Annotated in this window: 52 protein-coding genes and 1 pseudogene (2 of these 53 running past the window's edge); 13 read left to right on the forward strand and 40 right to left on the reverse strand. The window is 48.0% G+C overall.

What is annotated here, in order from left to right; translation table 11 throughout:
• Positions 1-295: the start of a phenylacetate--CoA ligase family protein gene (locus KNP94_RS11425; protein ID WP_215115672.1), read on the reverse strand. 1007 nt of this gene lie to the left of the window's left edge; 295 of the gene's 1302 nt are visible here — the first part of the coding sequence; the start codon lies at positions 293-295; the stop codon falls past the left edge of the window.
• A gap of 335 nt (positions 296-630) precedes the next feature.
• Between KNP94_RS11425 and KNP94_RS11430 the strand changes: the two genes are divergently transcribed.
• The 7 genes from KNP94_RS11430 to KNP94_RS11460 are packed head-to-tail and all read left to right on the forward strand — an operon-like array spanning position 631 to position 7456.
• Positions 631-1026, forward strand: a complete 396-nt coding sequence (locus KNP94_RS11430) for a thioesterase family protein (RefSeq protein ID WP_215115673.1) — start codon at positions 631-633, stop codon at positions 1024-1026.
• Between the two features lie 46 nt (positions 1027-1072).
• Entirely contained in the window at positions 1073-2218 is a 1146-nt protein-coding gene (locus KNP94_RS11435; RefSeq protein ID WP_215115674.1) for a Leu/Phe/Val dehydrogenase, read from the forward strand.
• Between the two features lie 14 nt (positions 2219-2232).
• Positions 2233-3285 carry a pyruvate dehydrogenase (acetyl-transferring) E1 component subunit alpha gene (pdhA, locus tag KNP94_RS11440; protein WP_215115675.1) on the forward strand — a complete coding sequence of 351 codons (1053 nt, stop codon included), beginning with the start codon at positions 2233-2235 and terminating at the stop codon, positions 3283-3285.
• Between the two features lies 1 nt (position 3286).
• Complete coding sequence (locus tag KNP94_RS11445; protein ID WP_215115676.1) at positions 3287-4285, forward strand: alpha-ketoacid dehydrogenase subunit beta; 999 nt, start codon at positions 3287-3289, stop codon at positions 4283-4285.
• A gap of 12 nt (positions 4286-4297) precedes the next feature.
• Positions 4298-5503: a dihydrolipoamide acetyltransferase family protein gene (locus tag KNP94_RS11450; RefSeq protein WP_215115677.1), complete on the forward strand. Its 1206-nt coding sequence runs from the start codon at positions 4298-4300 to the stop codon at positions 5501-5503.
• Positions 5504-6907, forward strand: a complete 1404-nt coding sequence (locus KNP94_RS11455) for a dihydrolipoyl dehydrogenase family protein (protein WP_214770446.1) — start codon at positions 5504-5506, stop codon at positions 6905-6907.
• Positions 6908-6940: 33 nt separating this feature from the next.
• A complete protein-coding gene (locus KNP94_RS11460) occupies positions 6941-7456 on the forward strand; it encodes a methylated-DNA--[protein]-cysteine S-methyltransferase (protein WP_214770443.1) in 516 nt (171 codons plus the stop codon).
• A 409-nt stretch (positions 7457-7865) separates the two neighbouring features.
• On the opposite strand, the gene KNP94_RS11465 is transcribed toward KNP94_RS11460, so the two are convergent.
• The 15 genes from KNP94_RS11465 to KNP94_RS11535 all read right to left on the reverse strand — a co-directional run bounded on the left by KNP94_RS11465 (position 7866) and on the right by KNP94_RS11535 (position 27365).
• Positions 7866-8888: an aldose epimerase family protein gene (locus tag KNP94_RS11465; protein ID WP_215115678.1), complete on the reverse strand. Its 1023-nt coding sequence runs from the start codon at positions 8886-8888 to the stop codon at positions 7866-7868.
• The gene (gene galT / locus KNP94_RS11470; protein ID WP_214803373.1) at positions 8885-10381 is read right to left on the reverse strand and encodes a UDP-glucose--hexose-1-phosphate uridylyltransferase; all 1497 of its coding nucleotides are present in this window, start codon (positions 10379-10381) and stop codon (positions 8885-8887) included. The genes KNP94_RS11465 and galT overlap by 4 nt, the downstream gene beginning before the upstream one ends.
• A gap of 31 nt (positions 10382-10412) precedes the next feature.
• A complete protein-coding gene (galE, locus tag KNP94_RS11475; RefSeq protein ID WP_088836201.1) occupies positions 10413-11405 on the reverse strand; it encodes a UDP-glucose 4-epimerase GalE in 993 nt (330 codons plus the stop codon).
• Between the two features lies 1 nt (position 11406).
• Positions 11407-12579, reverse strand: coding sequence for a galactokinase (locus KNP94_RS11480; protein WP_214805531.1), 1173 nt, complete (start codon positions 12577-12579; stop codon positions 11407-11409).
• Positions 12576-14708 (reverse strand): alpha-galactosidase, encoded by a 2133-nt coding sequence (locus KNP94_RS11485; RefSeq protein ID WP_214770436.1) that lies wholly within the window; start codon positions 14706-14708, stop codon positions 12576-12578. The genes KNP94_RS11480 and KNP94_RS11485 overlap by 4 nt, the downstream gene beginning before the upstream one ends.
• A gap of 12 nt (positions 14709-14720) precedes the next feature.
• The gene (locus tag KNP94_RS11490; RefSeq protein ID WP_215115679.1) at positions 14721-16706 is read right to left on the reverse strand and encodes a beta-galactosidase; all 1986 of its coding nucleotides are present in this window, start codon (positions 16704-16706) and stop codon (positions 14721-14723) included.
• A gap of 27 nt (positions 16707-16733) precedes the next feature.
• Positions 16734-17519 carry a carbohydrate ABC transporter permease gene (locus KNP94_RS11495; protein WP_088836197.1) on the reverse strand — a complete coding sequence of 262 codons (786 nt, stop codon included), beginning with the start codon at positions 17517-17519 and terminating at the stop codon, positions 16734-16736.
• Positions 17520-17532: 13 nt separating this feature from the next.
• On the reverse strand, positions 17533-18495 hold the full coding sequence (locus KNP94_RS11500; protein ID WP_088836196.1) for a carbohydrate ABC transporter permease: 963 nt from the start codon (positions 18493-18495) through the stop codon (positions 17533-17535).
• A gap of 74 nt (positions 18496-18569) precedes the next feature.
• Complete coding sequence (locus tag KNP94_RS11505) at positions 18570-19880, reverse strand: ABC transporter substrate-binding protein (protein WP_088836195.1); 1311 nt, start codon at positions 19878-19880, stop codon at positions 18570-18572.
• Positions 19881-19909: 29 nt separating this feature from the next.
• Complete coding sequence (locus tag KNP94_RS11510) at positions 19910-20392, reverse strand: hypothetical protein (RefSeq protein WP_029332520.1); 483 nt, start codon at positions 20390-20392, stop codon at positions 19910-19912.
• Between the two features lie 568 nt (positions 20393-20960).
• Positions 20961-22121 carry an ROK family transcriptional regulator gene (locus KNP94_RS11515; RefSeq protein ID WP_214767239.1) on the reverse strand — a complete coding sequence of 387 codons (1161 nt, stop codon included), beginning with the start codon at positions 22119-22121 and terminating at the stop codon, positions 20961-20963.
• 106 nt (positions 22122-22227) lie between these two features.
• On the reverse strand, positions 22228-22932 hold the full coding sequence (locus KNP94_RS11520) for a hypothetical protein (RefSeq protein WP_214767241.1): 705 nt from the start codon (positions 22930-22932) through the stop codon (positions 22228-22230).
• Between the two features lie 354 nt (positions 22933-23286).
• Positions 23287-24138 carry an MBL fold metallo-hydrolase gene (locus KNP94_RS11525; protein ID WP_214803380.1) on the reverse strand — a complete coding sequence of 284 codons (852 nt, stop codon included), beginning with the start codon at positions 24136-24138 and terminating at the stop codon, positions 23287-23289.
• Between the two features lie 74 nt (positions 24139-24212).
• The gene (locus KNP94_RS11530; RefSeq protein WP_215115680.1) at positions 24213-26882 is read right to left on the reverse strand and encodes an MMPL family transporter; all 2670 of its coding nucleotides are present in this window, start codon (positions 26880-26882) and stop codon (positions 24213-24215) included.
• Between the two features lie 39 nt (positions 26883-26921).
• On the reverse strand, positions 26922-27365 hold the full coding sequence (locus tag KNP94_RS11535; protein ID WP_029332515.1) for a MarR family winged helix-turn-helix transcriptional regulator: 444 nt from the start codon (positions 27363-27365) through the stop codon (positions 26922-26924).
• A 150-nt stretch (positions 27366-27515) separates the two neighbouring features.
• Here KNP94_RS11535 and KNP94_RS11540 point away from each other — a divergent pair, with 150 nt between their 5' ends.
• Positions 27516-27710 carry a hypothetical protein gene (locus KNP94_RS11540; RefSeq protein ID WP_088836190.1) on the forward strand — a complete coding sequence of 65 codons (195 nt, stop codon included), beginning with the start codon at positions 27516-27518 and terminating at the stop codon, positions 27708-27710.
• A 62-nt stretch (positions 27711-27772) separates the two neighbouring features.
• On the opposite strand, the gene KNP94_RS11545 is transcribed toward KNP94_RS11540, so the two are convergent.
• The 3 genes from KNP94_RS11545 to KNP94_RS11555 form a co-directional block, all read right to left on the reverse strand.
• Positions 27773-28222 carry a universal stress protein gene (locus tag KNP94_RS11545; RefSeq protein WP_088838409.1) on the reverse strand — a complete coding sequence of 150 codons (450 nt, stop codon included), beginning with the start codon at positions 28220-28222 and terminating at the stop codon, positions 27773-27775.
• A 36-nt stretch (positions 28223-28258) separates the two neighbouring features.
• Complete coding sequence (locus tag KNP94_RS11550) at positions 28259-28708, reverse strand: YflT domain-containing protein (RefSeq protein ID WP_214767247.1); 450 nt, start codon at positions 28706-28708, stop codon at positions 28259-28261.
• 81 nt (positions 28709-28789) lie between these two features.
• Entirely contained in the window at positions 28790-29518 is a 729-nt protein-coding gene (locus KNP94_RS11555; RefSeq protein ID WP_214770427.1) for a hypothetical protein, read from the reverse strand.
• Between the two features lie 114 nt (positions 29519-29632).
• Between KNP94_RS11555 and KNP94_RS11560 the strand changes: the two genes are divergently transcribed.
• Complete coding sequence (locus KNP94_RS11560; protein WP_214803519.1) at positions 29633-30265, forward strand: FusB/FusC family EF-G-binding protein; 633 nt, start codon at positions 29633-29635, stop codon at positions 30263-30265.
• Positions 30266-30306: 41 nt separating this feature from the next.
• Here the strand turns inward: KNP94_RS11560 and KNP94_RS11565 are convergent, their stop codons facing one another.
• The 4 genes from KNP94_RS11565 to msrB form a co-directional block, all read right to left on the reverse strand.
• A complete protein-coding gene (locus tag KNP94_RS11565; protein ID WP_353048588.1) occupies positions 30307-31833 on the reverse strand; it encodes a diguanylate cyclase domain-containing protein in 1527 nt (508 codons plus the stop codon).
• Between the two features lie 619 nt (positions 31834-32452).
• Complete coding sequence (locus tag KNP94_RS11570; RefSeq protein ID WP_214803516.1) at positions 32453-34993, reverse strand: ATP-binding protein; 2541 nt, start codon at positions 34991-34993, stop codon at positions 32453-32455.
• Positions 34994-35146: 153 nt separating this feature from the next.
• Positions 35147-38023, reverse strand: coding sequence for a S8 family peptidase (locus tag KNP94_RS11575; RefSeq protein ID WP_215115681.1), 2877 nt, complete (start codon positions 38021-38023; stop codon positions 35147-35149).
• A gap of 195 nt (positions 38024-38218) precedes the next feature.
• Complete coding sequence (msrB, locus tag KNP94_RS11580) at positions 38219-39319, reverse strand: peptide-methionine (R)-S-oxide reductase MsrB (RefSeq protein WP_214767257.1); 1101 nt, start codon at positions 39317-39319, stop codon at positions 38219-38221.
• Positions 39320-39503: 184 nt separating this feature from the next.
• Between msrB and KNP94_RS11585 the strand changes: the two genes are divergently transcribed.
• The gene (locus KNP94_RS11585) at positions 39504-39887 is read left to right on the forward strand and encodes a DUF302 domain-containing protein (protein WP_088836183.1); all 384 of its coding nucleotides are present in this window, start codon (positions 39504-39506) and stop codon (positions 39885-39887) included.
• 55 nt (positions 39888-39942) lie between these two features.
• Here KNP94_RS11585 and KNP94_RS11590 read toward each other — a convergent pair whose 3' ends face one another.
• The 9 genes from KNP94_RS11590 to KNP94_RS11630 all read right to left on the reverse strand — a co-directional run bounded on the left by KNP94_RS11590 (position 39943) and on the right by KNP94_RS11630 (position 45304).
• A complete protein-coding gene (locus KNP94_RS11590; RefSeq protein ID WP_029332504.1) occupies positions 39943-40719 on the reverse strand; it encodes a sulfite exporter TauE/SafE family protein in 777 nt (258 codons plus the stop codon).
• A 53-nt stretch (positions 40720-40772) separates the two neighbouring features.
• Entirely contained in the window at positions 40773-41000 is a 228-nt protein-coding gene (locus KNP94_RS11595; RefSeq protein WP_029332503.1) for a sulfurtransferase TusA family protein, read from the reverse strand.
• Between the two features lie 50 nt (positions 41001-41050).
• The gene (locus KNP94_RS11600) at positions 41051-42187 is read right to left on the reverse strand and encodes an MBL fold metallo-hydrolase (RefSeq protein WP_214805545.1); all 1137 of its coding nucleotides are present in this window, start codon (positions 42185-42187) and stop codon (positions 41051-41053) included.
• 31 nt (positions 42188-42218) lie between these two features.
• Entirely contained in the window at positions 42219-42785 is a 567-nt protein-coding gene (locus KNP94_RS11605) for a sulfurtransferase TusA family protein (RefSeq protein WP_088836181.1), read from the reverse strand.
• A gap of 48 nt (positions 42786-42833) precedes the next feature.
• Positions 42834-43130, reverse strand: coding sequence for a rhodanese-like domain-containing protein (locus KNP94_RS11610; protein WP_215115682.1), 297 nt, complete (start codon positions 43128-43130; stop codon positions 42834-42836).
• Positions 43131-43156: 26 nt separating this feature from the next.
• Positions 43157-43462, reverse strand: a complete 306-nt coding sequence (locus tag KNP94_RS11615; RefSeq protein ID WP_214770531.1) for a rhodanese-like domain-containing protein — start codon at positions 43460-43462, stop codon at positions 43157-43159.
• Positions 43463-43540: 78 nt separating this feature from the next.
• Positions 43541-44020 carry a DsrE/DsrF/DrsH-like family protein gene (locus KNP94_RS11620; RefSeq protein ID WP_088836179.1) on the reverse strand — a complete coding sequence of 160 codons (480 nt, stop codon included), beginning with the start codon at positions 44018-44020 and terminating at the stop codon, positions 43541-43543.
• Positions 44021-44077: 57 nt separating this feature from the next.
• On the reverse strand, positions 44078-44341 hold the full coding sequence (locus KNP94_RS11625) for a metal-sensitive transcriptional regulator (RefSeq protein ID WP_029332497.1): 264 nt from the start codon (positions 44339-44341) through the stop codon (positions 44078-44080).
• A gap of 105 nt (positions 44342-44446) precedes the next feature.
• The gene (locus KNP94_RS11630) at positions 44447-45304 is read right to left on the reverse strand and encodes a LysR family transcriptional regulator (protein WP_214808726.1); all 858 of its coding nucleotides are present in this window, start codon (positions 45302-45304) and stop codon (positions 44447-44449) included.
• A gap of 119 nt (positions 45305-45423) precedes the next feature.
• Between KNP94_RS11630 and KNP94_RS11635 the strand changes: the two genes are divergently transcribed.
• Entirely contained in the window at positions 45424-46278 is an 855-nt protein-coding gene (locus KNP94_RS11635) for a sulfite exporter TauE/SafE family protein (protein ID WP_214770412.1), read from the forward strand.
• A 78-nt stretch (positions 46279-46356) separates the two neighbouring features.
• Here KNP94_RS11635 and KNP94_RS11640 read toward each other — a convergent pair whose 3' ends face one another.
• A complete protein-coding gene (locus KNP94_RS11640; RefSeq protein WP_088836176.1) occupies positions 46357-47214 on the reverse strand; it encodes a YihY/virulence factor BrkB family protein in 858 nt (285 codons plus the stop codon).
• Positions 47215-47398: 184 nt separating this feature from the next.
• Between KNP94_RS11640 and KNP94_RS11645 the strand changes: the two genes are divergently transcribed.
• The gene (locus tag KNP94_RS11645; protein ID WP_214811296.1) at positions 47399-48481 is read left to right on the forward strand and encodes a nitric oxide synthase oxygenase; all 1083 of its coding nucleotides are present in this window, start codon (positions 47399-47401) and stop codon (positions 48479-48481) included.
• Positions 48478-48930, forward strand: a complete 453-nt coding sequence (locus KNP94_RS11650; protein ID WP_353048589.1) for an NUDIX hydrolase — start codon at positions 48478-48480, stop codon at positions 48928-48930. The genes KNP94_RS11645 and KNP94_RS11650 overlap by 4 nt, the downstream gene beginning before the upstream one ends.
• Positions 48931-49112: 182 nt before the next feature.
• On the opposite strand, the gene KNP94_RS11655 is transcribed toward KNP94_RS11650, so the two are convergent.
• The 7 genes and pseudogenes from KNP94_RS11655 to KNP94_RS11685 form a co-directional block, all read right to left on the reverse strand.
• Positions 49113-49895, reverse strand: coding sequence for a GNAT family N-acetyltransferase (locus tag KNP94_RS11655; protein WP_214811302.1), 783 nt, complete (start codon positions 49893-49895; stop codon positions 49113-49115).
• Positions 49896-50005: 110 nt separating this feature from the next.
• A pseudogene (locus KNP94_RS11660) lies at positions 50006-51072 on the reverse strand (amino acid permease); the annotation flags it as partial.
• A 39-nt stretch (positions 51073-51111) separates the two neighbouring features.
• A complete protein-coding gene (locus tag KNP94_RS11665) occupies positions 51112-52917 on the reverse strand; it encodes a mechanosensitive ion channel (protein WP_214811305.1) in 1806 nt (601 codons plus the stop codon).
• Positions 52918-53090: 173 nt separating this feature from the next.
• Positions 53091-54509 carry an MBL fold metallo-hydrolase gene (locus tag KNP94_RS11670; RefSeq protein WP_214811308.1) on the reverse strand — a complete coding sequence of 473 codons (1419 nt, stop codon included), beginning with the start codon at positions 54507-54509 and terminating at the stop codon, positions 53091-53093.
• 46 nt (positions 54510-54555) lie between these two features.
• On the reverse strand, positions 54556-54855 hold the full coding sequence (locus KNP94_RS11675; protein ID WP_088836170.1) for a rhodanese-like domain-containing protein: 300 nt from the start codon (positions 54853-54855) through the stop codon (positions 54556-54558).
• A 148-nt stretch (positions 54856-55003) separates the two neighbouring features.
• On the reverse strand, positions 55004-56872 hold the full coding sequence (locus KNP94_RS11680; protein ID WP_214811311.1) for an ABC transporter ATP-binding protein: 1869 nt from the start codon (positions 56870-56872) through the stop codon (positions 55004-55006).
• A protein-coding gene (locus KNP94_RS11685; protein ID WP_215115683.1) for an ABC transporter ATP-binding protein crosses the window boundary here: on the reverse strand, positions 56869-57671 show its 3' portion. 922 nt of this gene lie beyond the right edge of the window; 803 of the gene's 1725 nt are visible here — the last part of the coding sequence; the start codon falls outside the window, past its right edge; its stop codon occupies positions 56869-56871. Before KNP94_RS11685 ends, KNP94_RS11680 begins: the two co-directional genes overlap by 4 nt.

The following is a 57671-nucleotide window of genomic DNA, read 5'->3' on the forward strand; positions in this document are numbered from 1 at the left end:
CCGTCGCTTTGCCGCTCGTTCCGGACGAGGCGTGAATGCGCGCAACCTCTTCTTGTTTGACGGCAAACAGCCCGAACGGATAGTTCTCACGTAAATCACTTTTTCGGGTGAACGGAAGTTTTTGAATATCTTCTAGCTGATCAAAGGCAACAGCATCAAGCCCGGCTTCCTCAAAACGTTTCCGGTAAAACGGCACACGTTCCATCGCATACCGGACCGTTTCACGTAAACGATTGAGTTGCAGTTGTTGTCGTGTTTCATGCGTCATCGTCTCAAGTGCCTCATCATAAAACATAGCGCACCTCCTCATTCATTTAACACAATAAAAATACGCTCGTTTAAATTTAGTTATACGTTAAACCTACGATACGTTCACAATGTTGTCAATGATTCATTTTGTTAAAAGCTCCCATATCTTTCGTCACCCAATCGGATCTTCGTCATTTTTCGGATTTAAGGTCTTTTCACCATCATAAAACGGCATAACATACTACTGTTTGGAAAAAATTTCTGAAATGGTTTGCTCATTTTGTAACTGATTGATAAAATATCGTGTGACAAGTGTTATACTATTTTTGGTAAGACCACTTGGAGAGAAACAGATATGTTTTGAAGATAGAGGAGGATTCTATGAAACCTGGTTTAGCCCTTGGTCAGACGGCACGCGTCGAAACGACCGTCACGGAAGAGATGTTCGCACAGTTTGAAGGAACCGTCGTCCATCCCGCCTACTCCACTGTGTCGATGGTTTATCATATGGAGTGGGCCGCCCGCAAAATCATCCTCCCTTATCTGGAATCGTCAGAAGAAGGCGTCGGGGGAGCAGTCAACGTAAAACATCTGAATATGGCACCACTCGGATCACAGGTCAGCATCATAGCGACGGTGACGGAACTGCAGGACAACCGCGTCCGGACAAAAATCGATGTCACGAACGAACACGGGTTGATCGGCGTCGGCGAAGTCACGCAAATCATTTTGGATAAACGATTAATTGAGGACAAGTTGACGACACACGTTTTTTAAACTAAAAAATGAAAGCGCTTACTTAGAAATCCAAGGAGGCTTTGACATGAACATGATCAATCCATCTACAAATACATCTTTATCAATCATGGAAAAAATCGCAGGACACGAGCAGGTCGTCTTTTGTAACGATCCGATTTCGGGACTTCAAGCCATCATCGCGATTCACGATACGACACTTGGTCCGGCACTCGGCGGTTGTCGCATGGCACCGTATGCGACCGTCGATGAAGCACTAGACGATGTCTTGCGTCTGTCGCGCGGCATGACCTATAAATGCGCCGCTGCCGACGTTGATTTCGGCGGAGGGAAAGCTGTCATCATCGGTAATCCGGCAACAGACAAAACGCCGGAAATGTTTCGTGCTTTCGGTCGATTCGTCGATTCGTTAGGCGGACGTTTCTATACGGGGACGGACATGGGGACGACGATGGACGACTTCGTCCATGCGAGTCGCGAAACCTCACGGATCGTCGGCATCCCGGAAGCCTTTGGCGGGAGTGGTGATTCGTCGATTCCGACTGCTGAAGGTGTCGTCAATGGATTACGTGCAACGATTCAGAGCCTGTTCGGATCGGACGACTTGAGTCGTGCCTCTTACGCCGTCCAAGGACTCGGAAAAGTCGGTTATAAGGTCGCAGAACAACTTTTACATGCCGGTGCCAATCTGTATGTCTCGGACATTAACGAAACAGCACTCGCCTCGATCGTCAAAGAAGCCGAGATGACACCGGGAACGGTTCATGTTGTCGCCCCACACGAGATTCACCTGACGGATGCCGATGTCTTCGTCCCTTGTGCCTACGGCGGTGTCATCCGTGCGGATAACATCGCAAGTCTTCCGTGTAAGGCAATCTGCGGTTCAGCCAACAATCAGCTCGCAGACGATTCGCTCGCTGAAGAATTGATGCAGCGCGGCATCCTTTATGCTCCCGATTACATCGTCAATGGCGGTGGTCTGATTCAAGTCGCAGATGAACTGTACGGAGCCAATCATGAACGGGTCCTCCTGAAAACACGTCACATTTACGATGCCGTCCTGGAAGTATTCGGACAATCACGTGCCGAGTCGATTACGACACTCGAAGCCGCAAACCGAATGTGTGACAAACGGATTCACGTCCGCGCCCGCCACAATAATATCTTCACGAACACAACGAAACCGAAGTGGAACATTCGCAATCAATCTTGATGGAGGTGGACGAGATGGAATCACAATTCCCGATTCAACGCATCATCGACGATGCCGGTCACATCGTCGACGAGACGAAACGAGACGCTTTGACGAAAGAATTAGCGTTACAGTTATTCACGCACATGAACCGGATTCGGACATTCGACCGAAAAGCGATCAACTTGCAACGCCAAGGGCGACTCGGAACCTATGCCCCGTTTGAAGGACAGGAAGCGGCTCAAGTCGGCAGTGCCCTGGCGTTAAACGAGACGGACTGGATTTTCCCGACGTACCGTGATCACGGGGCGACATTGACATTCGGTGCCGATATGGTCCGGACACTCCTTTACTGGAACGGACGGGTCGAGGGGTGTGTCCCGACGGATGACTTGCATATCTTCCCCCCTGCCGTTCCGATTGCCACACAAATCCCCCATGCGGTCGGTGCCGCTTGGGCGGAAAAACGAAAAGGAACGTCCGCCGTCTCCGTTGCCTATTTCGGAGACGGGGCGACGTCTGAAGGTGACTTCCATGAGGGGATGAACTTCGCAAGTGTCTTCCAGGCACCGGTCATTCTGTTCAACCAAAATAACGGTTATGCGATTTCTGTCCCGATCCAGAAGCAGATGCACTCGGAGACCATCGCCCAAAAAGCACTCGCTTACGGCATGCCGAGCGTCCGGATTGATGGAAACGATGCCTTTGCCGTCTACTTCACGATGCAAGAAGCTGTCGCCCGCGCACGGAACGGTCAGGGACCGACATTGATCGAGGCCGTCACATGGCGGTTCGGTGCCCATACGACAGCGGATGACCCGTCGAAGTACCGCGATCAAGAACAGTCGCGCGACCGTGTCGATCCGCTCGAACGCCTCGAACAGTTCATGCGCACGCAAGAGTTTTACGACGAGACGGAAATCGATGCAATCCGGACACGTCACCAAACGGAGGTCGAGGAGGCCGTCAAAGCGATGGAAGCCTTCAAGCCACCGGCAATCGATGACCTGTTCGATCATACCTATGCGACGTTGCCAGCAGACGTCGCGCGTCAAAAAACCGCTTACCTGACTGCGAGGGGGAACTAACATGGCGACACCAATCAATCAGCAAACCGACATGACGCTCATCCAAGCCGTCACGGATGCATTACGCATTAAATTAGCGACCGACGACACGACGCTTGTCCTCGGCGAAGATGTCGGGAAAAACGGCGGTGTCTTCCGGGCAACGGACGGACTGCAAGCCGAATTCGGCGAGGACCGTGTCATCGACACCCCACTCAGTGAAGCGGGGATTGTCGGGACCTCGGTTGGACTTGCCGTCAATGGCTTTAAACCGATCGTCGAAATTCAATTTCTCGGGTTCATTTATCCGGCTTATGAACAAATCATGACCCACGTCTCGCGCATTCGGATGCGGACGATGGGACGCTACAGCGTACCGATGGTCATTCGTGCGCCGTATGGTGCCGGAATCCGCGCCCCGGAAATTCATTCGGACAGCACGGAAAGTTTATTCACCTCGATGCCAGGACTCAAGGTCGTCTGCCCTGCGACGCCTTACGATGCCAAAGGACTGTTACTTGCTGCGATCGATGACCCCGATCCCGTTCTGTTCCTCGAGTCGATGCGGAGCTATCGCGCTTTCAAGGAACCCGTCCCAAATGAAGCCTATACGATTGAAATCGGTAAAGCGAACATCGTCTCGGAAGGGACCGATGTCACGTTGATTGCCTGGGGTGGAATGGTGCAAGTCGCTCAAAAAGCAGCAGCACAGGCAGAAAAACAAGGTCTCTCTTGTGAAGTGCTCGACCTGCGGACACTTTATCCGCTCGATCAAGAGACGATCGCCGCCTCCGTCCAAAAAACAGGACGGGCCGTCATCGTCCACGAGGCCCACGCGATGGGCGGTCTCGGGACAGACTTGATTGCTTTGATTAATGACACATCCTTCCTCTACTTACGGGCACCGATTGCCCGCGTGACCGGATTTGATGTTCCCGTCCCGTTGTTCGCACTAGAGGATCACTATATTCCGACACCCGCCCGCGTACTTGAAGCGATTACGCGTACGGTCGACTTCTAAGGAGCTGAGTTTATGACTGAAGTGAAACTACATGATGTCGGAGAAGGCATGACGGAAGGTGAAATCGCCCATTATCTCGTCAAAATCGGTGATCATGTGACGCTTGATCAACCGGTTGTCGAAGTGTCGACCGATAAAATGGTCGCTGAACTACCGGCACCGATTTCCGGCGTCATCAAAGACATCTTAATTCCGGTCGGCCAGACCGTCACTGTCGGAACGACACTCCTCCTGATTGAATCCGGTGACGAGGAAGCGGCAACACGTGAAACCGTCACCGAGCCATCGCGTCCTGTCGTGAACGCGCGAACACCGCTTGCCATACAGACGCGCCGTGTCCTCGCGACACCGTACACACGAAAAATCGCTCGCGATCACGGAATTGATATCGAACAAGTACCCGCATCGGACCCATCCGGACGCGTTTCGGAAGAGGATGTTCTGCAGTTCGTCACAAGTCGAGAATCCGCGTCACCTGTCCGGCCTGAAGCCGTCACGGCTCCTGAAGCGGTCACACCGCCAGCTACTCCGACGACGTTACCGTTTCGCGGGATCCGCAAACAGATTGCGAAGAAGATGACGCAATCGCTCTTTACGATTCCTCATGTCACGCACTTTGAAGAAATCGACATGACTCGTCTCCTCGCGCTGCGGGCAGAACTAAAAGCGAACGGGACACCGATCAGTGTCAACGCCTTCTTCGTCAAGGCACTTGTCGTTGCCTTAAAAGACTTCCCGGTCTTCAATGCCAAACTGGATGAAGCCAATGATCAAATCATTTTAGAGCAGGAGTACCATATCGGCATCGCGACGGAAACGGAAGACGGCTTAATCGTCCCTGTCGTCCGTCAAGCCGACCAGCTCTCACTCCGCCTGCTACATGAACAACTCGCCGGACTGCACACACGGGCGAAAACAAACGAGTTGCGGGCGGGCGACTTAAAAGCGAGCACGTTTACGATGAGTAATGTCGGACCGCTCGGTAGTACCGGTGCGACGCCCATCATCAACTATCCGGAGACCGCCCTGATCGCTTTTCATAAAACAAAAAAACGGGCTTGCGTCGATGAAAACGATCAAATCGTCGTCCGCTCGATGATGAACGTCTCGATGTCGTTTGATCACCGTGTCGCGGACGGAGCGACGGCCGTCGCCTTTACGAATCGCTTCGCCGGTCTGATTGAACAACCGACTACTTTATTAATGGAGTTGATTTAAATGGTCGTAGGAGAACTGACACAAGAGCGTGACCTCCTCATTCTCGGGGGTGGACCGGCTGGTTACACAGCTGCGATTCGGGCGAAACAGCTTGGACGCAACGTCACATTAATTGAACGGGAACGACTCGGTGGAACATGCTTGAACGTCGGATGTATCCCGTCGAAAGTATTGGCGCATGCTGCGCAGGAGCGGACACGTCTCTCACACTTGACGGCACTCGGCTTTTCCATCGAAACGACACATGATTTCGGCCAGTTAGCAAGCTACCGTGACCAAGTCGTGACGAAGCTGCGCCAAGGCGTCGAAGCGCTATGTAAAGCTAACGATATTGAATACGTGACCGGGTCTGCGTCCTTCCTCTCAGACGACCGGATTGGTGTCGAACACGGACATCAGTTCGATACGTATCGTTTTCAGGATGTCGTGATCGCAACCGGCAGCCACAGCATCCGTGAAGAATCATCCGTTCTCTTGAACGCGGAACAACTGTATCAATTACAAGAGTTACCGGACAGTCTGATTATCATCGGGAACGATTATATCGCGATTGAAGCAGCGATGAGTTTTCAAGCACTCGGGACAGATGTGACGTTGATTGCTGACGGATTCGAGTTCGACACAAGTCTCGAAAAAGAATTGAAGCGGACGTTCAAAAAACAAAAAATCACACTTGTCAGTGGCACTGTGACGACGATTACACCGACAGATACTCACGTCGACGTCACAATCGTCAAGGCTGAACAAGAAAAAACTGTCCAGGCCAGTTACCTCTTCCAGTCGTTGCCACGCGTAGCCAATACACTTGATTTAGGTGTCGATCGGCTTGGTCTGACGTTAAACGAGGATGCAACACTAGTCGTAGATGCGCTTGGTCGAACAAACTTCCCCCATATTTATGCGATTGGGGACGTAACACCTGGTCCGCAACTCGCGACGCGGGCAATCCATGAAGCAAAACGGACGGCGGAACATCTCGGTGGCGCTTCACCTGATACGACGATTCCTTACTTCCCGACAATCATCCGCTCACTTCCGCCAATCGCTTCCATCGGCTTGACGGAACAAGCAGCCACTGAAGGCGGGTTCACGGTGCAAGTCGGACAGTTTCCATTGACGGCAAACGGGGCGAGCAGTATCGATGCGGCCAGCGGTTTTATCAAAGTCGTCTCGGACGCGAAGACATCACTGATTTTAGGCATTCATATGATTGGGGACGGTGCCCTTGAACTCGCCGGTACATGTGCGCTTGCCCTTGAAATGGCTGCGAAACAAGAAGATTTACGTTTTCCGGTCCAAGCACACCCGAGTCGCAATGAAGCCTTGACGGAAGCACTCGAAGCACTGGTCGGACAAGCAATCCATCTTCCACCACGTCAACAGGCTGTCTTCTCGAACACGTAACCACACCACTTGTTTTTGAAGGAGCAATGCCCGATGGAACTTTACTTTACGAAACTTGAATGGGAACACCATTGCTTTCCGATTGCTGCGACGTCGGACGGTCTCTGTTATGTCGGTGCGTTTGACGAACCGTCCGAACTCTTTGAAGACTGGAAACGAAAGCATCTTCCACGGGCTGAAGTCTTAATTGACGATTCAAGAATCAATCCGTACCGGGAGCAACTGCTCGGTTATTTGCAGGGAGAGCGGACGGCCTTTACATTGCCACTTCACCCGATCGGGACACCGTTCCAGCTCGATGTCTGGCAAGCATTGCAAGCTGTTCCATACGGAAACACTACAACGTATTCCGAGATCGCAGCGGCCGTCTCACGCCCTCGTGCCATCCGGGCAGTCGGCACGGCAATCGGGAAAAACCGGTTGCTGTTAGTCATCCCCTGTCACCGGATTGTCGGCAAGAACGGTGATTTGATTGGCTACTGGGGTGGATTGAACATGAAACGCCGCTTGCTTGCCTTAGAGCAAGAAGTCAGTCCGAATACGATGTAATCGAAAACCCGAGCGACTCCGTTTTCTAACAAGAAACGGAACGCTCGGGTTTTCACGTAGACACGGCGTTCATTACGTCGTGGTTGATGAACAATCAGCCTTTTGTTCATATGTTTTTCTCGGTTGAGGCATGAGTCATCGAGATTAACACAAAATGAAATGGAGACAAGCTAAAGGTCAACGATCAAGCGGTTGTTGATTCTCATGCGAGACTTCGCTTTCCACGGGCGGAAGGCGAGCCTCCTTGTCACTTACGTTCCTCGGGGGTCTCACCTATTCCGCTGTTCCCGCAGGAGTCTCCGTCTCGCATGAGAATCAACGGATGACACCTGCTTCAGCATGTTCTTCATCAAAAGAATATAAAGATGAACAGCGGATGACTCAAACGAGGGACGTCACCCCTCCGATATCAGTTTACATTATTGATCCCAAACCGATATGTCGTCTCCCACTGGTACGTCGCACCCTGTTCGATGAGAATCGATGGAAAACGGGATTCATTGACAGCATTCGGATGAACTTGTGCCTCAAGGCAAAGACCAAGTGACGGACGGGACGGGACACCGCGAACCGTATAGTCGGTCAAAAGTTGTGTTCCCGTATATAAGACGACGACCGGCTGATTCGTCGTCATCTGTAACGTTCGTCCTGATACCGGATCCATGAGTTGCGCTCTCCCTTCGTCTAAGACGAACGGATGATCATAACCGTTCCCGGCATTGACCGTCTCCTCACTTTCCGATTCAGCGCCACTGCGAATCGACCGCCCTGTCCGGAAATCAAGGACCGTTCCGTCGACCGCACGGAATTCACCCGTCGGTAGCAGATCGGATCCGAGCGGTAGATAGGTCGAACTCGGTAACGTCAACTGATGATCCAGAATATCGCGTTGTAAGTTCCCGGACAGGTTCCAGTACGTATGATTCGTCACGTTCAATGGTGTCGTCTGATCCGTCGTTGCTTCAATCGACAACGTCAATGCTGTACCGTTTAGCCGGTAGATGACATCCACCGTCACGTCCCCGGGATACCCTTCGCAACCATCCGGACTGAGCGTCCGTAAGTGCAACAGCTGTTCCGTTGCTTCGATGACATCAAAGAAGACTTGATCGAAGCCGTGCGTGCCGCCATGTAAGTGATTCGTTCCGTCATTTGCCGCAAGGTGATAGGTTTGTTCAGCAATTGAAAAGCGGGCTTGCCCAATCCGTCCGGCGACCCGGCCGACGATTGCTCCGAAATACGGCGAATGTTCTTTGTACGCGGCCAGTGTATCGAAGCCGAGCACCACACTCTCCATCTTGCCCGAGCGATCTTTGACCCGGACGTCATTGATGATGCCACCGTAATTCCATATCTCGACTTCCATGTCCGGTTGCATCAAGCGGTGCCGAACGAGTCGCGCGTCTTCTGTTTGATGTGTCTCGTACGTCATCGCCGGTCACCTGTCACTTGATGTGTCACCGTCTGCAGGAACCGGTTAAGTCCCGCCTGCCCTGCCTCCGTCTGTTTGAAGACACCGCAGTCTTCGAGTCCACGGACGAATTTTTCGGCCACCGCTTGTTCGACGTAAGCTGTGACCGGTTGACCGGTGTACTGTTGCTTCAACGATTCTGCCCAAGTCCGGTGTACCGGCAAGACGTCCGTCGTTTCACCGACGATGAACTGTTCGACCTGCTTTAGTTCTTCAAGCAACCGGGCTGGTAAGACCGCAAGTCCCATCACTTCAATCAAGCCGATGTTTTCACGTTTGATGTGGTGGATGTCCGCGTGCGTATGGAAAATGCCATCCGGATGTTCGACAGAGGTCCGGTTGTTTCGTAAGACAAGATCGAGTTCATAGACGCCGTTTCGCATCCGGGCAATCGGTGTCACCGTGTTATGCCGGACGCCGTCTGTCATCGCAATGATTTCCTGCTCCGCGTCACTATACGTCAACCAGGCTGTATACACATCATCGGCAGCAGCGAGTAACTGGTGACGATCAGGGCTACTCAAGCGGATAACGCTGAGCGGCCAGTGTAACGTTTGCCCACTGACATCCGGTTGTTGCGGCAAGTCGAACCGGCTTTGGATCGTTGCTCGGTCCATCGCGAACTCATAACGCCCGCCTTGGTAATGATCGTGCGTCAAAATCGAACCGCCGACGATTGGTAAATCAGCATTTGACCCTGCAAAATAATGCGGGAATTGATCGACGAACTCCAGTAATCGTTCAAAGGCGTCGCGGTTGATTACCATATCGCGATGCGCCTGCGACAAAATGATGCTATGTTCGTTGTAGTAAACGTATGGCGAATACTGCAATGCCCAATCCTCACCTTGGAGTGTCAACGGAACGATCCGGTGGTTCGCCCGAGCCGGATGATTGCTGCGTCCGGCATAACCGACGTTCTCGACACAAAGCAAACACGTTGGATAGGTCGATGCTGCAACAGGTTCTGTCCGGGCTGCCGCAATTTCGCGTGGATCTTTTTCCGGTTTCGATAAGTTGATTGTAATATCAATTTCCCCGTAAACCGTCGCTGCCTTGTACTGGATGTTTTTCGCAATCCGTTTCGTCTGGATATAATTGCTCGCCTGACTGAGTTGATAGAAATAATCCGTTGCGTGCACCGGATTTTCTTTGTAGAGCTGATTGAACGTCGTCGTGATCGTCGAAGGACGATCGACGAACACATCCATTAATTCAGCTGCGAAACGTTCTTTTTCATCGAGTCGTGCTGCAAGCCGTCCGGACGCAATCATTTCTTCCACCAGCGCCTCGAGGATGTCTGGAATCGGTTCCGCTGTAACAGTCCCTGGATCGGTATAATCCGCCTGACCGACAAGCGCAAGAATTCGATTACGCGCATAGATTTCATCTTCTGCGTCAATCAGATGTTCAGCAATCGCTTGCTCAATCAATCGTTTGATGTGTTCATTCATCGCCTTCACTCTCCTCAATCCATTCTCTCTCTTATGTTGTCTGATAGCCGTTCGGACGGCGTTCGTGCCAGTTCCAGGCATCACGGATGATTTGGTCGATGTCCGTCCGACGCGGTGACCAGTCGAGAACACGTTTTGCTTTTTCTGATCCTGCGATTAACGTACTCGGATCACCGGCACGTCTTGCGACGACTTGTTCCGGAATCGGGTGCCCCGTCACCCGGCGCGCCGCCTCGATGATTTCGCGGACGGAAAATCCGTTGCTCGAACCGAGGTTAAAGACATCACTCGTGTGTCCTTGTTGTAAGTAATCGAGTGCGAGAATATGGGCATCAATCAAATCTTCGACATGAATGTAATCCCGGATGCATGTCCCGTCTGGCGTCGCGTAGTCATCTCCATAAATCGAGATGACAGACCGCTGATTGTTTGCGACTTCAAGGACAAGTGGAACAAGGTGTGTCTCTGGTGTATGGTCCTCTCCGACTTCTCCTGTCGCGCGTGCTCCAGCGACGTTGAAGTAACGTAACGCCACATAACGAAGACCATGTGCTTGTTCGCACCATTTCATCATCTTCTCCATCATCAATTTCGTTTCACCGTACGTATTCGTCGGGTTCGTCATTGCCGTCTCGAGAATCGGCATCGTTTCTTGCTCACCGTATGTCGCAGCCGTCGAAGAGAAGACGATTTGTTTGATATCATGTGCGACCATTGCCTCGAGTAAGACTTCCGTTCCGTAGACGTTATTGTTGAAGTATTTTAATGGTTGTTCCATCGACTCCCCGACCAACGAAAAGGCAGCGAAATGAACGACTTGTTCAATCGTCTCTTTTGTAAAGACACGGTCAAGGAACGACCGGTCGCGAATATCTCCTTCGTATAAACGGGCTTGCGGATGGACCGCCTTTTTGTGACCTGCCTGTAAATGATCAATGACGACGACGTCTTTTCCAGCATCAATCAACTGATAGACCGCATGGGAGCCGATATAGCCGGCCCCACCGACAACTAGTACTGCCATATTAGATGACCTCCCGTTCGACTTCACGCGCTCCGTCTCCGACAGTCGCCGTGTAGAACGTTGCCGGATAACCGATCCGGCTTTCATAGCGTTGTCCGACGGCATCGATGAATCGGTCGACTGTTGACGTTTCAACGATTGCAATCGCACAGCCACCAAAGCCGGCTCCTGTCATCCGTGCCCCAAGGACACCCGGTTGCGCCCAAGCCGCTTCGACCAACGCGTCGAGTTCTTGCCCTGTCACTTCATAATCGTGTTGGAGTGACCGGTGCGACGCATTCATCAATTCTCCGAATTCCTCGAGTTGCCCTGCTTGTAGTGCTTCCAAGGCTTGTAACGTCCGCTCATTTTCAGAAATGGCATGGCGTGCCCGGCGCATCAAGCGTTCGTCGTCGAGTGTGACGGTTTCGAATTCTGCCATCGACCAATCTCCGAGCGTTGCATACGGCCGGACTTGCTGTAACTGTTCGAGCACCTGTTCACACTCCGCACGTCGCTCGTTGTATTTTGAATCGGCGAGTTCACGCCGCTTGTTCGTGTTCATGATGATGATCGTATAGCCCGTCAAGTCGAGCGGTGCATACGTGTAATCAAGCGTTTGGCAGTCAAGGAGTAATCCTGACCCTGCCTGTCCCATCCCGATCGCAAATTGATCCATGATGCCACTGTTGACGCCGATGTAGTGATTTTCGACCTGCTGACCGAACTTCACAAGTTCGACCCGGTCGAGATCCAATTCATATAAACGCTCGAGCATGACACCGATGACGAGTTCGAGTGAAGCAGACGAAGACAACCCTGCTCCGTTCGGAATATCCCCTTTAATCAAGACGTCAAATCCTGACGTGATGGCGTACCCGGCTTCCCGGAGGATGTGCACCATTCCTTTGGCATAATTCGTCCAACCGTCTTGCGGATTATGGGCCAAGTCGTCTAATCCGACTTCGATGATGCCGTCTGCTTCGAAGTTGAGTGAATAGAAACGACACGTTGCATCATCCCGTTTTCGGGCAATCGCATGCGTCCCGAGCGTCAAGGCACATGGAAACACATGACCTCCGTTATAGTCCGTATGCTCTCCAATCAAATTGATACGCCCTGGCGCAAAAAAGCGATGTGTCGCCTGTACATCGAATTGCTCTTCAAAGATTTGTTCTAACGTCTGGTCGGTCATGCGATCGGCTCCTTTTGCTCAATTTGTCTCAATTGATAGATGGGTTGAATTCGTAAACAACGTGCTTCATAGTCCGTCGAATAAGAGAAGTTCAGTCCTTGGTTCATCAAGTAAGCACCGCTCACCTGGCGATCTTCCACTTGATAGAGTCTACTTGCATCTAATCCCGTCAGTTTAAAGCTGTACTGGTGAATGCCATGCTTACGCATCGGTGCAACCGCCAAAATGACTGTCTCAGTTTCAGACGTATACTGCATGATGCTCGCTGTCGTTTGTGAGAATGGACTGAGGCGGTATTGACGTCCGTGCTGAACTGTCGGCCGAATCGTCTTGTATGTCTCAATCCATCCTTTCGCTTCCGCGAGTTCACTTGCCGTCCACTCACTTAAGTTTCCACCGATGCCGAGCGTCCCTTGCATCGAAGAGACGAACCGCGTCGCAAGCGGTAAGTTCCGCCCATTCAACCAGTTCGGACCATCCGTCACCCAGCAACTCATCATTTTTGCATTATAGGCAAACGAGAAGTCATGTTGAATCGTCAACCGGTCAAGCGGGTCCGTGTTGTCACTCGTCCAGACTTGTTCCGTCCGCTCTAAAATCCCGAGATCAATCCGACCTCCGCCACCGGCACACGCTTCGAAGTCGACCGTCGGATGCCCGAGTCGTAGCTCGTCGAAGATTCGATATAAGGCATCGACGTGACGCTTCCAAAGTTCTTTTTGCGCGTCCGGCGTTTGCGACGGGACACCCGGCTCAGAGAATGCCCGATTCATGTCCCACTTGATGTAGTCGATTTCGTGCGACGTCAATAATTCATCCATCATGTCATAAACAAAACGTTCGACTTCCGGTAAACCGAGGTTCAAGACGAACTGGTTTCTCGATGTCGTCCGGACAGCACCCGGAGCATGATAAATCCAGTCCGGATGTGCGCGATATAAATCGGAGTCCGGATTGACCATCTCCGGCTCGACCCAAAGACCGAACTGCATGTTTTTTCCCTTCACATACTCAATCAAAGGGGTCAGACCGTTCGGAAACTTCTTCCGATTGACGACCCAGTCGCCTAATCCCGCTTGATCGGAGTGACGTTCACCGAACCAGCCGTCATCGACGACGAATAGTTCACATCCGATGTCCGCTGCTTGATTGACGAGTGCCCGTTGTCCCTGTTCCGTCACATCGAAATACGTCGCTTCCCATGAGTTATAGAGGACCGGTCGAACGTTTTCACGGTCAGACGCCGGCATGATCACGTGACGCTGGAAGTCATGCGCGCGCGCACTCATTCCGGCGAAGCCGTCCGGAGTATAGCCGATATAAAAGACCGGTGTTATTAGACGTTGTTCAGCGTCAAGCGTCCAGCTGAAGTCAAATCCATTCATCCCACCCGATAGTTGGACGAACCCGAAGGCATCTTGTTCAGCGTGAATCGACCAGTTGCCCGAATAGGCAAAATGGCCGTAAATGACTTCGCCCGTCGTCTCTGTCGCATTGTGTTCAAGCGCGAACCAGGGATTTGCCTGGTGACTCGTCACACCGCGTCGACTTTCAATCGTCTTGCGTCCTGCTGTCAGCGGCGTGATTTGTTTTTGGAATTCGCCCGTCCATGTCCCGGCATAATGATGGAAGTTGAGCGTCGGACGATTTAAAAGTCCCATCGCGAACGACTGCGCCGTCGTCAAACGGACAGGTCTTTCTCCTGCGTTTTCGACGATGAGCGAGCGCCCGATCATATCGTATGCCGCGAAAAGTTCATACCGTACCCCGACGCGCAAATCTTGGAGGGGATCGTGGAGCCATAAGACAAGTGCCGTATCCGACAGCTCTGCTTGCTCGAAAGAAAATTGACTGATTCTTGCTCCGTCTGCCCGTTCTGATTTTAACGTCGGTTCTGTATAGACCATCTCACCGAACGGGATAAAGTCGTACGTCGCGACGCCGTCTGGCGATTCGAATGAACTGTGGGCAAGAACCGCACTCGGTAACGCCGCATAATCTGCTCGATACGGAAGTCGTGCCCCGAAATACGTATGAACGAGCTTCCCATTCGCTCCGATTGTCACGACATGCGCGACATCTTGTCCTTCAATCACGAATCGGTGTTTCGATACTTCAAAGATTGCCATGGTCCTACCTCCTTACGTCGTCAGAATCAGTGTCGCAAGCGGTGCGAGTGTCACTGTTCCACTGTATGTCTCTTGCGTCGTCAGCTCCTGATATGTTCCGTCAAGCGTGACTTGTTTCGTTTCTTTTGTGTCATGGTTCATCAGGAAGACGAAATCGCGTGTTTCCCCGTGACGGCGAACGACTTCGACCTGGTCCGGCACTTCAAGCGTCTCGATTCCTGCTTCTTCAAAGGCTTGCGCGTAAATCGTATCGATCATCGCGTCATCGATCGACGCTCCGATGTACGTGATTGTTCCTTTGTATTGATTTCGCGTGACGGCTGCGACACCATCGTAAAATGTATCGCGATAAACGGCGAGCGGCTCTGCCGTCGTCGGTGTAATGAGATCGCACCAGAGGCGTGCCATCGACGATTGTCCGTCAAGTCCCTCGACACGGTTTTGCTGGACCGCTTGAAGGGATTCATATTCATCGATTTCAATGCCGGCATACGTGGCAAACTTCCCGGGAAGTGTTTTCGGGATGACATTGTTATGCGGATCCTTGACACCTGTCCGGTACGTAAAGATGACGTGCCCCCCTTGTTCCATGTAATCAATCAATGCTTGATCGAACGTCGGGTTCGTCAGGAAGTACAGCGGCACGATAATCAGTTTGTAGCCATCAAGTGCATCGCCCGGGAAAACGATGTCCGTCGCAACCTGCTTGCGGACAGCCCCGCCGTAAAAACGGACGAACTCGGTCCGGAAATCAAATGCATCGCTGTGTGGTTGATGCGTCCAGGCCCAAACGTTTTCCTGATCAAAATAGACACCGACATCCGCTCGGTACGTACTGGCATTGATCTCGTCGCCGAACGTATTCAGTTCCGTCATGATCTGTTTGACTTCAGCAAATTTCCGTTTCGGTTTCCCGTCGTGGTCGATGATGCCGTGGCAAAATTCTTCCGTCCCGAACAAGGCTGCCCGGAAGCGGAAATAGACGATCGCTTCCGCGCCGCGTGCAACGGCTTGATACGTCCAGAGGCGAATATGACCCGGGCGTGGTAAGTATCCGATTTTGCTCCACCCCTGTGCGCCACTGAGCTGTTCCATGACCCAGAAACCTTTGCCCTGTTTCGACGACCGGCAGAGATCGTGATCGCTCGCCATCTTCTCAAAACGGTTTGGTTCCGGTAACCCGCCCCAGACGGGATAGTTATCAAATGAGACATAGTCAAGATCTTGCGCCATCTGTTGTTGATTCACAGCCATATCGCTGTAGACGAGGTTATGTGTGATAAAGGCATCCGGATGGATACGTTCCCGTAAGACATCGACTTGCAGCTTGTTGTAATAGTTATAGCCGTCGGCACAAAATCGGTCGAAATCGACGAGCAGGGCTGGACTATGCTCTTGGTAAACTTTACGCGGGACGGGAATTTGTTCCCACGCCGTATAGGTTTGACTCCAAAAGACCGTTCCCCATGTCTCGTTTAACACGTCAAGCGTGCCATACCGCTTCTTGAGCCAGACCTGGAAAGCGGCCCGGTCGATAGCACTGTAAGAGCGGTCCGACTTTTCATGACCGTACTCATTATCTGTCTGCCAACCGATGACACGCGGATGTTGCCCGTACCGTTTCGCCATTTCCGTCGTAATCGCGACGGAAAACTTTTGATAGGTCTCACTGTGAACCGTGTAGTGACGACGCGCACCAAAGCTGATCGTCACACCGTTTTCGTCGACCGGTAAAATTTCCGGATACTTATGACACATCCAGGCGGGTGGTGTTGCCGTCGGTGTACCGAGGACGATATCGAAGCCCGCGTCACTGAGGCGTGCGACGACGTCATCCCAAAAGTCGAAGTCATAAACCCCTTCTTCCGGTTCCATCATCGTCCACGCAAATTCTGCAATCCGGACGACGTTGACCCCCAGTTCTTTCATCAAACGAAAATCTTCCTCCCACAATTCACGTGGTGTTTGTTCCGGATAATAATCGACTCCTAAATACATGTTGCTCCCCCTGACTCAAAAAACAAATTATTTTACTGCACCGGCCGTCATTCCTTTTTGGAAGAAACGTTGGAAGAAGATATAGAAGACCATTGTCGGTAAACTGATTAACACAAGTGAGGCATAGATTTTACCTGGATCGCCGCCGAGTGCATCTTTGAAGAAACTCGGTGCCATCGTGACTGTCTGGTAAGCGGGATCGGTCATGAACGTCAAGACCATCAAGTATTCGTTCCACGAGTTGAGGAACGCATAGATTAATGCTGTCGCAAGTGCCGGTTTCGCGAGTGGCAACATGACTTTGAAGAAGACTTCTAAAATTGTCGCACCGTCGATATAGGCCGCTTCCATCAGTTCGTTCGGCAATTCGTCAAAGTACCCTTTGATGAGCATCAAGCCGAACGGGAGGAAAAATGCAACTTCTGCCCCAATCAATCCCCAATGATTGTTCAGTCCGTCAAATGAACGGAGCGTAAAGAACAAAGGGACGATCATCGAAGCAACCGGTAACATTAAACCGGCGAGGACCATATTGAACATGAGACGCTTTCCTGCGAACTCTAGCTTTGAAAAAGCGAACGCTGCAAACGCAAGAATCGTGATTGAGATGATGATCATGAAGAAAGCAACAAAGAAACTGTTGAAGACGAACGTTGGGAAATTCGGGTTTTGTAACGTCGCGATATAGTTCTCAAATCCATTGACACGTAAGCTTTCCTTGAACATGACAAAGATCGGGAACAGCCAGACGATTGAAGCTAAGGCAAGGACAAGGTTGATCATCCAACGACTCTTTTTAGATTCTACATTCATGGTACGTTCCTCCTTAGTTATCCATTTTCTTTTGTATCCGTAATTGGAAATACGTGATCAGCAACGCGATTGTAAGTAGCACGATGGCGACAGCACTCGAGTAGCCGACTTCCTGTTGGAGCATTGATTTTCGGAATAAGTAGGTCGAGATAAATTCTGTGGACGATCCCGGCCCACCGGCAGTCGTGATCCAGACTAAGTCAAATGTCTTCAGTCCACCGATGACACCGAGGATCGATAACGTGAAGGTCGTGCCCTTTAAGTTCGGGAACACAATGCTCCAAAGGGTCCGGAAGAAACCAGCTCCATCAATTTTCGCAGCTTCGAAAATTTCTTTTTCAATCGTCAACATCGCCATGTAGTACATGACCATCGACGACCCTGTCCACTGGAAGATATTGATGGCGATGACGGAATAAAGCGCGATATCCGGATCGCCGAGCCAATTCTGCTCGAGACTCCCAAGACCGATTGCACGTAAGAATTCGTTGATGTAGCCAAATTGGAAATCATAAATTTGTGTGAAAGCTGCCCCAAGGACGACCGGACTCAAAACGACCGGGAAGAAGAAGACCGATTTCATCGCAGTCCGCAGCGGTCCTTGTGTATGCAGGAAGTACGCGAGAACAAGTCCGATTCCAGCCTGGATTGTGACCGTCAAGACGGTGAAGATGAAGGTGTTTTTGAGCGAAAGATAAAAGTCCGGATCTCCGAACATTTCCGCATAGTTTGAAAGCCCGACAAACGCTTTATCAAACGAAATCCCGTCCCATGAGAAAAACGAGTTATAGGCATTGTAGAAAATCCCGTAGTAGATGAAACTGACGACGAAAAGGACGATTGGTGCGACAAATGCCCAACCGACCATATTTTGTTTCATCTTGCCTTTTTTTCTTGGAGCAGGTGAACGTGTCGCTGCTGGTTTTAACGGCTCTGCTTTTGGTTTAATCGGCAATTCCTGACGCTCTGTCTGCATGTTGATTCCTCACTTTCCTCTTTTCCAAAAATCAGGAAGTGATACGCCAGGCGCATCACTTCGCTGTCTACTGCTTATTTCGCCGATTTATCCGCTGTATCTTGAACACGTTGAAGTGCTTCTTTCGGATCTTGACCTGTTGCGATATTTTGAAGTTCCTTCCCGAGGATATCGTTCAATTTCGTATCCCGGATTCCACGGCTCGCGACTGCGTCCGCAAGCGTATCGTTTAACATTTTGTATGATTCTTTTTCGCCTTCCGATGTGAAAGCGGAATCAGAGTCGATTGTGACATCTTTAATTCCTGGTGCCATCTCGAACTCACCCATGTATACTTCTTGTCCTTCACCTTGACTCATGAAGGCGATGAACTCTGCTGCACCTTCTTGTTGTTTCGATTCTTTATTGACACCAAGCGCCATATCGATTGAAGCGATGATTGGTTGTTCTGTTCCGCCTACGAGGTTAGGAAGTGGTGCAAATCCAAGCTCATCGTCAATTTTCCATTTGTCTTTTTTCTCAGCCGTCGTCATCGAGTGTGCTTCCCATGAACCGATGACCCACATCGCAGCTTTTTTATCGAAGAACTGGTTCATCCCGTCATTGTAAGTCGCAAGACCCAGCGCTCCTTCTTGGAAGACTTTATCTTCGAAGAGGTCTTGCCATACTTGTGCTGTTTTGACCATTTCGTCATCTGTCCATTTTGCTTCACCCGACAAGACTTTTTGAATGTAACCCGGCGCGACTTGGTGACTGAGGACATTGTAGACATCGATGTCGATCCAAGCATCTTTTGCTCCGAGCATCAATGGAATGACTTTATCGCCAGACGCTTTGATTTTTTTGACGGCATCAACCGTTTCTTTATAGTTCTTAGGTGGCGTGACACCGTATTTATCAAGCATCGTCTTGTTGTACATCAAGTATGCTTGTCCTGTGAAACCGATTGGGACTGCGTATTGTGTACCATCAAGTGTCGTCTGTTCAATCCCGAGCTCGACGAATTTATCTTTCCATCCATCTCCGGCTGCTTTATCCATATATGAATCGACCGGTACGACACGATCTTTATACTGCTGAATCATCGGTTCTTTTAAGCCAATGATGTCTGGGCCTTTACCTGACAACATTGCGACTTGAAGTTGCTTTTCATAGTCTTCACTGTACCGTTTGAATTCGACTGAATACTTGTCTTGCGATTTGTTGAACGCATCGACAACGGCTTTCCCAGCTTCAGGTTGTGGTGCCCAGCCCCACCAGGTAATGATTGTTTTACCGTCTTTTGTTGTCGTCTGTTGCTCATCTTCGCCACCACAAGCTGCGAGTAGTGCTGATAATGTAAGAACCGATGCTGCCGCTAAAATCTTCGATTTTTTAAATTTCATCTGATTGATCCCCTTTTTATGTGTAAGTATCATGCGTATTTTTGACCGTGTTGACCTTCCAGTTTCGCTTGTTTGCACCAGTCTTCCATCACCGTTTGGTCGATCGGCATTCCCTGTAGCCGAATCAACACGCGGGCAATCAAACGTAACCGATAATCCAATGTGTCGACTTCGCGAGCGACAAATAAGTAAAACTCTCCGCCAAGTGTTAAGCAGCCTGCCGTCCGCATTTGTTGCATCAATGCGCGTAATTCGATGTATCCGCTCTCATTTTTTCGAACATGCAGTTCTGAGGAACGGATTGTCAATACTCCTTGCACGGATGACATCCGGAATTGAAAAACTCCATCTTGTCGCGGACGGACGAGCACGATGTCTTGGTCCGGTGACCGTTCATCCCCTAGTTGTTGTTCAGTCATCCGCTGCGTTTGACGATCATAGTAAAAGCCGCGGATGGCCCCGTAACGCCCAAAAGCTTCACGATAGGAAACCCACGGATCTTTTGTTTCCATCGGCGCGTTGCCTCCTTCTTTCCGTTTCAGCTCGACTGGTCTTCGCCAGTCCGCATCCACCTCCACCGTTCACATGAACTTAGTAAATTAAATTTATTATCTATCTTTAAAAAGACTATAGCATATGACTTTTATATTTGTAAACGTTTTCATAAATTATTTTTTTGGGTTATCTCGAGATTGCTTGAAGTCCTGATAACTGAGGGCGTGACAAAGCGTCTTTTTCGTTGCTTTCCTCGGGCGAGGCGCAAGCCGTTGCTCCTTGGTCCTAACGGACACGAGCAGGGTCTTGCCTGCCTCTGAAAGTGCGTTAAACACGCACTTTTTCCCGTAGGAGTCAACGAAACGTGACGCTTTTTAAGTAATACCGTGAGAGAAATCCAGGCATGCAGACGATTTGGAGCGCAATCCGTCTTGAATCGCTTTAGACCAATTGCCGCTTTGAAGATGAAGCGAGAAAGGGAAGCGCGAACTGATTGCTTCTCGTTATCGCATTTTCACTCTTCATAAGAGTTTGCCTACAGTCAAAAAAACTACTTCCGTCATATCGATGGAAGTAGTTTATACTTTAAATCGTTTGAAAGACACTATTTGTCGCTAAGGCAGCTGCACTAAGTGCCCCTTGTTTTTCACTCCACGGCACCATCTTCACGTCCGTCTGTCGCGAGGCTGTTGTCAGCGCCGTATGCGCGACCCGTTCTTTAATCTGCTCGACGATGCCCGGTGCGCGTTCAAACATCGGGCCGCCTAGTAAAATCCGTTTCGGGTTCAACAAGTGAATCGTATTCAATACACCAATCCCGATATACTCTCCTGCTCGATGATAGGCGCGCGCCGCTTGTTCGTCTCCTGCCACTAAACGACTCCGCAGTTCCAGTAAGGTTTTTACTTGCGGATCAATGACTTCAAAATCGCGCAACAGTGACTTTTCGCCTGCCAATGCCTCGAGGCAACCACGATTGCCACAAGAACAGATGGGTCCATCTAAATCAAGTCGCATATGTCCGACTTCACCCGTGATGTGGTTTTCCCCATCAATCAACTTTCCATCCAGTACATAGGCGCCTCCAATCCCTTCGCCTGCATAAAGGTAAAAGAATTGATCGACCCCAACCCCCTCGCCAAATAACAATTCGAAGGAAGCGAGCGCACGCACGTCATTCTCGATGAAAACTGGATAGGCAAATCGTTCCTCTAAATGTTTTTTTAGTGCGACATCATGAAGGTGGAACCGAGGGGCAAATAGGATGACACCTGTTTCCGGATTAACCATCCCGTGGACAGAAATCCCGATGCCATGAATCGTCCCGACACCGTTTGTCGCTTCAATCAATTCTTCACACAGTTGACTGACGGCATCAATCATATCGTCACTCGTATCAAAGTGTCCGATTGATTCGACTTCATGAATCGTATTTCCACTCAAGTCGGCGATGACACCGATGAAACGATGACTCGTCGCATCGATTCCGATGACATATTGTTCCGTCGCAACCAATTCAAGCATGATTGGTTTGCGTCCCCCATTCGAAACTCCGAGTTCCCGCTCCGTCACGAGACCATCGGCAATCAACTCACTGACGATGTTCGAGACCGTCGGCTTCGTCAAATTTGTCCGCTGGGCAAGTTCGACCCTCGAAATTGGCTGATGCATTCGAATCAGGCGTAACACAAGTGCCCGATTGTAGGAGCGCATCCATTTTGAATTACGTGGTGTCTCTTTAGTCATGCTTCCCCTCATCCCCTCTAACCTTCTCCTTCCTATCTTCGCACATTTTGTAAGGGATTTCACTGTCTCCTTTTTAACTCATTTTGAAAGAGAAAGAGGCGAGGTTTCACGCTTCATCATACGGCTGCTCGATGACGAGGATTCGGCTACCGTCTGGCTTTTCCGTCAACTCCATTTCAATAATGGCCTGCCCGACTAGCAACACAGCCGGCAATTCTGGGTCCGTCTTCCGAAAAAAGCTGACATGACCTTGATAAACGTCCATATAATCAGCGAATAAAAACGTTCCATTGACATGGATTTCGTCTTGCTTCGGGTTGAATTCAAGTCGCGGGACCCCGAACCATGCTTCTCCGTTCAAATACAACAATGGTTTGTTTCCAATTCCTTCATTGGTGGCTCGGCGCACTTCAATCGCTCCTTTCGTCTCATAATAAAGGCGGTCATCCCCTCGTGTCGCAATGACAATCGGATTGTCTTGATACAGGACGATTTCAAGAATTTCATCCGCCTGTTCGACATAATAACCCGAGTCATCAGCTGTCGCAAAACTAATCGTGTACAGTTGAATCCAGGCGACGACATCTGTTACTTCGACCGGCTTCAAAAATAACGCGGAGACAAGATACGTCCGCTCCGGCATCACGATTAAGTTGACACAGATATCTGCCAATTGAATCGTTCGTACTTGTGTTGAAGGATACATTTCTTCGTAATCTTTCATAAAAATCACTTCATAATAATGCGTCGTCTCCCGGAGCTCTCTCCCAGGTAAACGACGATCAAAGTCGGCAATCTGGATGCGTTTCATGTTGTGCCTCCTCTGCAAAAACCTGTAAGTGTCTCATGCTGATTATTACCCAAAATTTGGTCTCTTTGCACTCCCCTAAAAATCAAAAAATCACCTCCCGATTTTTTCAGGAAGGTGACGCGTCAGATTGTTTTCATTGGAGATACAAGTCGTAGAGAACATAGAGCACTAGCGCAATCACAAAGACGAAAAAGAATTTTCCCGTACCAAAAAAAACACGGTCGCTTGTTTCGTTCCGATTATTTTTATCCGGATACATTATACAACTCCCTTTCTCATCTATCCAATTTTTCTCATATTGAATAGTTTCGCCTTTTGCGGCATCAATTCCTTCCGAACTGACGATTGATTTCTTTAAGATTTCATCCCGTTCGCAAAAAAGACGAGCGTTTCTTCTTCGTCCGTCGTTAACACACGGTCGACCGTTTCTTTGTATAATCGATGCATCTCTGAAATCTTCCCACCTGCTCGCTCCGTCACATCCATCGCCTGACGTAACATCACGACTTCTTGTTCGAACGCTTCGCGGGGCATTGCCTCACCGTGCGACCAAACGTAATACGCCGCATCATACTCCGCGATTGCATCAAGTAACAACGTCATTCGCTCGACCGTATAGTTCCATTTCGCCGAAAAGATATCAGCATACATCGCGTCCCCTAAAAATAAGACACGTTCTTCCGGTATGTAAACAAGCAGACTCCCGGGTGAATGGTCATTTTCGACTTCGCGCAGAATACAATGCACATTCCCTAAGTCGACGACAAGTTCTCCCTCGAATTGAATATTTGGCAATTGTACTGCTATATCACGTGTCGGACCAAACTCGAGCTTGATGGCATCGGCACAAAACGGTATCTCGATTCCCTGCTCGATTCGCGCTTCGAGTGATTCATCTGTCCAGTCATAATCTAGCATCTGTTCAATTCGCGCTACCGTCCGCTTCGTTGCCATCGCCGGAAGGTTCATTTCCTTTAGTCCGAAAATATGATCCCAGTGCCAATGCGTCAATGCCAGTAAATCAGGTTTTTTCAAGCCCTGTCGCTCCACTTCTTCTAAAAACAGTGCCGCATGCCGGCTCGAGTTTCCTGCGTCAATCATCAGACTGCGTTTTGCTCCGACGATCAGCCCTAAAATCGGTCGATCCGTTTCACTGACCGGCGTTTGATACCATACACGATCCGTCAATTGGTTAAATTGTTGCATCTTCATCGCCTCCTGCTTGTAGTATAACGAAAAAGCCCATCCGGATGACGCCCGGATGGACCAGTTCAATGCCTTTACTTCTTATTTTCTTTTTGACGGAAAGGCCACCAGACACCTGAACCGAACGAAACCGTAATCGCCGGGATCAAGAGCGGTAAGACAATCAATCCATACAAGAGAAGACCCGTGATGACAATCGTCGCGATTTGAACGAGACTGAGGACACCGGATGGCATCATCGCACCGAACGTACCGGCGAGGATGATCGCTGCCGTAATGATGACCGAGCCCATTTTTTTCATCGAGATGTACATCGCTTCTTTCGTCTCAAGTCCGTTGATCGTTTCTTCGCGGAAGCGATCAAGGAGGAAGATTGAATAGTCGATGCCAAGTGCGACAAGCATGACAAAGCCAAAGAATGGAACCGCCCAACTGATTCCGTCATACCCCAGTCCGTTGACGAAGATCAACTCTGCGATTGAGACCGACGTATAGTACGTCAGTAACAATGAACCAATCATGAACAGCGGCATGATGAACGAACGGAACATGATTGCGAGGACGATGAACAGACTCACGATCATAATCGCGACCGTCCGCGAAAAGTCCGCTTTTGACGTATCGTTTAAGTCACTATTGATGCTTGAAATACCACCGTAAGCAACTTTTGCCTCTTCGAGTGGCGTATCTTTTAACGTACTCGCAGTCGTTTTTTTAATCGCCGCGACTGTTTCGATCGCTTTTGGCGAATAGGGATCGTCGTTTAAGATGACTTCAAACTTCAATCCTGTTTCGTCATCAATTGCATATCGTTCGATGACCGGTTCAAACTCTTTATTCGTTAACGTCTCTTTCGGAATAAACATTCCGGTCCCGCGAATCGTTTTCGAATCGCCCATCTCAGTCAGAATATCCGCTACATCCGTTAAACCGTCTTCGATTTTTTGAAGACCCTCATTTGCCGAACCGACACCGTCCGCAAGTTGCGTCAAGCCACCACCGAGCTGTCCAGCTTGTGCACCTTGTTGTTCAATTCCTGTCGCCGCTTGCGCAATGCCGGTTTCAATTTGCGTCAATTGTTCCGATAAAGCGGACAACGTCCCGACCGCTTGCGGTATGTTTTGTGTCGTTTGCAGTCCTTGACCGACAGCGCCGAGCTGTTGATTGATTTGACCGAGACCATCTGCTGCCTGTTGCAATTGTGTTGCCCCAGCCGTCGCTTCGTCTCCAGCCGGAAGCTGTCCACTAATCGATTGAAGGTTTTTTTCGACTTCCTCTAAACCTTGACCGACTTCACCAAGACCCGTATTGGCATCTTTGACCCCATCTGCAATTTGCGCGAGTTGGCGGTCGACGTATAAATCGGGGATGACCTCACCCGTTGGTCTTGAAATCGACCGAACGGATTTGACACCATCCAATTTGACGAGCTCGCGACTTAACTGCTCCGCATAAGGAAGTGTTTCTTCTGTCACGATGTCTTTATCGTCCTTTAAGATGACGTTGACGGGGAGCGATTCTCCCGCACCAAATCCGTCTGAAATCGCATTTAACCCTTTGACGGTTTCGTATTTTTCTCCAATCTCATCGACTGTATTGAATGAAAGATCGTCATCATACGTAAAGAGCGTCGGGACTGTAATGACGGCGACGATTGCCATCGCGAGCAATGGACGGCGAATCGATAATCCGCCGTAACGTGACCATAACTTACTATCACGGTGACTCGCTGCACTTTTCGACGGCCAGAATAATTTTTCTTTTAACGTCGCCATGAAGAATGGGACGAGTGTAAACAGGACGAGCAGTAAGACGGCAATCCCGACCGCTACTGCAACCGATGATTTAAAGATCGGGAAATCTGCGAATCCGATTGCCGAGAAACCGACGAGAACGGCAATCCCACTAATCAGCAATGTCCGACCCGCTGTTTTATACGTGTTGACGATTGCCGTTTCGACGTCATGTCCAGCTGTCAGTTCTTCCTTGTAGCGGCTTAACAGTAAGATACAGTAATCTGTCCCAATCCCGAATAAGATCGCGACGAGGAAGATTTGTGTGAAGTTCGAGACCGGGAAACCGAACCAATCAACAAAAAACGCCACAAATGATTGGCTCATCAGGTAGGTTACGCCGACTGCAAGCAGTGGAACGAACGGTGTGACGATCGAACGGAAGACGATAAGCAATAAACCAAAAATCAAACCGACAGTAATTAACTCCGTCCGTTTCAGTCCTTCTTGCGAACTTTTGTTGACGTCTGCATTAATCAGCGATTCACCTGTCAGATAAATCGTCCGGTCGTTCGGAAGGACATCCGCCCGGATTTTTTCCGCGAGCGCTGTAATTTCTTCTTGTGACCCGTCCACTGTAATTGGAACGAGCACCGTTTTTTTATCTTTTGAGACAAGTTGTCCTTCCGTTTCCTCACTTTCAAACGGATTAAGGACACCGGTCACAGGTTTGTCGAGTTTTTCTAAATCCGTCACGATTTGACCGATGTCAGTGCGGTCAGACGCTGAGATCTTGTCCTTTAACGGGATGACGAGCGAAATGGTTTCTTCACTTGCACCAGCTGCCTGTAAAATATCTGCTGCGCGCTGCGAATCTGCATCACTTGCGAGCTGAATCGCTCCAGCATCCTCTGCTTGTTTCGATAAGTTCGGTGCCGCTAAAAATAGACCGACTGTCGCAATCAATAAGACGATTACGATCGGCCAGCGCCACTTGATGATTTGTCGCATGCCTTCTCCACCTCTTCTAGTTCTATTTTTCTCTGCTGCTTAATCTTCAATCTTTAAAATCGATTTAACCTTTTTAAACGTTTCGATAAACTGTTGAATTTCATCGTCCTCGACCTTACCGTCAATCAATTGTTCCAAATAGAGATAGATTGCCTGGTTCGATTCCTCGACGACATCGTGTCCTGCTTGCGTCAAAATGATTTGTTTCGTCCGATGATCATCTTCCGCCCGTTCGACTTCCACGAGTCCTTTTTCATTTAACTTTTTCAGACGGTTTGAAATCGCGCTTTTATGGACACCTTGCATGACGGCGATTCGTCCCGAAGCAATCGGTCCGTATTTACCGACGATTTTCAATAAATGAAGTTGCTCTGGAGAATACAAACGCCACACGGGAGATTCAACGGACTTTAATACGCGTTCCGTCCCATGAATCATGACTTCCTCAAACAGAAGGACGGCTTCCCGAAGATTGTCTTTCATTTTAGTTTACCTCCTAAACTGTTAGTGTTAGTTTAGCCCCTCAACTAGCTGACGTCAACTTCAAACTGTCACAATTAGGCAGACAGACCCGAGCAATGTTCGATATGATAAAAGAGAGCTTGATGTTTGCTAGATAAAGGAGGAAGAACGATGACCCTTTTATTTTGGATCGCCCTTGTGATTTGTATCATTGGACTTATTTTTACACTCATGGTCGGACGTAGCCGTAATGAAGAAAGCTACAGTAACAAAACAACTGCTAAAAACATGGTTTGGATGTACTTGATTTTACTACCGGTCATCTTAATCGTACTTGGTGTATTTTATTACCTGCTGACAAAGTAAACTAAAAAAAGATAAGCGGTCCCTTAAGCTACTACCGTTAAGAGACTGCTTATCTTTTTTGATTAATTTAACGTTTTTGGACGGACGATATAAATGTCGCATTTCGCATAACGGGCAATGTTTTCGGATACACTCCCAATCATAATCCGTTCCATTGCGTTCATGCCGACAGCCCCACAGACAATCAGTCCTGCCCCGACACGCGGTGCAATGACTTTCGGGATCAACGTCTTAGGTGACCCTGTCTCGATGACGAGCTCGACTGCATCCAACCCGGCTTGATGTGCCTGTTTTTCGTATCGTTCAAGTAATTCTTGTGCATACTCTGTCACGTTTTGGTCAATGAAGCGTTGGTTGGCACGGACATTCGCGAATGTCTGAATGTCGATGACATGTGTGATGACGAGCTTTGCATGATCAATTTTTGCAAACTGGACCGCTTTATCGAATGCCAAGTCTGCTGTCTTTGATCCGTCTACTGCGACCAGAATTGTATGGTAGTGGCTGTCCATCATGATTCACCCTCTCCACTCAAACAAAGGCAACACTCATAATTTATCGTTGTTTTCGTTCTCCAATGCTCTGTTTTCATGATCGAGTTTCCGTTCTGCTTCGATGCCTTCCGGCTCCGTCTCAAGAATACTTTTAGGTGACGGTGTCGGTCGCTCCGCACCTTCTCGATCCGCGAACAAGACGTAAGCACCATGCCGGACACCGACGACATGACGTTCGATTTCCTCGTCCGCTAGACCAAGCGACGTAAATGCCGTTCGGATTTCATCTTCTGTCGCCGGCTTTCCAGTAAAACGCTCGAACAATGTCCGTTTACCCGTGACGAGTTGTGCTGCTGACTGTCCCCGCAACATCGCCATATCGGTTTTATCCTGTAAGACGACGTATAAATCTTCCTCAAGATACCCTTTAAAATGTAAATCTTCAATATCCCGAATCAATTCGGTTTCATTTTCATACGTTCCGATAAATTGTTTTTTCCCCATTTGACTGTGTCCCCCTTTTTAACTTCTATAAGGGATATACCCGAAAAAACGAAAAGCAATGATTCAAACTGTCGGTTTGTTTCAAGAAACTGGTGTTTTTTGTTCTGAAAAAACCTTTTGTCGTCTCCGAAAGACCACTACTGTGACGATTGCGACTGCCACCGTCGCAATAACGGTAATCCATTCCTGTGTTAAAGTGAGACGATCGTTAAAGAACAGCCCACTATAAAACCAAATCATCACTACACCAAACACCCAATCCGAATGGAACCAGCTGAATACTAGTACACCACCGGCAAAAACAATCAGCATGATACTCGTCCAAAGCGAGACACTTAAACCAAACAGTTCCTCAAACCGGAAATCACGTAAAATCCGAAACGGTAAAATTAAGATTTGGACGCTCGACCAGGCTAGAAAGACGGAAAAAGGCGAGCGCATCCAAGGTGAACGGTTCGGATGCTGTTGAATTTTTGAATAGATGAGACAAAGACTTATGAAAGACACTGTCATCAACACGAGTTCCCACGGCGGACCTACAATCGAACTTACTCCGAGTCCAATCATCGTCAAACTGAACCATCCACTTATATCAAGTATCAACGTTCGATCTGCCGGATAAGATCGGACTGGACGGATGCACCAAATCAGGAGTGTCGTATACAGAACACCGACGACAGCATCAACGAATGGTGCCGGCATGATTGCTAACGGTAACTCGGTCGTCATCTTATACCACACGACACGGGCAAATAAAACGAATAAAAACGATAAAAAATTGAGTAAACGAAGTCCCGTCAGTGTCAACATCTCGCGTCCACCTCCTTACCTAGTCTTTTCCCGACGCGACATGCTCGAAAACAAAAAAACTGTCTTCAAGAAACGGATTCAGGTACGATGGAAAGATAAAGGAGCGTTGATCATATGCAACCATTCATCAAGCCCCACCAATATAATTTCATCCGGAATCAAATTGAGTTATTACTTCAACAATTAACGACCGTGAATGACCCCGATGTCCGTGATGCCGTTTTATACAGCGCGACGACAAAAATTTTCGACATCATTCCCATTCTGTCCCCGGAACAAGAGGAACTTTTGATGACGATCCGGAATCAAGCTTCAGAGCAACAGCTGTTCACGTATCTCGATCAAATCCAACCGTTCGTCGAACCATTTCCGACGATCACCCCCGCTGAAATCCAGGCACTTTTTCCAAAGGTAAAAAAACTCCATCTTCCTCCACTCGATACGATTGATTTTTTAATGACGACGTATTTGAGTTGGAATGATACGAGCAACAAAAAGAAATTTTTTGTTTATCCGCTCGACGGGACGTGGATCGGACTCGAGAGCACCTATTTACCAAACATTCAGCACGGAATTTGCAGCCTCTGTAAAACAAACAATGAGGTCGCGCTCGTCTCGGTTCGAACAAATAAATCAGCTGATCACTATCGTGCTGTCGGGAACTACTTATGCATCGATAGCGACCAGTGTAACGCTTCCATCACAGCGATTTCTGATCTTGAAAAATTTTTAACAAATGCTAAATAACAGCAAAAGCGAAGCACCCTGTTTTCGGGAGGCTTCGCTTTTTAATCAGCTTGTAAATAGAATTGATTTTTCCCGCGCCGTTTCGCTTCATACATCGCAATATCCGCTTGTTCAATCAACGTCGTCCGTGACGTCGCATGTGTCGGATAGATTGCGCACCCGATGCTCGCTGTCATGCAGACCGGTGTGTCTTGAAGAATAAAGGGGCGTTCAAACAATTGTACGAGTAATTGTCCACACTCCTCAATCACGTTCGTTTCTTTCACGTCAAATAAAAGGACAACGAATTCATCACCGCCTTGACGGGAAATGACAGTGTTGTGTGGTAATTTTTTCTCAAGACGGCTGGCAATATCGATGATGAGTTGATCGCCGATTTGGTGACCATAGGTGTCATTGATTTGTTTGAAGTGATCCACATCAATAAAATACAGAGCGGCTAACCGTTCGTGTATTTCAGCGCGACGCAGCTCTTCTTTAAAGAGACGGGCAAACAAATACCGGTTCGGCAAATTCGTCAATGCATCGTGATAAGCCATGTGCTCCATTTCTTCGAGCGCTCGCTCCAAGTCCGCCGTCCGCTGGTCGACTTTCGCCTCCAAGTTTTCCCGAAGCCGTTGATTGTCCATGACAATACGAATTTGTCGCGAAATCAACAACGGTGTCGCAATCATCAGCCCGATGGTCAACCCGTTAAAGGTGACGGCTTGGCGCGCCATTGTGATAAATAAAATCAACAAGAAAATATAAGGCGTCACTAAGCGTACCCAATCCAGCACGCGACGATTTAACATGAAATCGACAGACCGCTCATCTGCATTAAATAAAATCGCGGCTCCCCCTACTGTCAACGTCGTCGCGAGCCAAACTGGATCGAGCCACATGGCGGACACCGGGAAGTCCGCCCGATACAACACGACGTACAGAAGGTCGGCTAATAGTTGTAAGTGAAAACCTAATAAGACGAGCAACAACGATCTACTGTTGCCTCGTTTCATCACGCCAAAGAATAAGATGATCATTCCTCCAAGGAGTAACAAATCACCTAGCGGATAGCGAATCAACAGCAAGGTTTCTAAGTCAAATCCGGTCGCATTTTTTAAATAGGGTGTAATCATATAGTGCCAAGATATCGATCCTGCAACGATCAGAATAATTAATTCATCGAATAAGAAAAATCGCAGATTGATTTGAGTACGGCGATTGAATAAAAAATAACAAAACGCAATCAAATAAAAGATAATCTGCAAGCTGAAGACAAAGTCAATCCAGTCGAATGGTCCAAAGCGTTCAGCCCGCTGAATTTGCAAAACCAATTGACCTACTTCACCTGCAATCAAAGCGATATTTCCTAAGAGCAACAGGAAAAAAAGTCGTTGCGTAAAGGGACGAGTGGGATGTTTATAAATCGCCAGTAGGAGCATTGCAGAAGATAAAACAGCACCACCCGTCGTAAATAGACTATTACCGATTCGTGCGAGATCGGAGGACGTTCCTACAATGCCTAACCAGCTAAAATGACTCAAAATCCAAGCAATTATCAAAATATAAATTAATTTTTGTCTCACTTCGTCCTCCTCCCTTCAAATAGTTCTAATGTCCTATCATCTATCGGTCAAAACAATATATTTTTAACCTTCTTTTCTTATTATATTCAAAAAGTTTTTTATTTTCCTCTATTCCGCCTATCGAAGTATTTGGTTTGGTCGACCCTAAAAAATGCTTGCTCGAATGAACGAGCAAGCATTTTAAACTGTAGACAAAGTGCTATCGAGAGACGAAGCATCTTTTTTCGTTGCTTTCCTCGGGCGAGGCGCAAGCCGTTGCTCCTTAGTCCTCACGGACAACGAGCAGGGTCTTGGCTGCCTCTGAAAGTGCGTTAAAAACGCACTTTTCCCGTAGGAGTCAACGAAATGTGACGCTTTTTAGGTAACACCGTGACGGAAAGCCGGGCATGCAGACGGTTTAGAGCGCAATCCGTCTTGACTCGCTTTTAAAGCGAAAAGCAATCGTAAGCGACCCAGCAGCTTTGCTGTAGCGGCGTGACCGATTGCCGCTTTGAAGACGAGGCGAGACAGGCAAGCGTGAACGGATTGCCTCTCGATACCGTATGTTTACGCTTTTTAATAGTTTTTCTACACGCTGAAATGCTTGCTCGAATGAACGAGCAAGCATTTTAGTGTATTTTTAAGATGGAAGTACGCTAGACAATGGAAGTAGAATCGTAAATGTACTGCCTTCGCCTTCTTCAGATTCAACGTGGATCGTTCCATCATGTTCCTTGACGATTTCTTTACAGATTGATAACCCGAGTCCCGTTCCACCGATACGACGCGTATCGGAATTGTCTACGCGATAAAATTTATCAAACAGATGAGCAAACGCATGAGGCGGTATGCCGATCCCTTCGTCAATGACATGAATGATGACATTCTCATCATCCAAGTCCAGAACGACGTCAATTTCTCCACCATCCGGTGAATATTTGATTGCATTATTAATTAAATTACTTAAGAGCTGTTTAATACGATCTTCGTCAGCATGAATGGCTGGCAATTCCTTATTTAAGAGGCGTAGTCGAATCGAGTGGCGTACACTCGACGTCTCATAAATTTCGACGACTTGTTTCGCGACAGTGTACAAATGAAGTGTCGTCTTTTGATAGAGCTGCGCCCCTGATTGCATCCGTTGAACGTCTAAGAAGTCTGTCACTAAGTTTGACAAACGACCTGTTTCGTCATGAATCGTTGCTAAATATTTTTTTTGCTTCATGACATCGATTTCACGGTTCAACATCAACTCCGTAAATCCATAAATGGATGAAAGCGGTGTTCGTAACTCATGGGAGACCGTTGACACGAGTTCTGTTTTCAGGCGATCCGCCTCTGTTTCCCGGGTAATATCACGAATGACAAGAATGACACCTTTCCATCCGCCTTCAATATCAATCCGTTCCGCATACACTTCGAGGTGTGCTGTATTGTTTCGCACATCGAACTGAAACTTATCCGGAGGAACGATGCCTGAGCGAATTAAAGTGACATACTCATCAAATACGTCACGATCGTCGACTACACTTCGCATCACTTCAATCACATAGGACCCGGATGATAAGGTCCGGTCACTCGTGAACTCCGATTGTAATTCCGGAATCAGGTCAAACAGCGGACGGTTGACATACAGTTCGTCATTTCCGTCTTCTAGATAGATGATGGCCTCACGAATCGAGTCTAAAACTTGTTCCGTTTTTTTCTTTTCTTGTTTCATCTCTTCATACGAACGTGTCCGTAACAGAGAGAGCGTCATTTGTTGGGAGAAATCGCGCATATCAAGTAACTGTTGCTTTTTGTAAGGCGACTTGTACCGGACTAAATAAACTGCCGCCATCAACTGACCACTTGCCGGATCATAGATAGGTAGTGCCACTTCGTGTGTACTAAAGCTGTACGGAATGTCCGCTGTTCGGTCGACACGTTTTTCAGATTGAACGATCTTTTTACCTAACAGCATCCGACTTAACACGGACGTATCGTCAGTTCGTAAGGCTTCCAGGTGACTTTGTTTCATGCCATTCGTCGTCGCACCGATGTACATGCCTGCTTCATAAAGAAGAAGCGCTCCGTACTCTGAAGACGTGATATCAATCATTTTCTGGATGATTGACGGATAGGCTTCCATCGTTTCTCGAATGGCTAAGGCTTCTGTCAGTTCACTTCTGAGCTTTAATTTTTCTTCATTTTGTTTCGTTGCCTGGTAGGCTTCCTCTAATTCTTCTTGCTGTGCTTGCAGTTCTTCTTGTTGTGCAAGCAATTCTTCACTTTGCGCTTGCAACTCTTCATTTTTCCCCTGCATCTCATCTTTATGTGCGTTCGTCGTCAGCGCCATTTGATTGAATGAGGCCCGGAGTAGACCGATTTCATCCGGACGTTGTTGTGCCACCTCATCTATTTCAATCGGTTCACTTCGCGTCAATTTTTGATTGTCGTCAATTAAGCGGAATAACTGTTTTGTCATCCGACGAATGAACGGATGAACGAACAATAGAATGAAACTGATTAAAACAAAAATACTTGAAATCCAAATCCATTGTGTATTCGCGACTTCAGTCCGTAATTTTAAAACGGCAGCTTCTTGTTGTTGCTGCAACGTATCACGGTATTCTTCCAGTGCCGATGATGCTTTTTCGATGTCTGGGGTGATATCAATCGATCCGTCTGCCGTTGGTTTGATTTGACCTTGCTCGACGAGACGTTGCGCGATTGGTAACGAAAACAAACTATCACCTTGTAAAAAATCTTCATTGATGCGATTTGCTTTTTTCTCCGTTACGTATGATTGCGTCAGCGGGAACAATGCCCCGTAATATAAATCATACAAGTTCAACATTTGAGCAGCGAATTCTTCTTCTTGATCCGTTTCTGCTCTGCGTCCAAACCAATCCGTCTCACTTTTGATTTCAGTCCGTAAGGCTTCAATCTCATCAAATCGTTCCTGATCTCCAAAAATCACGAATCCGCGTAACCCAAATTGGACGGTCTGCCAATTGTCCCAAAGCGTATCAGCCCGTCTATTTTTCTCACTAATCGTCTCAAGATCACTTCGGGACGATTCAATTCGTGTTTCCATGTAGTCATAAACAAAAAATGATGTCACCGATACTAATAGCAATACTACATAAAACACCGCTAGCAACTGGCGTCCGATTCGTCTCCGAATCCACTTGATCATAGAATATCCTCCTCACCACCCACTCAGGGATGATGCCTTTTTTAAAATGGTTTCAGTTACTTAAAAATAGCATAATCTACCGAAAAATACCTTAAAAATAATCGACTACAAAAAAACCTCCTCCAGATGACTGGAGAAGGTCTGTTAAACAGATTATTTTTTCGCTTTTTTGACCGTGATCGACGTCTTTACACTTGTCTGTTTATGCGCGTTGACAAGATAAACGGAAAGTTTCGTTCCTGCTTTTTGTTTCGCGATTTTTACAGAGAACGTTCCTTTTGACGTGACGGTTCCTTTAGCGATGACTTTCTTTTTCGCATTTTGTACGTAGACGCGTGTTTTTTTCTCACCTGTCCCAGACAGTTTCGTCTGACTACTAGTGATGGCTTTGACTTTTGGTGCCGCAGGTGGTGCCAAAACCGTTACGACAGTTGGTTTACTTGAACGTTTTGCGATATCAAGCACCGTCACGCTGAGGCGTGCTCCAGCTGTTTGTTTTGGTACTTTGACGCTGAACTTACCTTTCGCATCCACCATGCTTGTGGCAATCGTCTTATTCTTAGCGTCCTTCATGACGATTTTTCCACTTGCACTGGCTGTTCCTGTCACTTTCGTCGCGCCTGCGAGTACAGGATTCACTTTCGGTGCAGCAGGTGCTTTCCCAGGCAATACTTCCGTCCGCTCAGATGTAACATCCGTTCCATTCGCATAACGAATCGTCAAGACTGTTTCTTTTGCTTGGCGTGGAATTTGAACGGAGAACGTACCAGCTTTTGCTACCGTCGAAGCTAAACGTTTTGTTGACCAGACTTCTACTTTTGTGCCCGTCTTAACAGTCCCGCTGACAACGAGTTGATTGTCATAGACCGGTTTGACTTTTCCTTGTAAATGCAATTGTGAGATGGCACGCAAAATATTGATTTTCCCGTAACCGGATACCGGACTGACGTAGGCCGGAAGTTTTTCCGGCGCTTTACCAGGCGGATACTCGTCTTCCATGTCCTCTTCATCATCCTCGTACCAATCATTCGGATTTTCGAAGGCGAGTGGTTCTGCACTTGTTCGTAAGATGTTTTCGATTTCTTTTGGTTTCAGTGTCCCGTCGAGTGACGCCAAGATGCCTGCGACTGCCGCAACGTGTGGTGTTGCCATACTCGTTCCATCCATGTAAACGGTGTTACCGTCCGGGACGAGACTTGCGATTTTTGATCCTGGTGCCACGACGTCAAGCCCGAAACCGTAGTTCGAATAGTCAGCGACCATCCCGAGTGGATTCGTTGCTCCAACTGAAATGGCATACTCCGAGTTCGCCGGGAACCCGATGTAACTGTCATATTCATTCCCTGACGCCGCGACGACTGTGACGCCGTTGTCCGCTGCGTACTTCATCATGTAAGCCATCGTTCGACTCTCGCCGCCTCCGAGGCTCATGTTGATGACTTTTGCTCCGTGATCGACAGCATATTTAATTCCGAGTGCGATGGCATCTGTTTCGCCTTCCCCATTCGCATTCAATACTTTAATCGGGAGGATTTGAGCAGATTGGTGAATTCCGCGAATGCCATATTCATTTTCGAGTACTGCCGCGATGACGCCTGAGACATGTGTCCCGTGACCATTGTCGTCAAGGGCATCTCCTTTTCCATTGACATCGACATAGTTTTTTTCGTTCGCGATGTCGACTTTTCCTTGTAAATCTTTCAGGCGGTAATCGACTCCTGTATCGATGACAGCAATCGTCACCGGAGTCAATGTTTTGCTGATTGGACTGGCGACGAATTGTTCAAAACCGATTCCGACATCCGGTAACTGTTCGACGATTGCATTTTTATTTAACGCCCACTGGTAGTCATAGTTGATGTCCCCTGTTGCGCGGTACGTCTGAATTTTCTCGACATACTCGACGGCAGAAGACCGGCTGAGTGACTGTTTCAATGCCGTCGCGGTTTGACTTTTGACTGTCGGATCTTCCGTGACAATGACGAAGTCGCCCGCTTTACCAAGCGATAAACGCTCAACATCTGTCGCCGGAGTTCCAGCGATCTTCATCGACCGATTCATCTGACCTGGTTTTAGTTTAACGATGAACCGTGTTTTTTCTTCTGATTGAATCGTCATTCCGAGTGAACGGAATGTTTCACTCAGCGTGCTTCCACCAAGCGTTGAAATTTCCATTTTTTTCGCATACTGATTGATTTCATTCGCGATGATTTCTGGTGACGCGTCACGTGTTAATTCAAACAGACGATTGACTGCCTGCTGATCGGCTTTTGATAATGTATACGTCGTTCCATTGACGAGCGCCGTCATCGCTGGTTTCAACGTCTTCAAGTCTTCTGCTGCTTGTGTTCGCTTATCTTTATTAAATAAAATCGCTTTGACGACGTAGGGTGACGCTTTGTAATACAGCGACGTTAAGCTACGTCCTTGCTCCGATTGACTCAACACTTGTTTTTGAATCGCGTGCATCAACGCTAGCATCGGCTTTTCTTCAGTCGTTTGCTTCAACGCTTCTTCCGCTGCACAGCTAATATCACTGATTGGTTCGTACTCGACTGCCAGTTTGACATCATTGTATGTCAGTTTAACGTGTGCCGCTTTCGTCGTTTTGCCTTCTTCGATATTCGGATAGTACTCGACTTTTATATAATACGGGCCATCCCAAGCGTAAGGAACCGCCAGTTTCATGGCTTCTTTTTCATCAGGTTCAGCGTAGCTCCGGTAACGATCGAATGTTTCATCTTTCGCTGCCATTTCTTCACTCGGATAGGCGGTCACTTCGATCGATTGATCCGTATCAATTGATAATTCGAAGTGCGATGCCGTTTTTTCGATTCCTGCTTGCTGTTCGACTTTATACCAATATGTATTTTTGTCGTTCGTCCCCGTTTCGAGAACCGTTTCTTGTCCTGCTTTTAATCCGATTGCCTGTCCTATTTCGTCTGCCGCTATCGTTTTCATAGCGAAAGGTCCCACTCCAAGTGTCAGAATGAGGCAGCTCAACATGAGCCAAATCGTCAACTTCTTCACCACTGTTCCTCCTTAAGAAAAATAAATCGTGCTTTTCTCAAGTATAAACAATATTTGGATAAATATGATAATTTTTTCGTTATATTACCTTACAATTTCGAAAGGAAAAATATTCACTTGACCGAACGACTTGGTCCCCCTGCTTTTTTTCAGAAGAAAACCCACCCTTTCGAACGAAAGGATGGGGCGCATATGTTATTTAAATTCAGACAGATACTGACCGTACCCCTCTTTTTCTAAATCTTCCTTCGCAATGAACTGTAGAGCTGCCGAGTTCATGCAGTACCGAAGACCGGTCGGCTCAGGACCATCGTTAAAGACGTGACCGAGATGGGCGTTGCCATGACGACTCCGGACTTCCATCCGCTTCATCCCGAGGGCAAAATCACTTTTTTCAATGATATTCCCAGGCTCGAGTGGTTGACTGAAACTGGGCCATCCTGTTTTCGAGTCGTACTTATCTTTTGATGAGAAGAGCGGTTCACCAGAAATCAGATCGACGTAAATCCCGTCCGCTTTTAAGTCGTGATAAGGATTGTCAAAGGCAGGTTCGGTCCCGTCTTCTTGCGTGACTTTATACTGAATATCGGTCAATTTTGCTTTCTTTTGAGCATCCGTTAACTTGTCATACTTCGGTAAATCGAGTTTCGGTTGATCGTTCCAGTAGCGGTCGATGAACTCATCTCGCCCGGAAGCGGCACGGTAAAACTTATACTTTTTCTCGCTCTTCAAGTAGTAGTCCTGATGATATGCCTCCGCCTCATAAAAAGGACCGGACTCAATCAAAGGTGTGACGATTTTGTCGTCAAAGATGCCGCGGTCTGCCAGGTCTTGTTTTGACTGTTCAGCGATTTGCTTTTGGTCATCGTTTGTATAAAAAATCGCTGTCGTATACGACTCGCCTTGATCGACGAATTGACCGTTCGGATCGGTTGGATCGATTTGGCGCCAGTAGACATCGAGTAACTGTTTGTACGAAATGACAGTCGGGTCAAACGTAATCAAAACGGCTTCCCGGTGACCGGTCGTCTCAGCAGACACTTGATTGTAGGTCGGGTTTTCAACGTCACCGCCGGTATAACCCGAGATGACGGACTTCACGCCCTTCAATTCCTCAAATGGCGGTTCCATACACCAAAAACAGCCCCCTGCTAAAATCGCCGTCTCCTCTTTCGCATAGGTCAGTTCTTTACTTCCGCTCGACTTCGCCTGTTGCTGCTGGAAAACAAAATACCCGCCAATCATGATGGCAAGTAATGCAACGACGGATAGAATCGTCAACATTCGCTTCTTCATCTCCCTTCGCCTCCTTTTTAAAGCATACGTTCCGGGTGAATGGTTAGATGTCTTTTTTCTAATGTACCTTGATTTCACATAGTTTGTCGTTGACCGTGCCTCAAAATTGCACATCTGATGCTGAATGATTATTTAATGAAAAAGTAGGGAATAGTTTTAAGACTAAACACCAGGAGGGGTATCGATGTTTGATTATACAGTTACGACTGAACACTCAACAGAAAAAACCATCACACGTTTGAAAGAGGAGCTCCAAAAAGTTTCATTTGGTGTCCTTTGGGAATTCGATTTAGCAGGAAAATTAGATGAAAAGGGACTCGACTTTGAAGGCGAGTATCATATTCTCGAAGTCTGTAACCCGAAAGAAGCACACCGCGTCCTGTCAGCTGAACGACGTGCGGGTTACTTCCTACCTTGTAAACTGGCTGTCTTTACGGAGAATGGACAAACGAAAATCGGCATGCCACGTCCGACAGCACTAATTGCGCTCGTTGAAGATGAACAATTAAAACAGGTCGCAAAAGAAGTCGAAGATCAATTGCTTCACGTCATCGACGCAAGCAAGTAAGCAAAAAAACGAGCCGGTTTCGTCTTTTGACGATACCGACTCGTTTTTTGTCTGTTTATAAAATATCAAGCCAAATCTTAATTGCTGTCGCGAGAATCAAGACGGCAAGGGTCACTTGCAGGATTTTAGTATTCATCTTTTTCCCGGCGATTGCTCCGAGTGGCGCCGCAATCAGACTGGCAACAACCATGATCGCTGCAGGACCCCAATCGACTTGCCCCGTCGTGATTTTACCGACGGTCGCGCCAATCGAAGAAATGAACGTAATCGCGAGGGACGAAGCGATCGTCATCCGTGTTGGAATTTTTAAGATGACAAGCATGATTGGAACAAGTAAGAAAGCTCCGGCAGCACCGACGATTCCAGCACCAATCCCGACGATGAAGGCAGCACTTGCTGCGATACCTTTATTGAACTTCACTTGATCGAGCGGAATGTCATCGAGCCCTTTTTTCGGAACGAACATCATGACAGCAGCTGTTAACGCTAATATGCCGTAGACGAGATTGATTGTATCTTCCGCTAAGACGTTCGAGCCATATGCGCCGATGAAGCTCCCAATCAAAATCGCTCCACCCATGTTGATGATTAACGATTTGTTCAGGTAACCACCTTTACGATACGCCCAGACGCCGCCAATCGTCGCAAAAAATACTTGAATGGCACTGATTCCTGCGACCTCATGAGCAGAGAACGCCGCAAATCCGAGCAACGGTGGAATATAAAGTAACATCGGATACTTGATGATCGATCCGCCAATTCCTAACATCCCGGAGATGTACGAACCGACGAAACCGATTAAGAAGATGGTAATAATAAAACCGATTTCCATGTGGATCACTCCTTTAAAAAAAGGGGACTGTCAGCAGCCCCCTTCAACTTGAATTACCCTTTTTGAATCCAGAATTTCAATACACTCGCTTCTTCTTCGTGTTTAACGAGCTCATGACCGCCTGAGTTTGCCCAAGCTTGTAAATCATTTTTAGCACCTTTATCCGTTGCATGTACTTCTAAAATTTGTCCTGATTCAAGTCCTGCGATTGCTTTTTTTGTTTTGACGATCGGCATTGGACATGCAAGTCCTTTTGCGTCGAGTACGAGTTCTGATTTCATTGGTGAATTCCTCCTAATGGTTGCTTGCTTTAGTTTAGTTTTCGAGCTGCTTAACGAACGGCACACCGGTTCGGACCGACTTCCATCTCACGTTGTGTTTCGAGATCTGGTGTCTTCTTACCCATGTTCGTTTCGCGGATTTCTTGATACGCATTCGGTTGCGGCGGCAAGTTCTCTGTCACCATCTTACGGAAGACACTTTCGTCTTCGATGTTCAAACCGTGATTGTTCGCAAGGAGAACATTCAGTTTCTCCGCGACACTGCCATCTGCGTTCAACTCTTCAATCAACATGAAGTGTGCCGGAAGCACGATCAAGTCGTTCGAAAGTTCACGGTACGTCGTGTAGAGGGAGTTTCGTAAGTCACCGACCCAGTCGTCCGCAAGACCTGCGAGGTCAGGGCGACCAATCGAATCGATGAACAGGATATCACCCGTTAAGAGATACCGGTTATCGACGACGAATGATGTCGAACCAATCGTATGTCCCGGGGAATAAAGGGCAAGGACGTCGATTTGTGTATCCCCGACTTGCACATGGCTGCCATCTTCAAGTGCCGCATATTCGAATGTCACATCTGTCGCATCTTTTGGTGGTAACCAATAGGTCGCACCCGTTTTTTCAGCAATTTCACGACCACCTGAAATATGATCGGCATGTAAGTGTGTATCAAACACATGTGTGATTTTGACATTACGTGCTGCTGCATAATCAAGATAGACATCTGTCATCCGTGTTGCATCTACGAGGACCGCTTCGCCCTCCGAGATGATCATGTAAGACAAACATCCTTTTCCGATTCGGACGAACTGAACGACTTCACCACGATCTTGACCCGTCTCATTCAATGTTCCGAGTGAAATCGGTTCGAGGTGCTCGCTCCACGCCTTCATGCCACCTGCTAAATAAGAAACAGTCCGTCCTGCTTCCTCTAACAAATCAGCGACGAAGATGGAAGAACCTTCTTTTGCACAGACGACGAGAACGTCTTGATCCGTCGGCAGTTGATCGAGAATGTCTTCGACACCATCGAGTAAATCAAAGTATGGAACGTTCAAATAATTGAAGTTTTCACCTTCAATTTTCCAGTCCGCGAATGCATCTTCGTTGCGGACGTCTAAGATAAAGAATGGTTGACGGTTAATAACTTTTTGTGTGACTTCTTGAGTCGTCATTGCATGTGCCATCTGTTGTTGTTCCTCCTAAGCGGTTTAGTAATTAAACAGTCGTTGCCGTATCAAACGTCCACTGGCTCATGCCCGGTACGACATTTTGAACCGTGAATCCTTTTGCATCCAGTTGTTGTGATGCGAGATCACTCCGGCTGCCTGTCCGGCAAACGACGTAAATCGTTTTGGTTTTATCGAGTTCATCACTGCGTGTGTCGAGCTCACCGAGCGGAATGTTGATCGCGTTCGGGATATGTGAAAAGGCATATTCTGCTGTTTCACGTACATCGAGAACGAGCACGTCGTCGTTTGAGCGCACTGCTTCAAGTGTCTCGTTATTCACTACTTGTGTGAAAGCAGGAGCTTCCTGATCGTTTCCGGAAGACTTCCGGACGTAATGACGTAACACGTCCCCTTCTTCAATCGTTCCAAGGTACTGATTGCCGGTACTGTTCGCCCAAGCACGTAAATCAGCGGTTGACCCTTTATCGGTTGCCTGCACTTCGATGACTTGACCCGGTTCGAGTGTCTTGATTGATTTTTTCGTACGGACGATCGGCATCGGACAAGCGAGTCCACGTGCGTCAAGTACAACGTCTGTTTTAATTGTCTGCAAAAGTATTCGCTCCTTTTACCTCTAGGGGTATATTTAAGATTAAAATTTTTACTCTGTTTTTCCTTCGTAGGACATCATGCCGCCATCCATGTTGATGACATTGTAGCCTTGTCCTTCGAGATATGTTGTCGCGCGACCGCTGCGTGCACCAGAACGACAAACCATGACGTACTCTTTTTTCTTATCGAGTTCATTCATTTTAAATTCAACGAGACCAAGCGGAATATGATTCGCTCCAGGAATCTTGCCTTCTTTCACTTCGTCGACTTCACGTACGTCGATGATGTTTAAGTATTCCCCGTTTTCAAGCTTTTCCTGTACTTCTTTAGCGGTTAGTCGTTTCATTTACTTCATCCTCCTTTAGTTTACGTTCAGCGCCACGCATTCATGCCGCCTGATACTTCCGTTACGTTCGGATAACCTGCTTTTTTGAGTTGCTTGACAGCCTGTTTACTTCGCATCCCGCTTTGACAGATCACGATAACTTCCTTGTCTTTCGGAATTTTGTCGAGTTGTGCCGGTAACGTTTGGAGCGGAATGTTTTTGAACCCTTTAATGTGGTTTCCTTTAAATTCGCCCGGTGTCCGGACGTCCAAGTAAAACCGATTACGCTCATTTAATTTACTTTTTAGTTCAGTTGTTGAGATTTTCGCGACACCTTTCGTCGGTACAAACATGCGGTAAGCAAGAAACGCGACGATCAGTAGAAAAACAACGGTTAAGATATCCACTTTGTGATGCCTCCATTCTCTAAGTTAGATGAAGAGATTGACGTTTCCGTTTTCTGCGTCTGCGAGGTATGCTGCAACACCTGCGTATTCAATCCCATCATGCAATTCTTCTTGTTTCAGACCAAGCAAGTCCATTGTCATCGTACAAGCGACAAGCTTCACGTCTTGTTCTTTTGCAAGTTCAATCAAATCCGGAAGTGGCATTGCGTTGTGTTTTTTCATGACGTTTTTGATCATTTTTTGACCGGCACCACCGAAGTTCATTTTCGAAAGTGGCATTTTATCTGCACCGCGTGGCATGAATTTACCAAACATTTTTTCGAGGAACGTTTTATCCGGTTGGATCGGTTCATCTTTACGCATCGCGTTTAATCCCCAGAACGTATGGAAAATCGTGACTTCGTGATCATACGCTGCTGCTCCATTTGCGATGATATATGCTGCCATCACCTTATCGTAATCTCCACTGAACAATACAATCGTTGTTTTTTTAACATCTGACATTTAACTAATTCCTCCGTCTACTTTTACCCATAGGGGTATAAATTATTCTAAAAAATTTTACCGGCTTTTTAAAAGCAATTGAACGGCTTCTGCAACAGCCTGTTCATGATTTTCTTCTGTCTCATCATTTTTGACACAACCGATGAGGTTTTCACTCACAACCAGTCCGATGACACGATCAATCGCGCTACGTGTCGCACTGAGCTGTGTGACGACATCCTTACAAGAAGCATCCTCTTTCATCATACGGACGATGCCATGTAGTTGTCCCTCAATCCGGTTCATTCGATGAATGATTCGATCTTCATATAATTTTTCCATTTGAAGACCACTCTCCTTTTTCGTGTGACGTTCGTCATACCTCGTTGGTACATTTCACACTTTAATACCTATGGGGGTATAAGTCAACGGAAAAGTTTTCTTTTTTTAATTCTGTTTGAATTCTTCCACTACCATCGCCATCCACTTCTCGGAAAGCCGCGTCGGTTGTCCCTTTAACGTCACGAATTGAAAAGTCCGCTTGTGAACCGGATCTTCGTTGTGAAGCCGGTAGTTTGCTGAATCGAGCATCTCTCCCGCCAACCGCTCGGAAATCATCGAAATACCCGTTCCATTTTCAATCAACTGTTTGACGAGACGATTCGAATGGACCGTAATGATACGTTGCGGAACGATATCATTCGTCGCTAACCAGGATTCGAGTGCTGCTCGCCCGGCAGACCCCTCCTCACGGTAAATGAATGTCGCCTCACTGAGGTCAAGTTCTCGTCGACCAATCACCCGGAGGCGATCGAATGTAAACGGCGTTACCTCAATTTGTGGTGCTTCGACAACTCCTTCGACTAGACCTAAATCAATTTCGTAATGAAGCACAGCTTGTTCGACTTGTTCCTGATTCATCAATTTCGCATCAATCACGACTTCCGGATACAGATTTACAAAACGATGGATCATTTTTTCGAGCATCGTTTCATAAATCGTATGTGTCGCAGCAATCTTCAAATGACCGCGGACAAGCCCCTCGAGTTCATCCATCTCTTGATCGAGTCGCTCCACTTGATGCAGGATTTCTTTCGCGTGGCGATAAACCAATTGTCCGGCTTCTGATATTTCAATCGTCTTATTAAAGGAATGCCGGTGAATCAACGCTTGTCCAAAATGCGTTTCTAACCGTTTTAAATGCAGACTGACCGTTGGTTGTGAAATATAGAGTTGTTCTGCTGTCTTCGTAAAGTGTTTCGTTTCGACTAATGAAATAAACGTTCTTAGTTCGTGGAGACGCATTCTTTTCCCTCCTCATTAACCTTTATAATCATTTAGATCAGTATAATCTATTTTCGTAATCAATCATCACGCTGTACAGTAAAGATAGATTAAGAACAAAAGAAAGAAGGGTTTACTGCATGGAATTCATCCTGTTTATACTTTTAGGGTCAACAATTGGTATCTTATCCGGCTTTTTCGGAATCGGCGGAGGGATTATTTTAACTCCTCTCTTATTAATCCTCGGTTATCCACCCAGTACCGCGATCGTCCTCAGTCTGTTATTGACACTCGGTTCGACCGTGACCGGGACGGTATCCCATATGCGTCTGAAAAATTTTAATGTCCGTGATGCGTTAGCCGTCGGATTATCCGGGATCGTCGGTTCTGCCGTCATCACACCGGTCGTCTTTTGGCTCGAACAACGGACCGGAGCCGATGCGATGATTTCTGCCCTCTACATCGTCTTGTTGACGTGGTTTGCGATTCAGTTCTTAAAACCATCGAAACGAAAACCAGTCGAAGGACATATCACACAAGCGAATCTTTATAAATTGATCGTCATCGGATTTGCTGCCGGGATTCTCTCCTCCCTCATGGGGGTCAGTGGTGGCTTCCTGCTTACGCCACTCTTGATGGGATGGGTCCGTTTCCCACTCAAACAAGCCATCGGCACGAGCATCGCCTCGGCGACACTGATCGTCCTCGGCGGTGTCACCAGTTATCTTGCTTCCGGTACCGAAGCTCCGCTTTATCTCGGCATTGCTTTAATCGTCGGTGCGTTTATCGGCTCTCCGATTGGTGCTTCCTTGCTTCATCTGTTCGAAGATCGTTTCGTCCGAAAGAGTCTTGGCATCTTTTACGCCGTCGTCGCCGTCAGTGTCGTCTTGAAAGTCTTAGAGCAGGAAACAGGATCGCTCATCTTGCTCGGCATCTTTACGATTGGGCTATTGCTTCTATTTTTCTATCAAAAAGTAAGAAGTAGACATTCCTAGGACATGAGTCTTTTTGAATCGCGTCCACAGCGAAAACAATCTTCATAACCCTTTACGTGCAAACTAAAGAAACTGCCCTCAGCGGACAGTTTCTTTTTTGATTTTTTCAGGCTTCATGATCTTCGCCTCTTTTTTCTGCCGCATCCGTTCTGCGTTCATCAATCCACCGAGCATCAAAACAACGGAGGATAAATAAAACCAGGTCATCAAGACGATGATTCCTGCGAGCTGACCGTAGAGACGATTGTAACTCCCAAACTCCGCATAGTATGAGAAGACTTCCGATACGACCTGCCAGGCAATCGTCGTAAATAATGCCCCCGGGAGTACTTGACGAATCGTCAAACGGACACTCGGTAAAATGCGATACAACAATACAAAGAACACAAATAGAAACAAGGAACCGAGCCCCCAGCGGAATACAAACCAAATGGACGAATAGTCTGCTGCAACATCCGCGATGAGTGCAAAATGATTGATGAAGCGTCGGGCCAATTTCTCGGCGACCGGAACAAGTAGCGAAAACGGCAAGATGAACATCATCCCAATCGTAAATCCGAAGTCTTGTAATAAGCCCCGCCAAAACGGCACTTTCCTTGTCACCTCGAGGGCATCATTGAGGGACCGGACGAGCGACTGGACAGACATCGAGGCGAGCCAAAAGGCTGCGACGAAGCTAATCGAAGCAAGTTTCAATCCCCCTTCGTCAAAAATCCCTACGACATTTCGGCGAATTAAATCATAGGTTTCCGCTGGTGCGAAAGGACGAATCAAATCAAGGACTTCACCGGAAGTGAATGGTAAAAAAGATACTAATCCGACAACGAATAATAAGAATGGAAATAAGGACAACATCAAATAATAGGCCAGCTGTGCCGACTTATCGAAAAAAGCTTCGCCAAAAAAGCGAATAAAAACCGGTTTGACTAAAGACATGCCATGTTCCTCACTTTCGATTGATTCTCTTATCTATCCCCCTTCCCGCTCCCACTTAATCTGTGAACGTCTTTTGAACGTATCGAAAAACAGGCAATTGCTATGAGTTGGCGCTTCCTCCATTCACCTTGTACACTAGAATAAGAAACTCTGTCGCTTTGGATGAAGAAAGGACTCAAACGCCGTGCAACATTTACTAGACGAAGCAGAACGCTTCTTGACGACTTATATAGAAGAGACACCACATACACAAAATCGTTTGAACGACGTGCGCGAAGAAATTTTACGAACGGGAAACTATACACAAACAACGGACGAATTGACGTTCGGAGCGAAACTTGCTTGGCGTAACAGCAACCGGTGCATCGGACGGCTCTTTTGGGATCAACTGCACGTCATCGATGCCCGTGCGGCGACAACGATCGAAGCGATTCGAGACGCGTTGTTCCACCACATTCGCCACGCCACCAATGAGGGACGGATCCGTTCGACAATCACGATTTTCCATCCGCAACGTGTCCGCGTCCTCAATCATCAACTGATTCGTTACGCCGGCTACGAAACGGCCGACGGCGTACTTGGTGATCCCGCATCCACCGCTTTCACGAAACAATGTCAGGCACTTGGGTGGACGGGACACGGGACCGCCTTTGATATTTTACCGCTGTTGGTTGAACTCGATGGTCAAGTAACACTCCATGAGATTCCACAAGAACTGATTCTTGAAGTTACAATCATCCATCCCGACTATGATTTGTTCGCAGGACGCGACATCAAGTGGTACGCCGTCCCGATGATTTCCGATATGCGTCTTGAAATCGGCGGCATTTCGTACCCATGTGCTCCGTTCAATGGCTGGTATATGGGAACTGAAATTGGAGCCCGTAACCTTGCTGACGCGGACCGTTATAATCTCTTACCGCTTGTCGCTGAACAACTTGGTCTGAACACGTCCCGTGAGCGCGCCTTATGGAAAGACCGGGCCCTCGTCGAACTCAATGTCGCCGTCCTCGAATCCTTCGAGCGGTCCGGAGTGACGATTGTCGATCATCATACGGCGGCCAAACAATTCGCCCGGTTCGAAAAAAATGAAGCCGCTTGCGGTCGCGACGTCACTGGGGAATGGTCGTGGCTCGTTCCACCGATAAGCGGAGCAGCGACACATGTCTTCCATAAAGATTATGACAATGCGTTACAGCGACCGAACTTTTTCCCGAAACAGACGCAAGCCACGGAATGTCCGTTCCACCAGGAGGTGCCGCGGTGAATTACGTCAAATCCATCCGTGATTTAGTCGGACCCACTCCACTGATTTTAGTCGGTGCCGTCGTCCTCGTCATTAAGGAAGGTCAGATTTTACTCGAACAACGAAATGAAGAACAAGCGCGTTTCGGTCTTCCGGGTGGTCTCATGGAATGGGAAGAATCGACGGAAGAGACGGCCCGACGCGAATTATTCGAAGAAACCGGACTCGTCGCAAAGACGCTCAAGCTGCTCGGTGTCTACTCCGGTAAAAATTATGTCACGACACTCGCGAACGGGGATGTCTTTCAAAGTGTCACCCTCGCCTACGTTGCGTCCGATACTTCCGGTACACTCCGTGTCAGTGATGAAAGTGTTGCATTGACGTATGTGTCCCTGACGGACTTACCGGATAACATCGTCGGTTCGCATCTTCTGATGATTCAAGATTATATAGCAAGTATTTCTTCATAAATTCATTCTTAGAGACGAGGCATTTTCCAATGATGAACAAAATTATGCTTATCATGCTGGGTGGCACTGGAATCTTATTCGTAATTTTCGCCATCCTCGTCATGATCAGCTTATGGACATGACAAATAGCCATTCGTTCTATAGTAGTGCTTGCTACTTACGAACGATGGCTATTTTTTTCGTTAACGAATGGCTTTACTCATGACGAATTGCTTTAAATCACGCTGTACCCATCCTTCTGCACGCAATGTTTCCCAGACGAGTGGATTCGTCGACTGCAATTGATACGTCATTCCGCTCAAACGTCGGGTCGCTTCCGTTGCGATGCGTGCGACCTCCGATTCTTCTGTCAAGATGGCAAAAATCGAGTCGTTTGAAGCAGCGATGAATGCTCCATCCAGTTCATAATAGGTGGCCTTTCTATATTTCATCACGCCCGGATCTTGTTGCCAAATGTATTCGCCTTGTTGGGCGTATCTCCGTTCAAATGCCACTTCATCAATCTCAACGAGTGGATTCACCTGGTTCGGTTCATCGCGCTGAAAATAACCGAGTTCATGGTCTTGGCGGTAGCCAAGCTGGTGATACAAATCAATTGCAGGTGTATTACCTTGGATGACTTCAAGCATGAGTCGATCGACTTCCAGCTCTTTCGCATAACTTAGTTGAGCCTCGTATAATGCTTTTGCGATGCCGAGACGGCGATACTGCGGATCTACGCCAAGCCCGCCACACCGCATGACTTGCTCTTTTTTAATTTTCTTGAGGCCGTTCAGCCATAACCCGACAGGTCGTTCTCCATGAAAGGCGACAAACGAGTGTTCCAATTGATTGGCATCTCGCGTCAAAATCCGTTCCTGAAACACTTCAAGTGACAAACCGAGCGGAATCATGTAATCACTGAACCCTTCTTGCATCGCGTTGTAGGCAGATTCTAAATCAGGATTTCTTTTAATATGAATCATATGTAGTCCCTCCTCTTCTCTCTTCAATCGTTCGACTTTTTACAAGATGTTTCCTGCACTTGTTTCCAACAAAAAAATCACCCCCGATGAAATCGAGAGTGATCATGTACTTAATTTAATTTCGAACGGCTTCTTCCGTAACCGAAGTAGACAAGCAAACCAATCGCCGTCCAGATGAAGAACGCAATCCACGTAAAGGTTTGGAGATTCAACATTAACATGATACACGCGAGGACCGATAAAATCGGGAGAACCGGGACGAACGGGACTTTGAACGCCCGTTTTAAGTCCGGACGCGTCCGACGCAAGATGATGACGGCGATTAACGCGAACGCAGCGAGTGTCCCGATGTTAATCAATTCCGCCAACGTACCGAGCGGGACGAATCCAGCAATCAAACCAGAAGCGGTACCGAGAATCCAAGTCGCCTTGACCGGTGTATGCGATTTTTCATTGACGTCCGAGAAAACTTTCGGTAATAATCCATCACGACTCATCGCAAACAACAGACGGACGAGACCAAATGTCATGACAAGAATAACTGTCGTCATCCCGACGATGGCTCCAATCCGGCAACCCAGTTTTGACCTGCGACTTTTAACGCAAGCGAAACCGGACTATCGACACCTTCAAATTGTTTGAACGGGACGATTCCGACCATAATTGCAGAGACGACGATGAACAAGATGACGACGGCGACTTTAACGAGTACCATCACGTTATTGACGCGTTTTGTTTCCTTGATTCCAAGTGACAACAAGAACGTAATGACCATCAAAATTAAGAATGCCGGTAAGTTAAAGAACGTTTCACTGCCAGGTACGGCGCCCGGTGCAGCACGGAGCGCCGTCGGAAGTTCAATGCCGAATTCCGATAACAACGACTGGAAGTAACCTGACCACCCTGTCGCGACGGCACTCGAAGCCAGACCGTATCCTAAAATTAAACACCACCTGATGATCCAGGCAACGAGTTCGCCAATCGTAGCGTAGGTGTATGTATATACACTACCCGAGACAGGAATCATCGAGGAAAATTCGGCATAACAGAGGGCGGCTAACGCACAAACGATGGCTGAAATAATGAATGAGACCGGTAATGCTGGACCTGCGTATAAGGCGCCTGTTCCTATTAAAACGAAAATACCTGTACCAATGATGGCACCGATTCCGAGTAAAAAACTCCTTCGCATACTAGCGAAGGAGTTACACGTTACTTACGGACGATCGTTTGGATGATCAAGATTTGGTCCACGATTTCCATCTGGGTCAATCGGATAATCATCCTGTTGTGCCAAATCATTTTCAGGAAGCGCACCTTTTGGCTTACCGTGCGTCGGTTTCTCATCAGTCGATTCCGTCGAACGGGAAGCACGTGGGGCACGGTCTGGCGTGACATCATTTGCTGCTTTCGAAGCTGCACCTTTAGCCGCTTCTTTCAGGCTTGGCTTAGGAGCTGATGGAGTTCGGTCCGAAGCAAGACTCGACGTATCAAGCTCTGTCTCTTCTGCTTTCTTCTCGAGACGATCAAGGTAGCGCGAAGCATTATCGCGACCACCTAAACCAAAGGCGAGGCCGAAGGCAAGGGCGGCTGCTCCGAGAATCAAGATGAAGGCCGAGTTGACGATCGTCGCTGCGACCCCAAGTTGATCGAGTGCCATGAAGATCGCGAGGGCTAAAATCGCATAACGTGCAACATTCGATAGGACTTTAAGATCAGAACTGCCGAACAAACTATCCATCGCGCGTTTGACCAAGTTACTGACGATAATCCCGATTGCGAGAATGACAATCGCCGTCAAGACACTCGGAAGGAAGGCAAGGACAGCTCGTCCAAGATCGACCATGAAGTTCAGACCAATCAGGTTAAAGGCTTCGACGACGAACAGGACGACGATGATAATCTCAACGAGAGCACCGACGAGTGAAGAAGGTGACATCGACGTATTGTTAGCATCCCAGTTTCCAATTTTCAAGTGACGTGTCAAATTGTTAAAACCGAGTCGGACGAGAAGGTCGGTGACGAATTTTTTTACGAATCGTCCAACATAGACACCGACGAGAATCAAGACGACGCCGATTACAATGTTCGGAATCATTCCGAGGACATCGTTTAGCATGTTGATTGCTGGTGCACTGATTCCTTCGATGTTCAGTTGATCAAGTGCTGAAATCGTGATCGGAATCAAAATCAAGATGAAGACGACTGTCCCGAGAATTGACGAGACCGATTTTGAATCTTTTTGATTGTCTGTCCCGATGTTAAAACGGGAAGCAAATTTATCCGTCCCAATCGCATGAAGGAAGTTCGTCACGATATCGCGGACAATTTTTGCGACCAAGAACCCAACTAGCAAAATAGCTGCTGCTGCGATTAGTCGTGGGATGAAGCTTAAGAACGAGGATAACAGTTGACTGAACGGTTCCGAAACACTGTCAATGTTGAGGGCATCAAGTACACCTGGTAGGAAAATCAATAAAACCAAGTAGAAGACGATATCCCCGGCAATTTTCGGATAGTTCGATAGATCGGCTTGTCCTTGTAACATCTTGTTTGAACGAACCTTTTCGTTCGCCATCAACTTTGTTCCACCTTTGACGATGACCATCCGTAAGACGACGGCAATAATATAGGCGAACAGTAGAACGAGTGCAGCTTTTAAGATGTTCGGAATTGCCGCAAGCAGCGTGCTCATTGTGTCTGCGAGTGGTGCTGCAATGATGCCAAGATTAAGAATGTTGAACACTAAAATTAGTACAAAAACCATTAAGACCCAAAAAATAACTGTTCCAACGACTTTTTCTGGTGTCCATTTCTTTTTCTTCGTTGTCGCTTCAGCTGACTTTTCTGGCATCAACTTCTTGACGACACCTGACTTTTCTAGTGCCTTTTGAATGCCGTTCGCAATTAATTTTGCGATCAGCCAACCAATTAGGAACACAAGTAGTGCACCTAATATGTTACCAAGAACACCGAACATTCCGTTCAGGTTCAGCGAAGTATCGTTCCACATATTGTTCATCCTGTCACACTCCTTTTTTAAAAAATGGATTATCGGCATACCTTTACATCTATCATTTCCCCCTGTTGTGAATGAAGTAAACACGCTTTCAGTCAAATTGACAGACAATTCAAGAAACACTAAAAAACGGATGACCCTCGCGAGAATCATCCGTTTCGACATTGTTTATTTGATTAACGTGACGTTGCCTTTCCGGCGACGGTCTGATCGTGTAAGACGTCTTCAATCGCTGCATACCCGCCATCGATGTTAATGACATTCTTCACACCGAGTGATTGCAGGACGCTGACTGCCATCCGTGACCGGACACCTGATGCACAGTGGACGGCGATCGGTTGGTCACTCGGAAGCTCTTCATGACGTGACGCAAGTTTTCCGAGTAAAATCCGGTGAGCCTGTTCATAATGGCTCTCCTCCCACTCTGTTTTATTTCGGACGTCAAGGACGTAGACGTCACCGGCTTCAGCTGCCGCGATGGCTTTGTCTGCTGTCCAGTCCGGATAACTTTCTGTTAACTGACTCGCTGTCAGTTCTTCGACATCAATCAATGTCACGAAACGATCCAGTCCGATCGATTGTAAATCCGTTTGAATCGTTTCCAGTTGATCCGTTGCTGCGAGAATGGCGATATCCTGATTGAAATCGACTAACCAGCCTGCCCAGGCGACGAATTTCGAATTGTAGGGAATGTTGATTGTCCCCGGTACATGTCCGGCACCAAATGTTTTTCCGTCTCGTGTATCGACGACTTGCATCGTCTTGACGAGTTCTTCCACCGTGTTCGCTTCAGCAAGGCGTGGACGATCAACTTCTGTCGTCACGACAATGCCTTCTTTGTTGACTTTTTTCATCATCGCAAAGTAGTTCGGTGGTTCTGGTTGATCCGTTGTTAATTCTTTAACAAATGCCGCTTCATCCTCCATCCGGAGTGCCCAGTTCGTCACTTTTTCGTAGCCGACCGTCGATGTCGGAACAGCACCGAGGGCTTTCCCGCACGCGCTTCCTGCACCGTGTCCCGGCCAGACTTGTGTGAAGTCAGGCAGTTGTTTGAAGCGTTTCAAGGACTGGAACATTTGCTTCGCACCGAGGGCTGTCGTTCCTTGAATACCGGCTGCTTCTTCCAGTAAATCCGGACGTCCGATATCGCCGACGAAAACGAAGTCACCTGTGAAAATCCCCATCGGAACTGTCTGATCACGATCGTATAAGACAAACGAGATGTGTTCCGGCGTATGACCTGGTGTATGCATGACTTCAAGCGTCACATTCCCGACTTTGAACGTCTCCCCGTCTTTGACGAGACGGGCATCAATCTCTGAAGCAAAACCATACTTCCAAGAAGCATCGCCTTCGTTTGATAGATAAGCTGTCGTTCCGAGACGCTTCGCGAATTCGCGTGTCCCAGAGACGAAATCGGCATGAATGTGTGTTTCCGCCGTCGCCGAAATTCGAAGCCCTTCTTTTTCCGCTTCTTTGAGATACGGTTCGATGTTTCGTGCCGGATCGATGACGATCGCTTCCCCCGTCTTCTGGCACCCTACCATATATGAAGCTTGTGCTAATTTTTCATCATAGAAATAGCGTAATAACATAACGATTCCTCCTTTAGTTGAATGGTCGTACCCGATTGATCGTTGCTTAGCGTGTGACGTTTCCTTCCCAGCTCATCATTCCGCCGTCGACGTTCGTGACGTCGAAGCCTGCTTGTTCCAAATACATCGAAGCATTCATACTCCGTCCACCCGATAAGCAAATGACGTGGAGCGGTTGAGAGGCATCCAGTTCAGCCGTGCGTTCCGTCAATTCAGATAATGGAACATTTTTAGCCTGTTCGATATGACCGCCTGCGTATTCATCCGTTTCGCGGACATCAATCAACTGGATTGATGCATCCGTTTGAAGTGTTTGTTCAAGTTCAGTCGTCGACATGTTTTTCATGAAGTTTCTCTCCTTTTGTTGCCCGTTCGGCAAAATGATTTCTGCTCATAATATACCCCCTGCGGTATTAAAAATCAAGGGAAAGGATTATTCCGACAAAAAAAGCAGCCCCTCTCCTCGAGGAACTGCTTCATTTCTTACGATCCTGTCATACGACTTCTTTTTCGGAAAACTGGCTGTTGTAGAGGTCCGCATAGAAACCATCTGCTTTTAGCAACGCTTCATGCGTTCCTTGTTCAATGACACGCCCTTGATCCATGACGAGGATTAAGTCCGCATCTTTAATCGTCGACAGGCGGTGGGCGATGACGAAACTCGTCCGTCCGTCCATCAAGCGTTGCATCGCCTGCTGGATGAAGATTTCCGTCCGCGTATCGACGCTCGACGTCGCTTCATCCAAAATCATGATCGGTGGATCGGCGAGAACCGCACGGGCAATCGTCAACAATTGTTTTTGCCCTTGTGAGATGTTCGAGGCCTCTTCGTTCAAGACCGTCTCATACCCGTCCGGTAACGTCCGGATGAAGTGATCGGCATGGGCTGCTTTCGCCGCATCGATGATGTCTTCTTCCGATGCTCCGACTTTCCCGTACGCGAGATTATCGCGGATCGTCCCGTTAAAGAGCCACGTATCCTGTAAGACCATCCCGAAGGTCGTCCGTAGGTCTTCCCGGGAGATGTCACGGGTATCGATTCCGTCAATCCGGATCGCACCACCGTTTAATTCATAGAAACGCATCAACAGGTTGATTAAGGTCGTTTTCCCAGCACCGGTCGGACCGACGATCGCGACGGTTTGTCCCGGCCGGACATCGATGTTCATGTCTTCAATCAAGAGGTCTTTTCCGTAACCGAAGTCAACGTGTTCAAACGCGACGGCACCTTTCGCACGCGCGAGATGATGCGTTGTCACTTCTTTGATTTCCTCTTCTTCATCTAACAATTCAAAAACACGTTCTGCTGCTGCGACCGTCGACTGGACGATATTTGCGATGTTCGCCGTCTGCGTGATCGGTTGTGTGAATTGTCGGGTATACGTGATGAAGGCTTGAATGTCCCCGATCGAGATACTGCGTTGCGTCACTAAAATCCCGCCGACGACACTGATCAAGACATAACTGATGTTCCCGATGAACATCATCATCGGCATGATGATGCCGGAAATGAACTGTGCTTTTCGTCCGGCATCATAAAGCTGTTCATTGACGTCGTCAAACTCTGCGACGGCTTTCCGTTCGTGACCGAACGCCTTGACGACCGGATGTCCCGTATACATCTCTTCGACGTGGCCATTCAGCTGACCAAGCGTCCGTTGTTGATCGGCAAAATACTTTTGCGACCGTTTTAAGATCGGACGGATCGCAAAAATCGATAACGGTAACGTCACGAGTGAAATCAGCGTCAAGAGCGGACTGATCGTCAGCATCATGATTAAGATCCCGACGATCGTGACGATTGACGTAATGAACGATGTGACACTTTGTTGGAGCGTACTCCCGATCGTATCGATATCGTTCGTCACCCGGCTGAGCGTTTCCCCGTTCGGTCGTCCGTCATAATACTTCAGCGGCAACCGCTCAAGTTTCTGATTGACGTCCTCCCGTAAGTCATACACCGTTTTTTGGGCGACGCTCGACATGATGTATTGCTGAATGTAACTAAATATACTACTGATGACGTAAAGCCCAGCGAGAAGCAGCAAAATCTGGCCAATCTTCGTAAAGTCGATGGCAGCACCGGGGACCCCTTGGAACTTCGCATACGCCCCTTCGAACAGTTCCGTAATCGCTGTCCCCATGATTTTTGGTCCGGCGATCATAAAGACCGTACTGAGAATCGCGGCGACAAACACAGCAATCAGTGCCGTCCGCCGTGGTTTTAAATAGGCGAGTAACCGACGGAACGTCGCTTTGAAGTCTTTCGGTTTCTCCCCCATCATCATCATGTTTCCACCGCCGGGACCGCCACCCGGTCCACCCGGAGGTCCGCCGGCAGGTCGTTTCGTTGTCTGACTCATGCGATTTCCTCCTCTGACAGTTGGGATTTGACGATTTCTTGATAGACATCGTTTGTTGCGTACAGTTCGTCGTGCGTGCCGATTCCTGCGACGCGCCCTTCTTCAAGAACGATGATTTGATTCGCATCCATGACCGTACTGACACGTTGGGCGACAATCAGAACGGTCGCTTGACGCGTTTCTTCTTTTAATGCTTTTCGGAGTGTTGCGTCCGTCTTGAAGTCGAGGGCGGAGAAGCTGTCATCGAACACATAAAGGTCGGGTTTCCGGACGAGCGCCCGGGCAATCGAAAGCCGTTGTTTTTGGCCACCGGAAACGTTTGATCCGCCTTGTTCAATCACGGAATCGTACCGGTCCGGCATCCGTTCGATGAAGTCGGTCGCTTGGGCGACACGCGCTGCATGTTCGATTTCTTCTAATGAAGCATCCTGTTTCCCGAAACGGATGTTGTCCGCAATCGATCCCGTGAACAATAGGGCTTTTTGTGGCACGAAGCCGATTTTCGAACGTAATTCCTCTTGCGGGACGTCACGACTGTCGACGCCGTTGACTTGGATGCTGCCACTCGTTACGTCGTAAAAACGGGGAATCAAATTGACGAGCGTCGATTTCCCGGCACCGGTTCCGCCGATGACAGCGGTGATTTCACCAGGACGTGCTTTGAAGCTGATATCCGACAGCACCGGCGCTTCCGCACCCGGATAGCTGAACGTCACGTGATCGAAGACGAGCGTGCCCGGCTCACGGTCTGCTGAAGCGGTTCCTTCATCGACCATCGTCGGTGTCATCTCGAGGACTT

This window comes from Exiguobacterium sp. s80, assembly GCF_018618725.1.
Taxonomy (GTDB): Bacteria; Bacillota; Bacilli; order Exiguobacteriales; family Exiguobacteriaceae; genus Exiguobacterium_A; species Exiguobacterium_A oxidotolerans.

Coding starts and splice junctions, on each gene's coding strand:
- KNP94_RS11430 (WP_215115673.1), top strand. CDS start 631: ATGAAACCTGGTTTAGCCCTTGGTCAGACGGCACGCGTCGAAACGACC.
- KNP94_RS11435 (WP_215115674.1), top strand. CDS start 1,073: ATGAACATGATCAATCCATCTACAAATACATCTTTATCAATCATGGAA.
- pdhA (WP_215115675.1), top strand. CDS start 2,233: ATGGAATCACAATTCCCGATTCAACGCATCATCGACGATGCCGGTCAC.
- KNP94_RS11445 (WP_215115676.1), top strand. CDS start 3,287: ATGGCGACACCAATCAATCAGCAAACCGACATGACGCTCATCCAAGCC.
- KNP94_RS11450 (WP_215115677.1), top strand. CDS start 4,298: ATGACTGAAGTGAAACTACATGATGTCGGAGAAGGCATGACGGAAGGT.
- KNP94_RS11455 (WP_214770446.1), top strand. CDS start 5,504: ATGGTCGTAGGAGAACTGACACAAGAGCGTGACCTCCTCATTCTCGGG.
- KNP94_RS11460 (WP_214770443.1), top strand. CDS start 6,941: ATGGAACTTTACTTTACGAAACTTGAATGGGAACACCATTGCTTTCCG.
- KNP94_RS11465 (WP_215115678.1), bottom strand. CDS start 8,888: ATGACGTACGAGACACATCAAACAGAAGACGCGCGACTCGTTCGGCAC.
- galT (WP_214803373.1), bottom strand. CDS start 10,381: ATGAATGAACACATCAAACGATTGATTGAGCAAGCGATTGCTGAACAT.
- galE (WP_088836201.1), bottom strand. CDS start 11,405: ATGGCAGTACTAGTTGTCGGTGGGGCCGGCTATATCGGCTCCCATGCG.
- KNP94_RS11480 (WP_214805531.1), bottom strand. CDS start 12,579: ATGACCGACCAGACGTTAGAACAAATCTTTGAAGAGCAATTCGATGTA.
- KNP94_RS11485 (WP_214770436.1), bottom strand. CDS start 14,708: ATGGCAATCTTTGAAGTATCGAAACACCGATTCGTGATTGAAGGACAA.
- KNP94_RS11490 (WP_215115679.1), bottom strand. CDS start 16,706: ATGTATTTAGGAGTCGATTATTATCCGGAACAAACACCACGTGAATTG.
- KNP94_RS11495 (WP_088836197.1), bottom strand. CDS start 17,519: ATGAATGTAGAATCTAAAAAGAGTCGTTGGATGATCAACCTTGTCCTT.
- KNP94_RS11500 (WP_088836196.1), bottom strand. CDS start 18,495: ATGCAGACAGAGCGTCAGGAATTGCCGATTAAACCAAAAGCAGAGCCG.
- KNP94_RS11505 (WP_088836195.1), bottom strand. CDS start 19,880: ATGAAATTTAAAAAATCGAAGATTTTAGCGGCAGCATCGGTTCTTACA.
- KNP94_RS11510 (WP_029332520.1), bottom strand. CDS start 20,392: ATGGAAACAAAAGATCCGTGGGTTTCCTATCGTGAAGCTTTTGGGCGT.
- KNP94_RS11515 (WP_214767239.1), bottom strand. CDS start 22,121: ATGACTAAAGAGACACCACGTAATTCAAAATGGATGCGCTCCTACAAT.
- KNP94_RS11520 (WP_214767241.1), bottom strand. CDS start 22,932: ATGAAACGCATCCAGATTGCCGACTTTGATCGTCGTTTACCTGGGAGA.
- KNP94_RS11525 (WP_214803380.1), bottom strand. CDS start 24,138: ATGCAACAATTTAACCAATTGACGGATCGTGTATGGTATCAAACGCCG.
- KNP94_RS11530 (WP_215115680.1), bottom strand. CDS start 26,882: ATGCGACAAATCATCAAGTGGCGCTGGCCGATCGTAATCGTCTTATTG.
- KNP94_RS11535 (WP_029332515.1), bottom strand. CDS start 27,365: ATGAAAGACAATCTTCGGGAAGCCGTCCTTCTGTTTGAGGAAGTCATG.
- KNP94_RS11540 (WP_088836190.1), top strand. CDS start 27,516: ATGACCCTTTTATTTTGGATCGCCCTTGTGATTTGTATCATTGGACTT.
- KNP94_RS11545 (WP_088838409.1), bottom strand. CDS start 28,222: ATGGACAGCCACTACCATACAATTCTGGTCGCAGTAGACGGATCAAAG.
- KNP94_RS11550 (WP_214767247.1), bottom strand. CDS start 28,708: ATGGGGAAAAAACAATTTATCGGAACGTATGAAAATGAAACCGAATTG.
- KNP94_RS11555 (WP_214770427.1), bottom strand. CDS start 29,518: ATGTTGACACTGACGGGACTTCGTTTACTCAATTTTTTATCGTTTTTA.
- KNP94_RS11560 (WP_214803519.1), top strand. CDS start 29,633: ATGCAACCATTCATCAAGCCCCACCAATATAATTTCATCCGGAATCAA.
- KNP94_RS11570 (WP_214803516.1), bottom strand. CDS start 34,993: ATGATCAAGTGGATTCGGAGACGAATCGGACGCCAGTTGCTAGCGGTG.
- msrB (WP_214767257.1), bottom strand. CDS start 39,319: ATGAAGAAGCGAATGTTGACGATTCTATCCGTCGTTGCATTACTTGCC.
- KNP94_RS11585 (WP_088836183.1), top strand. CDS start 39,504: ATGTTTGATTATACAGTTACGACTGAACACTCAACAGAAAAAACCATC.
- KNP94_RS11590 (WP_029332504.1), bottom strand. CDS start 40,719: ATGGAAATCGGTTTTATTATTACCATCTTCTTAATCGGTTTCGTCGGT.
- KNP94_RS11595 (WP_029332503.1), bottom strand. CDS start 41,000: ATGAAATCAGAACTCGTACTCGACGCAAAAGGACTTGCATGTCCAATG.
- KNP94_RS11600 (WP_214805545.1), bottom strand. CDS start 42,187: ATGGCACATGCAATGACGACTCAAGAAGTCACACAAAAAGTTATTAAC.
- KNP94_RS11610 (WP_215115682.1), bottom strand. CDS start 43,130: ATGAAACGACTAACCGCTAAAGAAGTACAGGAAAAGCTTGAAAACGGG.
- KNP94_RS11615 (WP_214770531.1), bottom strand. CDS start 43,462: ATGTTTGTACCGACGAAAGGTGTCGCGAAAATCTCAACAACTGAACTA.
- KNP94_RS11620 (WP_088836179.1), bottom strand. CDS start 44,020: ATGTCAGATGTTAAAAAAACAACGATTGTATTGTTCAGTGGAGATTAC.
- KNP94_RS11625 (WP_029332497.1), bottom strand. CDS start 44,341: ATGGAAAAATTATATGAAGATCGAATCATTCATCGAATGAACCGGATT.
- KNP94_RS11630 (WP_214808726.1), bottom strand. CDS start 45,304: ATGCGTCTCCACGAACTAAGAACGTTTATTTCATTAGTCGAAACGAAA.
- KNP94_RS11635 (WP_214770412.1), top strand. CDS start 45,424: ATGGAATTCATCCTGTTTATACTTTTAGGGTCAACAATTGGTATCTTA.
- KNP94_RS11640 (WP_088836176.1), bottom strand. CDS start 47,214: ATGTCTTTAGTCAAACCGGTTTTTATTCGCTTTTTTGGCGAAGCTTTT.
- KNP94_RS11655 (WP_214811302.1), bottom strand. CDS start 49,895: ATGATTCATATTAAAAGAAATCCTGATTTAGAATCTGCCTACAACGCG.
- KNP94_RS11665 (WP_214811305.1), bottom strand. CDS start 52,917: ATGAACAATATGTGGAACGATACTTCGCTGAACCTGAACGGAATGTTC.
- KNP94_RS11670 (WP_214811308.1), bottom strand. CDS start 54,509: ATGTTATTACGCTATTTCTATGATGAAAAATTAGCACAAGCTTCATAT.
- KNP94_RS11675 (WP_088836170.1), bottom strand. CDS start 54,855: ATGAAAAACATGTCGACGACTGAACTTGAACAAACACTTCAAACGGAT.
- KNP94_RS11680 (WP_214811311.1), bottom strand. CDS start 56,872: ATGAGTCAGACAACGAAACGACCTGCCGGCGGACCTCCGGGTGGACCG.